A 53,761-nucleotide genomic window follows, 5' to 3' on the forward strand; every position below is an offset into this window, starting at 1 on the left:
GGAGGGGCAGTCAATCCAGCGCGAAACAGTGGCTACGACGCTTCAGACACCACTACAACCACGAACGACCGAACCAGGCACTCGACGGCAAAACGCCAGGTGAGGTCATCCAGAACTAGACAGTGCCCGTAACGGACGAGTCGCAGTAGTTCGACAATGGCAACCCACCAGCGAACCGACGTCCAGACGTTCCGATGTCCCGACTGCGGCGCGGCCCTCGCACCGGCCGAGGAGTTCTGTTCGTGCGGCTACGTCCCCCGACGCAGCGCCGACTGACTCGCCACGTCGACGGGTCGACTGTCGGTCGCCCCGCCCAGCTCACGTCACTATCGTCACGTCGTCGTTGACGGCGACCGTTTCACCTCTATCGGCCTCCGGCACGCGACCGATGAGCATCAGCGTGTAGAAGTGGTCGAAAGCGTCGCGGTCGGCCCACTCGGGGAACGTCTCGCGGCGCCGTTCGAGGAACCGCTCGCGGAAGTCGGGGGTCTGTTCGCCCGTGTTGGGGTCGCGCTCCGGGACGACACAGCGGCCACAGGGGGTGACGCCCTCGATGCGGACGCCGCCGGCCTCGAACGCCGGGGCGTCCGCGCCGACGAAGCGGTCCTCCCAGAACGCGGGGACGCCGCCCACCTCGACGTTCGCGCGGAGGCGGCGGCGCATCCCGTCGACGGTCACGTCGTCGAACCACCCGGCCACCGTCTCCAGCGTGGCGGTGCTGACGACGGAGGGGCCCATCTCCCGCCGGTCGACGTGGCCGCGCTCCGTGTCCCTCGCTATCGTCAGGTCGACGCCGAACACGTCGCCGAGCCACTCGGCCGCACGCGCTCGTCCCGACTCGGTAGCGAGGTCGAACTGTTCGGCGCCCACGCCGGGAACAGACGCGTCGAGCGTCCGGGTCTCGGGGTCGTAGGTCGTCGTCACGTCGTGGACGCGAGCGGTTCGCTTGCCGTTGACCACGTCGCCGTCGGCGTCGTACATCGCGAACTCCCGGTCGTGGGCGAAGGTACCACCCGGGAGGACGGTCGACTGCTCGACGTCGTGGCCGTCCAGTGCCTTCACCGGATAGACGGTGAGTCGGTCGATGTGTGCCACTGTTCGGGGACAGCGGCGCGACGGGCATAGCCGTTACCCACCGCACCGGTCGGCGGTGACGCATGGCGGCTGCTCCGCACCGTGTCGCGTCGCACGTGACCGAGCGCGACCACGACTGTCGCACAGTTGACGAAACCCCCGAAAGCGACAGGGTTACGTGATGGGTGGAACAATGCGAGTGCAGACGAATGGTCGAACACACCCGGACCCTCGACTTCAAAATCGCCTTCGCCATCGGGCTCGGGACGATGATCGCAGCGGGCATCTTCTCGCTGTCGGGGACCGCCGTGGCGGCCATCGGGTCCAGCGCCGTCATCGCGTTCGTCATCGCCGCGCTCATCGCCGGCGTGACGGCGGCGGCCTACTCCGAGTTCGCCTCTATCTACTCCGAGAACGGCGGCGGCTACCTCTTCTGTTCGCGGACCTTCGAGGACCGCGACCTGCTGACCTACGGTATCGGGATGTCACTGTTTCTGGGCTACACCGGCACGACGGCGTTCTATCTGGCGACGATGGACGAGTGGTTCTTCGAGTTCGTCCTGCCCGAGTCGCTGCACGTCCTCCCGCACGGGACGACGGGCGTCCTCGCCGCCGTCCTGCTGGGCGTGCTCAACGCTCGCGGGACCGAGGAGAGCGGCGGGTTCCAGCTCATCGTCACCGGCGCGAAGGTCGCGGTGCTGTTCGCGTTCATCGGCGGCGCGTTCGCGTTCCGCGGGCCGTCGACGGCGGTCACCGAGTTCGCCACCAGTTTCGGTGGCGGCCCCATCGACATCCTCACCATCTCGGCGCTCGCGTTCATCACGTTCTTCGGGTTCTCGGCTATCGCGGCCAGCGCCGGCGAGATAATCGAACCCCAGAAGACCGTCCCGCGAGCCATCGCGGCGAGCATGGTGACGGTGACGATACTGTACGCGCTGGTCATCGTCGCCATGGTGAACTCGCCGGTACCGCCGGAAGTCATCGCCCGGCAGGGCGAGACGGCGATGGGCGAGGTCGCCGCCGGCTTCCTCGGGAGCATCGGTCGGTCGCTCATCGTCGCCGGCGCCATCTTCTCGATGGTGTCGGCGTCGAACGCCTCGATACTGGCGGCCAGTTCCATCGGGTCACTGATGGGCCGGCAGGGGCAGGCCCCCCGGCGGTTCGCCCGCATCCACCGCGAGTACGGGACGCCGTTCTGGAGCGTCATGACGGCGACGGCCACCATCGTCTCGCTCATCGTCCTCTTCATCGCCGTCTTCCCGGCGGAGGGCGGACTGGTGCCCTTCGACCTCACAGTTGCGCTCCCCGTCCTCGGACCGCTCACGCTGACCGACCTCGGCCTGACGGCGTTGACCGGCTTTGCCACGCTGAACCTCCTCATGCCGCTGGCGGTGGTCAACATCGCGCTCATCTTCTCCCGCCGGAAGTTCCCCGACATCGAGCGCGGGTTCAGCGTTCCCGGTGTCCCCGTCGTCCCCGTCGTCGGCGTCCTCGCGAACATCGGACTCATCTACAATCTCCCGCGAATCGGCGTCGTGGTGGGCCTCCTCCTGACGGTCGCGCTCGTCGTGGCCTACGTCCTCTGGGGCGGTGCGCCGGTGGAAGAAGACCTGCTTCGTGAGGTCGTTCCGGAGTCGGCCGGGACGACGGGTGGTGAACAGTCGGAAGGCCGCTATCGCGTCCTCATCCCCATCGCGAGACCGGACCGAGCGTTACGGTACGCGCGCCTCGGCGAGGCGCTCGCGGCCGTCTCGGACGAGGATCCACTCGTCCACGTCCTCACCGTCACGCAGGTGCCCGACCAGACGCCGTGGGAGACGGTTCAGGACACCGCACAGGCCCGTACCGAGCGCATCCAGGCGGAACTCGCCGACGCCGGCCTCGACGTCGACTACACCGTCGAGGGACACACCTGCCGCGACGTGGCCTTCGACATCGTCCAGACTGCCCGCGACGACGAGGCCGACCTCGTTCTGATGGGCTACCCCGAGCGCCACCAGGACGTCACCGAGACGGTCGAGCGAGAGGCGCCGTGTGACGTGTTCTTCGCCGACAAGACGGTCACCGCGGAGGACCTCGACGTCATCAACATCGGCGCCGGCGGCGGCCCCCACCATCAGGCCCTGCTCCCCCTCGTCAACAAACTGGGACAGAACGGCAGCGAACTCCACCTCGTCAACGTCTCCTCGGGGGACCGCGGCACCGACGAGACCTCCGGGACGACGCTCGACGCGCTGGAGGGCGTCGAGACGACACAGGTCCACAACATCACCGCCGAGTCCGTCGCCGCGGGCCTCGTCGAGACGGCGTCCGACAACGGCGGCGTCCTCATCCTCGGCGCCTCGCGCGACCGCTGGCTCAGACAGGCGCTGTTCGGCAGCACGCCGGACCAAGTGGTCAGACTGGCCGAGGAGATGGACGTGCCGGTGCTGGTGTACGCCAGCGAGACCGGCGTCTCCGACCGGATGAGCGAACGGCTGTTCCCGGTCGTGCGCTACCTCAGAAAGCGGTTCCCGCGGCGCGGGTCGAGCCGCGGCGGCACCCCAGAACGGAGCTAGCGTCGCTGTCCTTATCGGTGAATCTCGACGGACTCGAGGAGCATCGGGCTCGTCGGCGCGTCGTTCACGTCCGTGTCGGCGTCGCCGATGTCCTCGACGACGTCCATCCCGTCGACGACTTCACCGAAGACGGCGTGCTTGCCGTCGAGGTGTGGCTGTGCGCCCAGCGTGATGAAGAACTGCGAGCCGTTGGTGTCCGGGCCGCGGTTGGCCATGCTGAGGACGCCCGGCCCTTCGTGTGAGAGGTCGTCGTGGAACTCGTCGTCGAACGTGTAGCCGGGGCCGCCACGGCCGGTGCCGGTCGGGTCACCCATCTGAATCATGAAGTCGTCGATGATGCGGTGAATCTCGATGTCGGTGTACAGCGGGTCGATGCGCTTCTCGCCGGACTCCGGGTCCTCCCACGCGCCGGTGCCGGGCCCGACCTCGGTGCCGTCGTAGTCGTTCGCGCCCTCCGCGAGCCCGACGAAGTTCTCGACGGTGTTCGGGACCTTCTCGTCGTACAGTTCGACTTCGATGTCGCCAGCCGTGGTGTGGAGCGTCGCTGTCAGGTCGCTCATACCCGGTCGGACGGATGCACCCCAGAAAAGCTTGCCCACTACGGCGCGTCACCGGTCGTCGCCCGACCCGAACACGAGCGGTCCGGCGACGACCGGCGGGTGCCCCGACTCGCACACGCCGCCGACAGGTCGGTTCGGGTCACACCAGATAGTCCACCAGCAGGTCGGTCACTCGCTCTGGCGCGTCGAACTGCACCCAGTGGCTCGCGTCGGGGAGCCGTTCGACGCGGAGGTCCGGCACCCACTCCTCTAACCCCTCGCTGAGGCGGACGTCCAGTGCGGCGTCCTGTTCGCCCCAGACGAGCAGCGTCGGGACGTGGACGGACCGGTCGCCGACGCCGCCCGCCGTCAGCGACAACTTGATCGCGTGGCGGACCAGCGCCCGGTAGTAGTTGACCGTGGCCGTCCGAGCACCGGGCTGAGCCAGTGCGGTCTTGTACCGCTGGATGTCCGTCCGAGTGAACGCGTCGGGCCGGACCGTCCCCTCGCCGAGCATGCGGTCCAGCACGGCGTAGTCGTCCCACGCCAGTCCGAACTCCGGCAGCCACGGCAACTGGAAGTAGAACATGTACCACGACTTCCGGAGCTGAGATGGCGAGGACCGGAGCAACCGCTCGAAGGCGCTCGGGTGGGGCGCGTTCAACACGGCCAGTCGGTCGACCACGCTTGGCCGCTCGATGGCCGTCTGCCACGCGACGCCGCCACCCCAGTCGTGGCCGACGACGTGGGCCGACGTGCGGTCGAACGCCCGGACGAGGCCGACCACGTCCCCGACGAGTTCGTCGACGTGGTACGCGGCGACGCCGTCGGGCTTCTCCGAGCGGTTGTAGCCGCGCATGTCCGGCGCGACGACGCGATAGCCCGCCTCGGCGAGCGGCGGAATCTGGTGGTGCCACGCGTACCAGAACTCCGGGAAGCCGTGCAGGAGGACGACCAACTCGCCGTCCTCCGGCCCGGCGGTGACCGCGTGTAACTCGACGCCGTTCGTCTCGACGGTGGTGTGCGACCAGACGTCGCCGTCGGCGGGGACCGTCCACTCGGTGTCCGAGTGGGCGTCTGTCGAGGGCATCGGTGGGTGTTCGGCCCGCGCGAGAAAATGGGTTCCGCCGGCCGACCCGACTCAGCGGGTGAGCGGGCCGCGTCGACCACGGCCGCGGCGGGGCCGGGACCCGGGCACCGGTCGCTCGCCCAGCGTCACGCTGTCGGTGAACTCCACCCCGTCGCGGCGGACCGTCACCTCGACGGTGTCGCCGGGGTCGGCCTCCGTGAGGAGATAGCTCGTCAGTTCCTCCGTCGACCGGACCGTCCGGCCGTCGACGCCGACGACGACGTCGCCGCCGGTCGGCACCTCGCGGCCACGGACCTGCACCACGCGGTCACAGCCACGGAGCGTCGTGCCGGAGTCGCCGCCGACGTCCACGACGAGGACGCCGGTCGTCTCCTCGAGACGGTTGGCCTCCGCCACGGTGGGCGAGACGTCGATGGTCCGGACGTTCAGGTACGCGGGGCGGAACCGTCCGTCCGCGACGAGGACGGGGACGACCCGTCGGACGATGGTCGGCGCGATGGCGAAACCGATGTTGTCGCCGCCCTTCGCTCGGTTCACGCCGACGACGGTGCCGTCTAGGGTGAGCAACGGGCCGCCGCTGTTGCCAGGATTGACCGCCGCGTCGGTCTGGATGGTCTCGGGGATGGTGAACCCGGTGCCCGTGGGGTTCGACCGGTTCGTCCCGCTGACGTAGCCGACGGTGATGGTTCCGTCCAGTCCCATCGGGTTGCCGATGGCGGCGACGCGTTCGCCCGGGTCGGGGTTCGCGTCGGCGACGGGGAGCGGAACCGCGTCGTCGGGCAGGTCCGTGACGTGGACCACGGCGAGGTCGGTGTAGGGGTCGTCGCCGACGACGGCGCCGGTCCGCCACTCGCCGTCGTGGAAGCGGAGTTCGACGTAGTCGCTGTCGCCGACGACGTGTTGGTTCGTGACCACGTGTTCGTCGTCGTAGACGAACCCGGACCCGGCGCCGCCGCGGCGTCGGTCGTCGCCGCGGTCGGTGACGTACACCGAGACGACGGACGGGATGGTCTGCTCGTACAGTGCTCTGATGGTTTGTTTGTCTGACATCACGCTCGGAGTCCAGCTGTCGGGCGTGGCCCGTGCCAACAAGACTCACCTGAGGTACTGGCTACGTCTATATGTACGTATCGGCGACGGCGACGCCCTACGATTCGAGGAACCGGAACGCGATGTCGCGGCCACGGGCCACGCTCAGGTGTATCCAGAAGCGCGCGAGGTGTTCGAGGTGGCCGGCCGTCGACAGGTCGCCGGCGACGACCACGTCGAACCCGAGGTCGGCCGCCAGTCGCTCGACGACGTCGGTCTCCGCCCCGGCGACGAACATGGTCGCTCGCTCGCCGTCGACGACGGGGTCGGTCATCCGCTCGGCCCCGATGGTGTTGAACGCCTTGACGACGGCCGCCTCGGGGAGTACGTCCGCGACACGGAGCGCGAGCGCTCGGTCCTCGCCGGCCGCCGGGTACTCGTTCGTGGTGTCGACCACCGTCTTGCCGGCGAGGGTGTCCGCGAGGTCCGACGCCACATCCGTGACGACGCCCGCCGGCACCGCGAGGACGACGACGTCGCCGTGGGCGGCGGCCGCTCGCTGGTCCAGGACGGCCACGACGTCCGCCCGATCGCGGAGGTCCGGTGACGCCGACGACGGGTCGCGTGACCCGAGTACCACGTCGTGATTGGCCGCGCTCAACCCCCGTGCGAGGGCGCTTCCGACGCTCCCGGTACCGACGATTCCGATTCGCATACGTGGGAGAGGCGCTCCCGGACGAAAAGCGTCGCGGCGGTTCAGAACTCGCGGAGGGCGTCGAGTTTCGCGGCGGCGCTCCCGTCGCCGATGACCGCTCGCGCCTGTTCGAGGCCGTCCTCGATGCTGTCGGCGTCCTCGCGGGCGTAGATGCGCAGGGCGGCGTTCAGCGCGACGGCGTCGGCGAAGTCGCCCGTCCGCTCGCCGGTCAGTACCGCTTCGGTGATGGTCGCGGAGTCACCGGCGACGTCCTCGACCTGCAGGTCCTCGCTCGTGACGTCCATGCCGAACTCGCCGGTGCGAATCTCGAAGTCGGCGATGTCCTCGTCGTCGGACTCGTCGCCCTCGACGGGCCACTCGGCGACCACCGTCTCGCCGGGCCGGACGTCGTCGTACCCCTCCATCCCCTGGAAGAACAGCGCACGCTCGACGGTGCTGGAGGTGGCGTTGTTCAGCGTGCGGACCATCTTCTTCGCGAAGGGGAGGTGGTAGAAACTCCCGAGGTGGACGCTGGCGCCGGCGGGGTTGGCCAGCGTCTCGACGGTGTTGACGAACGTCCGTACACCCATGTTGTCGCGGCGGTCGAACAGGGCGTCGATTCCGGGGTTGAACGCCGGCTGGTAGTAGTAGCCAAAGCCCACCTCGTCGACCATGTCGGCGCTCTCCTGTGGGTCGAGTTCCGTGCTGACGCCCAGTTCGTCCAGAACGTGCTTGTAGGCGTCCTGTTTCTGTGTCGGCACGCGGTCGCCCGAGTGGACGACGACGGGCGTGCCGGCGGCGGCGGCGACGAGGCCGGCGGCGACGCCGAAGATGGCCGACCGGCCCTTCCCGTCGTAGTTGGCCCCGCAGTCGACGGGGTCGGCGTCGGGTTCGGCGGTGACGACGGACTCCTCGTGCATGACGTCCACGTACGCGCCCAGTTCCTCGGGCGTGTTACGCTTCCAGCGGTTGGCCAGCCAGAACGCACCCAGCGTCGTGTGGTCGGGTTCGTCGTCGAGGATGCGCTGGAACGCCTCGCGGGCCTGTTCGCGGCTCATGTCGTCCGCGGACTTGTGGCCGGAGCCGACGACCTCGGTCATCAGCCGTTTGAGGGGCCACTCGCCGTACTCACGGGTCGCTTGTGCCATGCGAACTGGTTCGGGACCGAGTTTGAAAGCCCCTGTGTTTCGTTCCTATATCGCGGGAATCCGGGCCACTCCCGAAAGTGATACACCCGTTCACGCCTAATACGTGACAATGAGCCTCCGGTCGGGTGACTGGCGCGAGCGTATCGACGACGTGGACGCGGCTCTCATCGACGAGTTCCAGAGCGACTTCCCCGTCTGCGAGCGCCCCTTCGAGGTGGTGGGCGAACGACTGGACATCTCCGGGGCCGAGGCCCTCGAACGGGTCGCCCGACTGCGCGAGGCCGGTATCTTCCGCCGGTTCGGGGCGGTGCTGAACCCGCCGGTCATCGGGTCGTCGACGCTGGCGGCCGTCGCCGCTCCCGAGGACCGCTTCGAGGAAGTGGCCGAGGTAATCAACGAGTACCGGCAGGTGAACCACAACTACGCCAGAGACCACGAGTGGAACATGTGGTTCGTCGTCACCGCCGGGTCCCGCGAGAGACGCGACGCGATTCTCGACGACATCGAGGCCAGAACCGGGTGTGACGTCCTCGTCCTGCCGATGCTGACCGACTACTACATCGACCTCGAATTCCCGGTGGTCAACGGCGACAGGTTCGCCAGGGAGTCCATCGAGGACACCGACGCCAGCGCCACCCGCATCAGCGAGGACGCCGCCGCGAACCTCTCGGCGCTGGAGCGGCGACTCCTCCTGGAGATACAGGAGGGGTTCCCGCTGACGGCGACGCCGTATCACGACGTAGCCGACGCCGTCGACGCCGACGTCGACGACGTCCTCGACGCTATCGAACGACTGCGGGACGACGGCTGTATCAAGCGCATCGGCTGTGTGGTCAACCACATCACGACCGGGTTCGACAACAACTGCATGGTCGTCTGGGACGTCCCCGACGAGCGACTGGACGAACTGGGCCAGCGAGTCGGCGAGTTGCCCTACGTCACGCTCTGCTATCACCGCCCGCGGCGTCCCGAACAGGACTGGCCGTACAACCTCTTCACGATGATTCACGGCCGCGACGCCGACGCCGTCGACGAGAAGATAGACGAGTTATCTGGCGAGTATCTCCCGTTCGACCACGACCGACTGTACTCGACGGAGACGCTGAAACAGACGGGCGCACGGTACGACGACATCGTGAGCGAGTAGACCCGTCGATAGCTGGATTGGTAGCAATTGCCACAACCGTTTCGTCACTGTTCTCCTTGGGCACCGGCCGGGCAGATGACCGACTTCGCTGGCCCGGTCAACGCCGGACAGAGGGACTGAGAGGCCGACCCAGAACCACGGGTTCCGAAAGCACTAACCGGGTCTCTCCCTAAGACGGGCCAATGAGTCAGCAACTCCCGGACGTGCAGGCGTCGAGTCCGGACGTGACAGTCGGTCTCAACCGCGTCGGTGTGACGGGTGTCGACAAACTCGTCAAACTCGGACGGCGAGACCGCGACCCCATCGTCCTCATGGCGGAGTTCGAAGTGTACGTCGACCTCCCGTCGTGGCGGAAGGGTGCCGACATGTCTCGTAACATGGAGGTCATCGACGAGACGCTGGAGACGGCCGTCTCCGAGGAGGCCTACCGCGTCGAGGACGTCTGCGGTGACGCCGCCGAACTGCTCCTGGCGAAACACGACTACACCACGAAGGCGGAGGTCCGGATGGAAGCGGAGTACGTCACCCACGAGACGACCCCCGAGAGCGACGTGGCCACGCAGTCGACGGCCGACATCATCGCCTCGGCGACGGCGACCGAGGACGGCACCAGCGAGGAGATCGGTGCCCGCGTCACCGGGATGACGGTCTGTCCGTGTTCACAGGGGATGTCCGCGTCGCGGGCCCGGCAGACCCTCCGGAACCTGCAGGTCGAGGACGAGGTCATCGACGAGTTCCTCGAGACGATGCCACAGGCGGGTCACTCACAGCGTGGCCACGCCACGCTCACCGTCGAGAGCGAGGGCGCGCCGGAGGTCGACCTCAACGAACTCATCGAGGTGGCCCGCGACTCCATGAGCGCCCGCATCTACAACCTCGCGAAACGGCCCGACGAGGACCACATGACCTTCGAGGCCCACAAGGACGCGAAGTTCGTCGAGGACTGCGTCCGGGCGATGGCCGAGGGCGTCGTCGAGGAGTTCCCGGACCTGCCGGACGACGCCATCGTCACGATGAAACAGTCCAACGACGAGTCCATCCACCAGCACAACGCCCACGCCGAACGCGTCGCCGAGTTCGGCGATCTGCGGTCCGAACTCACCGACTGACGGGTGTCCGTCAGGGCGGGTTGATAGTCGTCGCTTCTTCCCAGTGGTCGTCGAACGCCTTGCTGATGTCCGCGGTGAACTCCGGGTCCTTGAGGTCGATGACGCCGAACGTCTCCTCCCGTCCGAGGGGGTGTGGCACTTCGATACACACCTCCGTGTCGTCGATGAGTTCGAACGTCGTCGTGATGTTGGGCGTCGCCCGGGCGTGGTAGTTCTCGTACGGCGAGAGGCGGTCGTAGTACTCGCGGTTGGCCTCCCGGGGCAGACTCTCGAAGAGGTCCGGGCGCACCAACAGCGACACGTCGACCCCCCGTTCGAGCGCCGCGACCAGTTCGTCGACGATGCGTTCGGTCGCTTCGATGATGTCGACCTGTCTGGCCGGCGAGGACCCCACCATGACGATGCGGGAGTCGGCGGCGGCCAACCGCTCCAGCAGTAAGTCCAGCGTCTCCTCCGGGCCGACGGCGGCCGTCCAGAACGGTTCCTCGACCGGTTCGGCCGTCTCCAGTTGGTCCGAGAGGTTGTCGACGATGTCCTCGTACTGCTGGGCCTTGGCTTCGAGTTCCTGTTTCTTGTCGTCTAGCAACCGGTCCAGCGCGGTGTCCGGTTCGACGGCGACGTACTTCTTCGGCCGACTCGCCGTCTGACTCCGCACCAGATTGTAGGTCTCCAGACTGTTGAGTACGTCGTAGATGCGGCCCATCGGAACGTCACTAGCTCGTGACAACTCTTTGGCCGTCGTCGGCCCGGTCTCCAGCAACGACCGGTACGCTCGCGCCTCGTACTCAGAGAGCCCCAAGTCTCGTAAACTCGCCATACCGTTCCCTCTCGGTCCAGAAACAAAAACTCGTCGCAGGTTTACCGTTTCTCCACGTTTCTCGCCGTTCCTTATCGAGGGCGTGCCGCGCGCGCCGCGGGACTGCTCGCGGTTCCACCGCTGCGCTTTCCCGAGACCTCTCACGCCGTTCGAGCCCCCGTTACCGCTCCACTGCTCCCGATGGTCACCGGTCCGTCGCGGGCCGCGCTCCGCGGGCCCCTCGCTACTCCGTCAACGCCGCTTCGAGTTCGGCGGGCGTCTCGCCCTCGGCGGTCACCGTCTCGCCCTCGTAGCGCCGTGCCACACCGTCGCCGTCGGGGTCGGGGACGACGGTCGTCTCGTGGTCGGCCAGTCGGAGCGCCGCCCGGTGGAGGTCCGTCCCGGCCTCGGTGCCCACCCGCAGGGTCTGGGGGTCACGCAACCGGGCGGCGACGGTGGCGTAGCCGGCCACCTCGACGCCCATGCGCTCGGCCGCGCCGGCGAAGGACTCGACGGCCTCGGTGGCGACGGTCCGGTAGCGGTCCTCGCCGGTGAGCGCCGCGAGGTCGACCAGCGCGTCGGCGAGTTCGACGGTGGCGTCCAGCGGGTGGAGCGAGCGCCCGCAGAGGCCCGCGCCCGTCTCGGGGCCGTCCCGGAACGCCCCGCTGTCCTGCTGGCGGTGCTCGACGGTCCAGTCGGCGACGGCCTCGGCGGGACCGCTCTCGCCGAGCACCTGCCAACTCGTCGTCAGCCCCTGCAGGAGTTGGGCCTGGTCCAGCAGTAGGCCGGTGTCGCTCTCGGCGGCGGCGTAGTGGGCCACCTCGCCGTCGTCGACGAGCGTCTCGCAGACGTGGTCGCGGGCCCGCACCGCGTACCGCCGCGCCCGCTCGTCGTCGGTGTACGCGTGGAGCCACAGGAGCGCGTCGACAGCGAGGCCGTTCCGGTCGGCGAACACCGTCTCGTCGACGTGCGGTGCCTCCCGCCCCTCGCGGTCCGTCGCGCCGAGGCGGTAGTAGTCGTCGTCGCCCGCCTGACTGCCGGCGAAGGCGTCGCCCGTCCAGAGGTCCGTCGAGAGGTACTCGACGGTGCGCTGGGCGGCGTCGCGGTAGGACTCGGTGCCGGTGTAGCGGTAGCCGTGGGCGAACGCCCGCACGAGCGCCGCGTTCTCGTCCAGCAGTTTCTCCCGGCGGGGGTTCGACCAGTCCCGGCCCGTCGCGTACCGGAAGAAGCCGCCGTCGTAGGTGTCGAACAGGTGCGTGTGAACCGCTTCGAGCGTGCGGGTCGCCTGGTCGCGGGCCCGCACGAGTGCGAACTCGATGGTCCGGGGCAGCGGGAACTTCACGTCCGACCCCCACCCGCCGAACTCCTCGTCGAACGCCCCGAGCAACTGCTCTATCATGTGCTCCTCGATGCGGGCGCGCAACTCGCCGGCCGGCGGCGCTTCGTCCTGCAACTGTCGGGGAATCGACCCAGCGGCGGTCCCCTCGGCGTCCCACGACTCGCGCACGCTGTCGAGGATGCCGCGGAACCCGTTCGGACCGAGGAACGTCGCGCCACTGATGACCTCGCCCTCCGGGGTGAGGAAGACGGTGGAGGGGAACCCACCCATCGTGTAGCGCTCCCGGACTCTGGGGTTCCGGTCGGCGTCGACCCGCACCGGGACGAACCCGTCGTTGACGTTGGCCGCGATGCGCGGTTCGCCGAAGGTCCCGCGGTCCATCGCCCGACACTCCTCGCTCCACGGCACGGTCAGCGACAGCAGTACCGGTTTGCCGCTGTCGGCGGCGCGCTCGAACGCCTCCGGGCCCCACTCCCGCCACTCGACTTTCGTGTCCGCCGCGAACTCGTCCATGTGTCGGGGTCGGTGGTGGGCGTACAAAGGGGCTGTCACTCCGACCGCGCGGGCCGACGAGGCGGGATATCCGGCGTCCACGGCGCTCACGAAATCCTTCCACCCCGAGCTCGTCGAAACGAAAGACGGATTTGTCGGACGACCCTACGTCGACCGATGCGCTCCCAGCAGACCGACACCGAGCGACAGGGCCCGGTTACGCCGGGCCAGCGGCCGCCCCGAATCGGTCGCGTCCCGCTCGTCGAAAACACGCTCTCGATGGTCCGTGACCCGCTGGGCTTCTACGCCGAGGCCGACAGCGTCGACGCCGACGTGGTGCGGTTCAACGTCGCCGGCACGACGGGCTACTTCGTCACCCACCCGGACCTCGTCGAACGGGTGCTGGTCACCGACGAGGCGGACTTCGAGAAGGGGCGACTCCTCCGGGAGACGCTCGGGGAGTTCATCGGCGAGGGGTTGTTCCTGCTGGAGGGCGAGGAGTGGCAACAGCAACGGACCGCCCTCCAGCCCGCGTTCTACCGTGAGCGCATCGCCACCTACGGCGAGACGATGACCGACTTCGCGCTGGCGACGGCCGACGACTGGCGCGACGGCGAGCGCGTCGACCTCCTGCCAGCGATGCGGTCGTACACGCTGCGAGTGCTGGGGAAGACGCTGCTGGACGTCGACATCGAACGCACCGCCGAGTCGCTCGAACCGCTCCTGTCGGCGCTGCGTCACCGCGTCGACCCGGCGAACCTCTCGGCGTACCTCCCGCTGTGGGTGCCGACGCCGAACAACCGCCGGGTTCGACGGACGCGGGCGGCCTTCGAGGCGACGCTCGACGACATCATCGCCGAGCGACAGGCAGAGGCCGCCGCCGAACGCGAGGCCCGCGACGACGTGCTCTCGCTGCTCCTCTCGCTGGACGAGGCGACGATGGACCGCGAGCGACTGGGCCACCAACTCCTGACGTTCCTCGTCGCCGGCCACGACACGACGGCGCTGACGCTCACCTACGCGTGGTTCCTGCTCGCGACCCACCCCGACGCCCAGCGTGAACTCCACGCGGAACTGGACGCGACGCTCGACGGCGCGGACCCGACGCCGGCGGACCTCTTCGAGTTGCCGTATCTGGACCGGGTGCTGACCGAGACGCTGCGGCTCTACCCGCCGGCGTTCACCACGTTCCGTCAGCCAACCCGACCGGTGACGCTGGGCGGGTACGACATCGAACCGGACGCCCAGTTGACTATCCCGCAGTGGCTCGTCCACCGCGACGAGCGGTGGTACGACGCCCCCGACGCGTTCCGTCCCGAGCGCTGGACCGACGCGTTCGAGGCCGACCTCCCGGACTACGCCTACTACCCCTTCGGCGGCGGCCCCCGCCACTGCATCGGGATGCGCTTCGCCCGGATGGAGGCGAAACTCGCGCTCGCGGCCCTCGCCCAGCGGTTCCGCTTCGAGGCCATCACCGAACCGCCGCTGGAACTGGGGATGCGAATCACGCTCTCGCCCACCGAACCCGTCGCGGTTCGCGTCCACGAGCGCGAGTGAACCGCCGTCCCGTCTCGTCGACGCTCACGAACGGAGTAGTTTCCGCGGGTCTCCACGGCCGCTTCGGTCCCCGCGCCGTGTCGAGGAAGCGAGCGAAGCGAGATTTCTCGTCACCTCTCGAAAGGCGTTTGGGGCCGGACCTGCAAGCGGTGGTATGCTCCGGGTCATCGGGCTGCTGTTGCTCATCCCGCTGTTCGACGCCGTCCTCTTGGTAGCGCTGGCCACGGGTGTCATCTACCCGATCTCGCCGCTCGTCGTCGTCGCACTCGTGGTTCTCACCGCGCTCGTCGGGATGTTGCTCGTCCGCGCCGAGGGTCGGGCGACGCTCCAGTCCATCCAGCAGAAACTGGCGACGGGCGAGGTACCCACGAACGAACTCGTCGACGGTGGCCTGCTCATCGCCGCCGGCGCGTTCTTCCTCACGCCCGGCCTCGTCACCGACGCCGTCGGCCTGCTGCTGGCGATTCCGGTGACGCGTTACCCCATCCGTGCGGCCGTCCGCCGCTGGGTCATCGAACCCTACATCGACGCCAAGACCGGCGGCTTCGCCAGCGGGCAGGTGTACGTCGGCGGCTTCCCGAACGAGGACGGGCAGGGCCCGGCGGCGGGCGCTGGCGGCCCGTCCGGTCCGACCGGTGGGGGTTCCTCCGGCGGCGCCGGCTTCGACCCCGACGACGCCACCGACGTCGACTTCGAGGACAGCGAGAACTGACTCCGTGGTGCGGTTTCTCACGCATCCCGCCGTCGAAACGTTACCCTTTTCTATACCCCTCGGATACACCAAGATGCGCTCATCTGGGCCAATAGCTCAATCAGGTTGAGCGCTCGGCTGATAACCGGGAGGCTCTCGGTTCAAATCCGAGTTGGCCCATCCACACTTCGACCGGTTTCTTGCCGGTCGGAAACTGGGGCCTCGACTCCCCAGCCACCCAATCCTTCCGTTTCCACGGTTCTGAGCGACGGCACTGGACTAGACAGTCGTCTCCGAGTGGCCACTTCCACACCGGTCACCGTCCGGACCGACCACTTTCACTTCCGCTCCGCACCCGTGGCTCACGGTTTTACTACCGCTGGCCAAAGCCGCCTGTATGTCGATATCGGACGGTCGACGGACGGAATCGGACGGCAAGCGACGGTTGACGACGCTCGTCGTGGAGGAACGAGACGGCGAGTGGGTGGTCACGCAGGGTGGTGTGCCAGTCGAGGGCCGCGGCGAGACGGCCGCGGCGGCGGCGACGGCGTACTGCCGGAACGTCTCGGAGGGCGTCGATGGGGAGTGACGGGTCTGTCGGCGACAAACTCGCGGACCAGTGGCGGATGATGTGCCCGGAGCACCACCACCAACTCCGCGACCAGCAGGGACCGACGGTGTACTGCAAGCGGTGTAACTGTGCGTATCGGTACGCGGACCTCGTCGACAAGCGGGAGACGCAACCGTTCGCCGTCGTCGGGCGCCGCGACTGAGCGGCCGCGCGCATCGGCGTCGCGACGACCGGCCGACGCACGGCGAATCATTCCGAGGCTGGCACAAGTTATTTACACGCCTCGGAAGATTGCTACCATGACATGATAGAAGACAGTCTCAAGTACCAGACACAGGGTGACAGTTGGCTGAAGCGGATTCTCGTCGGTGGGTTGTTGCTCTTCCCGGGTGCGCTCCTCGTCGTCCCGGTGTTCACGTTCAACGGGTACATGCTCGAAGTGATGCGCCGGGTCATGGGCGGCGACACGGCGAACCCGCCAGAGTGGGGCGACGCCGACCTCGCCGGCCTGACGGTCGACGGCCTCAAACACGCTGTCGTCGTACTCGTGTACTCGCTGGCCGTCCTCCTCGTCGCCGGGGTCCCCTTCTTCGGGCTGGTGTTCGCCGGCATGGGGATAGACTCCGGTGGACTGTCGATAGTCGGTATCCTCGTCGGCGGCCTCGTCTACCTCGTCGGTGTGCTGGCACTGGCGGTGGTCCTGCCCGTCGCGACGGGGAACTTCGTTCGGACGGACAGCATCGGCGGCGGGTTCGACCTCGACGTGTTGCGGGAGGTCACGACCAACGGGACGATGCTGAAGGCCGTCGTCTTCGGGTTCGTCGTCAACATCCTCATGCAGGTGGTCAGTAGCGTCCTCGGTATCACCATCGTCGGCTACCTCGCGGTGCCGTTCATCGTGTTCGCCGGCCAGTCCGCCATCTTCTACATCTGGTCCGAGGGCTTCAGAGACGCCTACGAGGAGGAGTACGGCGAACCGCCGCTCGCTGGTGTCGGTGGGTCGACCACGTCGACGACCACCACCGACGAGGCGTGGGAGACAGACACCGACACGGCCGTCGAGAACGGCGGCGTCGACGACGACCGCACCGACGACCGGTTCTGAGCGTCTGCACGTCCGGGGTCCGGGGAACCCACCGGCGTCAGCGGGCCTGAAAAACCCGCCAAATCGGGGGTATCCGGTTATTCTCGCCCACGCGGTTCGTTTCGACACTGTGCCAGCGTACTGGTTCACCTGCCCCGAGTGCGGGGCGCACGTGGCCGTCGACGAGGGCGCGCGTGACCGCCTCCTGTCGGCCGGATGTGCCGTCTGTGGCGTGCCCGTGGGGCCGGCGGCGTTCACGGAGTCGAACACGTTCGGCACAAGTGCCTGACAGGTCGGGGCCGTCGATGCGCGTATGCACTCGGAGCGAGCGAACGTGCGCGAACTCGACGTCCGAGACGTCGACGGAGAGCCGTTTTCACACATCATGGGTGCCCTGTCGGACCTCGGGGCCGGCGAGACGCTACGGCTGGTCAACAGCTTCGAACCGGTCCCGCTGTACGGCGTGTTGGAGGAACGTGGCTACACCCACGACAGCGAACGGGTCGGCGACGACGAGTGGCACGTCTACGTCGAACGGGCGTAGATGGGTGCCCGGCGGGTATCCCGGTGGAGTCGGGCGTTCGTCGCCGCCGGCGCCGCGTTCCTCGTCGCGACGTACCTCGCGGTCGCGGCCGGCCTCGGCCGCCGAACCGTCGTCACGCTCGGACTGTACGGGTTCGTGTTCCACGTCCTCTTCGGGAAGGCCTACGCGCTGGTGCCGTCGTTCTTCGACCGGGACCTGCCGACGGCGACGCCACTGCCGGTGCAGTTCGCGCTGTCGGTGAGCGGGACCGTCGCGCTGGCCGCCGACAGCCTCGGCGTCACCGACCAGTCGTGGATCGGCGCCGCCGGCGGTGCGCTGTGGGGTCTCGGGGTCGCCGTCTCGCTCGGCACGCTGGCGTGGACCGTCCGTGACAACCTCTCCGGGGCGGCGACGGGGACGGGTGGCGCGAACGCCGACCGGCGACCGGTCGACCGACGGGCCAACACCGCCGTCCCGGTCGCCGGCACGTATCTCGCCGTCGCCGCGGCGGTGTGGCTCTCCGCCCCGTTCGGGCGCCCACCGCTCGCCACGCCACAGGTGTCGCACCTCCTCGCGGCGGGGACGGCGGCGCTACTGGTGTTCGGCGTCGGTCTGCGCCTGTTCCCGCGGTTTCTCGTCGCAGACCCGCCCCGATGGCTCGTCCCGGTCGTCCTCGTCCCGGGCGCCGTCGCACCGGCCGCGCTCGCCGCCGGGCTGTTCGACCGCCGAATCCTGCTGGCGGGCGGCGTCCTCGAAGCGGTCGCAGTCGTCGGGTTCGCCGCGACGTACCTCGCTCTCTTCGTGCGCTCGGACCGCCGCCGCGTCGGTCTCTGGGCCGTCCTGCTCGCCGTCCTCGCGGGTGTCGGCGGCGTCACGCTGGGTCTGACGCTCGCGGTCGTGGGGAGGGACCCGGCGCTGGTGACCGCGCACTACCGGGCGATGTTGCTGGGGTTTCTCGGCCTGACAATCGTGGGCGCGACGCTCCAGTTCTACCCGCCGTCGGTCGGGGCGTGGCCGCTGGCGTCCGACCGGACGGCACGGGTCGCCGTGGCACTGCTCGCTGCCGGTCTCCTCGGGCAGGGGGTGGGTCTCGTCGGCGGGCTGTCGGCACTCGAGTCGCTCGGGCACGGGGCGGGCGTGGTCGGTGCGGGGCTGTACGCGTGGCTCGTGGCGGCCGCCTTCCGGAGTCGGGCGGCCTGAGTCAGGCGTCGAGGATGGTGTCGAGCAGTTTCGTCTGGGCCGCCGCGAGGTGTTCGGCGAACGTCGAGACGGAGATGTCGAGCGCCTCGGCCACCTCGCTCGCGTTGGCGCCTTTCGGGTACTGGAAGTACCCCATCTCGATGGCCGTCTCGAGCACCTCGCGCTGGCGGTCGGTGAGACGGCTCCGGTCGACGAGGACCGAGTCCGAGGGGTTCGTCTCGCCGTCGCGGCGGAGCGAGCGCAGGGAGACGTCGCCGTAGAGCTCTTTCAGTCGCGTGACGATAGCGCGGATGCGGTCGACGTCCGGCGCGTGGAAGGTCAACAGTAACTGGCCGCTCTCGGCGCGGACGTCGGCGACGGGGCACGCGAACTCCTCGACCGTCTCACAGACACAGCCCTCGCGCTGGCGCTCGAACCGATAGCGAGCGCCGTCGCCCCCGGAGAACACCTCGTCGACGTCGCCGCGCGACTCGACGGCCCGAGCCCCGCCGTCGGCGGTGAACTCCTCTACCACCTGTCCCTCGTCGTCGTCCAGCGGTGCACTTCGCGCCACGTCGGTCACCGTCGTCCCGGCCTCCTCGGAGACGTCGGCCACCGGGCACGCGCCCGGCGAGTCCACGGACAGTTCGACCCTGATGCCCGAATCGGTCATACCCATATGTCACTGTTCCCGGGATAAAACGGGGGGCGCGCGTTCCCAGCGTGTGAAAAACCCCCTCAATCGGCCGGGTGCTGGTCGGGAACCGCCCCCTCGAACGCCTCGGGTTCGTAGGCACAGAGCGGGTCGGCCGCCAGCGGGTCGCCCGTCGTCGCGTAGGCCCGCGAGCGACTGCCGCCACAGACGCCGCGGAACTCGCAGGCCCCACACTTCCCGGTGAGGGCGTCGTCGTCACGCAACCGTCGGAACAGCGTCGAGTCCCGGTACACGTCGACGACGCTCGTCTCGCGGACGTTGCCGGCCGACTCGGGCAGGAACCCCGAGGGGTACACCTCGCCGGTGTGACTGACGAACGCGAACCCCTTGCCGGCGCGGACGCCCGTCCGACGGCGGACGCCCTCGTCGTCCTCGTCGTTCTGGAGGCCGACCCGGCGGTAGTGGGGGGCTTCCGTCGTCTTGACGCCGAACGGGGCCTCGTCGCTCACCTCGTGGAGCCACGCCATCACGCGCTCGGCCCGGTCGGGGTCGACGGGAGTCAGCACCCGGCCACGGCCGACGGGGACGAGGAAGAAGACGGACCACAGCACCGCCCCGAGGTCCGCGACCAACTCGCGGATGGCGGGCAACTGCTCGACGGTCTCCGCACAGACGGTGGTGTTGACCTGTAGCGGGATGTCGAGGTCGCGAGCCGTCTCGGCGGCGTCCATCGTCGCCGCGAAACTGCCGGTCTCCCCACGGAACCGGTCGTGGGCCGCCTCGCTCCCGCCGTCGATAGAGAGCGCCATCCGCCGGAGGCCAGCGTCGTCCAGTTCGGCCAGTCGCTCGCGGGTCAGCGAGTGGGTCCCGCTGGGGGTCAGCGTCATCCGCAACCCCCGGTCGGTGCCGTAGTCGACCAGTTCCGCCACGTCGTCGCGGGCCAGCGGGTCCCCACCCGAGAGCACGACCAGTTGCCCCTCGCCGAACTCGCGGGCCTCGTCCAGCAGGGCCTTCCCCTCGGCCGTCGTGAGTTCGTCGGGGTGGCGTCGTTGCTGGGCGTCGGCACGGCAGTGCTTGCAGGCCAACTCGCAGGCCTGGGTCAGTTCCCAGATGAGCACCAGCGGTCGCTCGTCGAAGTCCATCTCGCCGAACATCACTCGCTCACCCGTGCGCGGACGACGTGGCCGCCACAGCCACACTGGTCGACGTAGGTCAGGTCGACCCGGTCGCCGAACCGCTCCCGTAACGGTTCGTAGAGGTACATCTCCGGATGCCCGTGGGCGGCGTGCGTGACGAGGTTGACGTGGTTGCCGGCGGTGGTCTTCTCGATGGCTTCGCGGGCCTGTGCGACGACCAACTCGCGGTCGTCGGCGTGTGCCGGGCCTTCGAGGTTCGCCGACCACGAGTTGTCGTGAATCTCGTCGGTCACCGACGGCGTGCCGTCGTGGGCGTGGCTCATACGGCGACGTTCGGCCCCGCGACCGCTGTGTCCTGTCCCGAAGACGTTCGGGTCTTTACGTGACCTGTGCCTCCAGCCAGTCGAACTGGCTGTTCAGTTCCTTCCGGCGCTGGCGCTCGACGACGGTGCTGTCGAGTACCGGCCCGATGACCGCGAGGTCCAGCGCGGTGTACTCGGTCGTCGCGGTCACCTCCGTCCCCTCGTCGACGGGCGAGACGTAGTACTCGGTGCGCATCGACTCGAAGACGCCCTCGCGTTGCTCGTAGGCCAGCACCGCGTCCTCGACGTCGACGATTTCGAGGTCGAGTTCTATCTCGAAGAGGCCGACCCGGTTGCGCATCTCGATGGTGTCGCCCTCGACGGTCACGCCGTCGACACCGGTCGCGGTCATGAACGGCCCGACGTCGGCCATCGCGGCCCGCACCGCCTCCTCGTCGGCGTCGACGACGCGGGTCAGCGAGACGCGTTCCATACCGGAGTGCGGCCGGCGAGCGAGATAAGGGTTCGGTGGTCCCGAATCTGTTCGGGTCGGCTTTTTCGGGGTTCGTCCCGCTATGGCCGACCATGTGCCGACGGCTCATCCGACGGGCCAACCGGGCGGTCCTGCGGGCCATCGAGACGCCACCGGACTCCGGCATCGAGGCGCGTCTCGACGAGGTGGCGGCGAGACTCTGGTACCTCGCGGAGGCGCACCCGGAACCGCCGGACCCGGGACAGGTCTCGCGGCTTCGGGCGACGCTCTCGGCCCTCGAAGACCGGGCTGCCGACCACCGCGCGGCGCGACTCGCCGACGCGCGGCACTGTCTGGCGGCGTACGCTCGTCACCTCGACCCGGTCTGAGGCCGGCTTCGCCGTCGTTCGGGCCGCTCCGGCGTCTCTGCCACCGTCGGTTCGGCCCGTCTGGTCCACCAGCGAGCGAGCGCCACCGCACTCCAGTAGCCGAGGGTGAACACGACGAGCGACATCGTCACCAGTTCGAACACGTCACGACGCTCGACGCCGTAGTATACCTTCACAGTACCGTACGTGTTTGGCGTCGACACGTTGACGTGTGCCGACGTAGAAGTACGAACATGTTCGGGACAACTGCCCCCATCCTCCGGGCGAATATATTCGGATAAGACGATGCCTCGCGCAGAACTCACCCTCACGATACCGGACGACATCTGGATTGGCGACGTCTCCCGGGCCAACGCGGACGCGACGTTCCGTATCCTCGCGGCGCTCCCCGGCGAGGAGTCGGGCGTCGGTCTCGCGGAGGTGACCGCCGAGAACCTGCCCGCGGTGTTGCGGGACGTCGAGTCCCGGGAGGCCGTCCTCACGATGGAGATACTCTCCCACCGCGACGAGACGGCGCTGATACAGTTCGAGACGTCGACGCCGCTGCTCCTCTTCCCGGTGCAGGGCTCCGGCATCCCGCTGGAGATGCCGTTCACGCTTCAGGACGGCAAGGCCGTCTGGGAGATTACGGCGCCACAGGACCGCCTCTCCGAACTGGGCGAGCAACTCTCGGAGTTCGGCATCCCGTTCAGCGTCGAACGCGTCCAGCAACACGTCGAGTCCGAACAGTTGCTCACCGAGAGCCAACTGGAACTGCTGGAGGCCGCCGTCGAGGAGGGGTACTACGACACGCCACGGGACTGCTCGCTGACGCAACTGGCCGAGTCCGTCGGTATCGCCAAATCGACGTGTAGCGAGACGCTCCACCGCGCCGAGGAGAAGGTGGTCAAGCAGTTCGTCGACGACCTGCGGTAGGCGCGGCGAGTCGAAGCGTGTAAGAATCCCCTCCGAGATTGATACGGCATATGAGCACCGACGCGGACGAGACACACGAGAACGCCGAGCAGGACGTCATCGCCGTCGACGCCGACGACAACGAGGTGGGTCTGGTCAACCGCCTCGACGCCCACACCGGTGACGGCGTCCGGCACCGGGCGTTCACGGCACTGCTGTTCGACGAGGACGACCGAGTGTTGCTCGCCCAGCGAGCGGCCACGAAGCGTCTCTGGGACACCCACTGGGACGGCACCGTCGCCTCCCACCCCGTCGAAGGCCAGACCCAGGTCGAGGCCACAGAGGAGCGCCTCGAAGAGGAACTGGGCGTTACCCCCGACCAGTACGACGACCTGCGGGTGACCGACCGCTTCGAGTACAAGCGCTACTACGAGAACGCAGGGCTGGAGTGGGAGGTCTGTGCCGTGTTGCAGGCCACCCTCACCGACACCTCGCTGGACCCGAACCCCGAGGAGGTCGACGGCGTCATGTGGGTGCCCTACGACCGCCTGCGCGAGCATCCTGAGTACTACCGGCAACTGCGTCTCTGCCCGTGGTTCGAGATCGCGATGCGCCGCGACGAAGAGCGGTAGCGTAGTTTTTTACAGCCGTAGCGAGCAGGAGGGATATGCTCGCTCGGTTCCTCTGGGACTTCGCCCTCCCGTTGGCGGTCGTCGCCGTACTGCTCGTCGCCGTCGACCGGTACCGGGACACACGCCTGCTTGCGTACCTGACCGCCGACAGGGAGCGGACCGTCCTGTTCGTCGGCGGGACAGTATTCGTCGTCGCACTGGTCGCGAGTACCTACGTTCTGGGGTCGCCGCCGGCCCCTGTTGGGCGGTACGACTTCTCGCTGTACCACGTCGGCCTCGTCGCCCTGTCGGCGGGGGTGTTCATGACCACGCACGGCGGGCGGCACTACGGCACGGCGACGACCCTTCGCGACGCGGTCCACGTCGCTCCCAGCGACCTGCCGACGGACGGCGTGGCCGCGGTCACCGGCACGGCCGAACCGGTCGGGGGGACGGTGCCGGCCCCACACAGCGGCGAGCCGGCGCTCGTCGCGGAGGCCGGCCACGTCGTCGGCGGCGAGACGTACGCCGCGGCGGCCGACACGGGCCGGGCACAGCAACTGCTCGACGCCGAACGGGTCGAGACGGCCTTCGCGGTGACCGACGAGTACCGCGGCGTCCGGGTCGACCCCGACGGCGCGACGCTGGCCTTCCTCGTCGGCGAGACGGACGGCGCGACGCTCGAACGCCGGGTCGACGGCGGCGACGAGGTGACCATCGTCGGGCGCGTCGAGGGCGGCCGACTCGCCGACCCGCTCGTCGTCGCACACGCCGACAACCCGTCGCTCGACCGGTTCGCGACGAACGTGCCGCGCGTGGCGGCACTGGGGCCGGTCCTCGGGCTCGTCGGGGTCGCCGTGATGCTCCTGACTGCCGGCGTCGTCTGACTTTTCGGCACGGGCGCCCTATCGGGCGGTATGGAGGTGTCGCTTTACGACTCGCTCGACGGGCAGGTCGCACTGGTCACCGGGGCCACGCGCGGTATCGGGAAGGCCATCGCCGACGGCCTCGTCGACCACGGTGCGATGGTGTACGCCGGGGCGCGGGACCCGGCCGACGTGACCGCGACGGACCGCCGCGCCGTCGAACTCGACGTGACCGACGACGCCGAGATGGCGGCCGCCGTCGACCGCATCGGCGAGGAGGCGGGGTGCCTCGACGTCCTCGTCAACAACGCCGGCGTGATGGACTCCCGGGAACCGCTCGACGCGATGCCGACCGACGTCGTCGACCGCACGTTCGACACCAACCTCCGGGGACCGACGGTGCTGACGAAACAGGCCCTCCCGCTGTTGCTCGACCGCCCCGGCGGCCGCGTCGTCAACGTCTCCTCCGGACTCGGGGCCATCACCGAGCGTCAGTCCGGCGGGACGCCGGCCTATCGCATCTCGAAGACGGGACTGAACGGGCTGACGCGCTATCTCGACGGCGAGTACGCCGGCGAGGGACTGCTCGCGAACTCGGTGTGTCCGGGCTACGTCCAGACCGACATGACCGAGCAGTCCGCGCCGCGAACCCCGGAGAAGGGCGCCGAGACGCCCGTGTGGCTGGCGCGGTTCCGTCCCGACGCACCGAGTGGCCGGTTCTGGCGCGACCGGGAGCCGAAACCGTGGTAGTCAGCGCTCCACGGTCGTCGCCGCTCGGGCCCGGACGTCGGCCATAGCGTCGGGGTCGTCCGGGTCCGCCGCGGGCAGTTCTATCTCGACGGTGGTACCCGGCCCCTCGGCGAACGACAGCGTGCCGCCCGCGTTGCGGACGACCCACTTCACGAGCCACAGGCCGACGCCGGAGCCGTGCTGGAGCGGCGTCTCCTCGCCGGCGAGGATGACCTCCCGCTCGTAGGGTGCGATGCCGGGGCCGTCGTCCGAGACGCGGACGACGACGCCGCTGTCCGGACTCGCCGGCTCGACGGTGACCTCGACGGTCGGCCGCCCGTCGGCGTGTTCGATAGCGTTGTCCAGCAGTTCCTCGAAGGCGAGGGTGAGGGACGGTCCGCCCTCGACCCAGCAGTCGTCGGGGCAGGCCAGCGAGAGGCGGGTCCCCGGGTTCCGCTCCCGGACGGTGTCGACGACCGGAGCGAGTAACGGTTGCAAGCGGACCGGACGTGGCTCCTCGCTCTCCAGGGCTTCGGAGACGCGCCCTATCTTGTTGCTCCGGTCGACGATGTCGTCGACGGTCCGGACGATGCGGTCCAGTCTGTGTGCCTCGTCCGGATCCACGCTGTCGGCCAGCAGGTCGGCGTTCCCCCGGACGACGTTCATCTCGTTGCGGACGTCGTGCCGGAGCAGTCGGTTGAGCACGTCGATGCGCTGTTCGCGCTGGCGGCGGTCGGTCACGTCCCGGAGGCTGACGAGGTGGCCGGAGACGACGCCGTACGCGCGGTACAGCGGGGTCACCCGCACGTCGTAGTAGCGGACCGTGCCGTCGTGGTCGAGTCGCGTCTCCGTCTGGACTCGCTCGCCCGTCTCGGGGAGTGTGTCCGCCAGGGCGGGCAGTTCACGCCGTAAGGAGCGCCCGAGCAGCGTGGTCGGGTCCGCGTCGAACAGCGAGGCGGCGGCCTCGTTCACGTCGACGATGCGGCCAGTCTCGTCGACGATGACGACCCGGTCGTCCATCTCGGCGAAGATGGCCTCCCGGCCGAGGTCACGGGTCACCGGGGCCACGTCGAGCAACTGGCCCCGCAACAGCGCCACCGAGAGCACGATGCCCGAGACGACGTAGCCCAGACTGGTCGGGTCCACGGGCGACGTGACGACGTCGAGCGCGTGGAGCGACTGGGCCGCCGTCGGGACGGTGATAGCTATCAGGAGCGCGAGGCTCTGGGCCCGAAACAGGTCGTTCGTCCGCAACATCTGGCGGACGAGGAGGACGCCGCCGACCAGAATCAGGCCCAGCATGTACGCGAGGTGCCCCCAGTAGGCCAGTCCCCAGACCGGCACCAGCGCGCTCGCCTCGGCGACGACGACAGTGTCGGCCCCGGACCAGACGAGTCGGTGGGCGTCGTTCGACCAGACGAGCGTGACGAACGCCGCCGGTTCGACGAGCAACAGGGCGACCCGACGGCGCGTGAGCCAGTGGGGGAGGCCGGTGTACTCGAGCACCGTGACCAGCCACGCGACGGGGACGACCACCGAGAGGGTCAACTGTATCTGGAGGAACCACACCATCGTCGCCACGTCCGGCACTGCCAGTTCGAGTCCCTGCGCGACGGCCCAGAGGCTCCCGGCGACGACGAACGTCGCCAGTGGCCCGGCACCGGGACTGTCGCGGTGGAGCCAGACGAGGACGGCCACGGCCATCCCGGCCACCGCCGCGAGGAGGACAACGGACAGGGGGGACAGCAGCATCTGCTTCGACGGTTGGGAGACTCTCTGATAAACGTTCTCGGCCGAGTATCGTCGGCGATACTACGAGCGCCGCGAGCGCAACGCCGACCACACCGCGACGGCGCCCAGCAGGAACGCCGGGACGAGCGGTAGCGCCAGATACGCGGCCCGGAGCGTCAGGCCCAGCGAGCGGACCACGCCTTGGGCGGCCGGCAGGACGAGGATGGCGACGGGGATCACGAGGAAGCCGACGAGTATCATCCCGACGAGGGCCCACCCCTCCCAGCCGAACTCGTCGCTCGTCTCGGCCTGTTTCGGCGGTTCACCGCTGGGACGGTGGACGTACCCGCCGTCGTCCTCGGCGTCGTCGCCGGACGACTCGGCATCCGGCGTCACCATCACCGTCTCCTCGGCGTCGTCAGACACCGCTCTCACCGTCCGGGCCGACGACGCCGGTCGCCGAGTCGCCACGCTCGGACACGGCCGGCAGTTCGAGGGCGGGTCCGGCGCTGTCCCCGTGGATGGCGCGACGGGTGCGGTCGGTGTACTGGACAGCCTGCATACTCAGAGTTCGGGATAGCGCGCGCAAAACGCTGGCGGTCCGCCGGTCAGACTGGGTTGCGGGGGGACGGACGGTCGATTTCGAGGACGCTCACTCGGTGGTCGTCGTCCCGTTCGTGTTCGTTCCACTCGTCGAGTGCCGTCCGGTGGTCTTCGAATACCCCCTCGAACGTGCATTCGTGGCACGTGACGTGGTAGACCCGCTCCATACGAAGTTTTATATGTATAGTTATAATAAAACTTCTGGCCGAGCGATGAATAAAAAGTGTCCCGTGGGGCCGGTCCGCGGGGCCGGAAAGACTTACCACCGCCGGTCCGTCCCCCCGGTATGGTGGATTTCCAGTCCCGCGATACACGGCGAGGGGTCGGTGACGACGGGGACGAAACCGACGAGACGGACGAGGCAACGAGCGACGAGACGGCGGCCGACGAGAGCGAACCGGCCGACGCGGCCGAGAGTGTCGATGAGACGGAAAGTGCCGACGAGACGGGGGGCGACGACGCCGAGACGGTGGCGGCGGACGCGGGCGACGCCGAGGGCGAACCGACCGACGCCGCCGACACCGACGGCGAACCGACCGACGCCACCCGCCCCGCGGCGGACACGGGCAGTTCGGACACGCCGGACCCACTCGACGACGACGCGTCGCCCGACTCGGAGACGGCCCCGGATACCGACGCGACGACGGGGGCCGACCCGTCCGACGACTCGACGACCCGGTCGACGACGAGCGACACGGCCCAGTCCGCCGAGCGCCGTCTGGCCGGCGGCGCGGCGGGGTCGAAAGTCGCCACCGGGTCCCAGCAGGCCGGGGCCGACCAGTCCTCGCCGGCCGTCCGCCCGGTCGACGTGGCCCTCGTCACCGTCGGGACGACGACGGGACAGGGTTCGGACCCCACGGGCGAGGCGCTGGCGACGGCCATCGAGTCGGCCGGCCACAGCGTCACCGCACGGGAGCGACTCCGTGGCGACTACGACGGTATCCAGCAGGCGGTCGACACCGTCGTCGGCCGCGACGACGTCGAGGTGGTCGTCACCGCCGGCGGCGTCGGTATCGAACCGAGCGAGGCGACCATCGAGGCGGTCCACCCGCTGTTCGAGAAGGCCTTACCCGGGTTCGGCGAGGCGTTTCGGACGCTCCTGTTCGAGCATATCGGCACCGGCATCGTCGCGGTCCGGTCCACCGCCGGCATCGCGGACGGGACGCCCGTGTTCTGTCTCCCGGCCGACGCCGAGGCCGCCACCCTCGCGGTCGACGAGATAATCGCGACCGAGGCCCCGGAACTGGTCGCCCACTTGCAGTAGCGGCGTCGCTCCGGACGGCGTGCCGGTCGCCGGACCGGTGCCGGCCGCGGCGGGACCGGCTAATTATGAAGCCCCACCGATTTCATTCGTTTTATATCGTTTAATCCGACGAAAACGCTCGAACGCGCTCGATTTCGCCGAATCAGCGGTTTCGGCCCCAATTCCCGGTCGAAATCGGCGGTATCTACCCACTCAAACCGCGAAAAACCGGCTTAACGGCGGCCCCCCTTCAAGTGTCGGTCTCCCCACGCCCCGAGTGCAATGTCCGAACGCGAAGCCACCCGACGTGGTGTCCTGAAGGGTATCGGTGTGTCAGTCGCTGCCGCGATGGGGACGGCGGCCCTCCCCGGGTCTGCCGCCGCGAGTAGCCCGTGGGAGTCCGTCGAGTCGCCCACGGGCAACACGCTCCACGACGTCGAGTACACGGACGCGGGAGCGTACGCCGTGGCCGGCGGTGGCGTCGTCCTCGAGCGGACGGAGCTCGGCTGGAAGAAGATTATCGACGGGGGGCCGACGGGCAACGGCAACAGCCTCTACGGCGCGGACGTGACAGACGACGGCGAGGCCCTCTGGTTCGTCGGTTCCTCCGGCGCCATCGGCGAGTACGACGTCGAGTCCGGCGTCCTCACCGACCACAGCGCCCCCATGGACGTGACCAACAACTTCAACGACGTCTCGGTCACGGGTGAGGCGGGCGAAGCGAACGTCTACGTCGCCGGCGACTCGGGGAAGATGTACTACTCCTTCGAGAACGGCGCCAGCGAGACGTGGGACTACGTCACGCCCGGGTCCGGGTCGGCAATCAACGCCGTCGACTTCTTCGACGACCGGAAGGGCCACATCGTCGACGGCAACAAGTCCGTCTTCCGCACGCAGGACGGGTCGACGTGGAACAAGATCGGGCTGGCCGACGCCAACGTGAACTTCTACGGCGTCGATTCTGACGGCTTCGACGACGTGTGGGTGTCCGGCGGCGGCGGTATGATATTCCACTGGGACGGCAGCGAGTGGACGCCGTCCGACACCGGCGACGCCGGACTCCGCGACATCGAGGTCACCGACGGCGACGACGACGGCTACACCGTCGGTGGCGGCGGTAAGGTGTACGAACTGGACGGCGACTGGACCCAGAACGAGACGCCGACCGGCCAGAACCTGAAGGCCGTCGTCCGCGGCGCCACCGACATCGCCGTCGGCGCGGGCGGGACCATCGTCGAACGGTAGCGTCTCGGCTGTTCGACGGTCCGCCACCAGTCTGTGTCCCGCTCTCGGCACGCCCCACCCGACTGCCCGCCCGTCGTGACGGCTCGGCTGTCACCGCCACGGACGCCCGGTTCCGGGTCTGCCCGGTCCCCGCTGGCACCGTCGTTTTGCCGCTGGCCCACCAACTCCCCACCATGGAGACGATTCAGGTGCAGGGCGAGTCCGTCCCCGCACTCGGCCTCGGCACGTGGCAACTGACCGGCCCGGACTGCCGCGAGACGGTCCGGACGGCGCTGGAGATGGGCTACCGACACGTCGACACCGCACAGGCATACGGCAACGAACGGCAGGTCGGTATGGGAATCGACGCCGCCGACGTCGACCGCGAGGACGTGTTCCTCGTGACGAAACTCGACGGCCGCAACCGCAGCGCTCGACGGGTCCGTCAGTCCGCCCGCGAGAGCTGTAACCGGCTGGCCACCGACTACATCGACCTCCTGCTCATCCACTGGCCCAACACGCCGTGGATGGCCTCGCTGTCGGAGACCGTCGGCGCGATGAACGACCTCGTCGACGACGGCCTCGTCGAACACGTCGGCGTCAGCAACTTCTCGCGGTCCCTCCTCGACGAGGCCCGAGAACTCTCCGAGGCCCCGATTCTCACCGATCAGGTGCAGTACCACCCCTACTGGGACCAGCGCGAACTGCTCGACTACTGCCGCATCCACGACGTCCTCCTGACGGCGTACAGTCCGCTGGCTCGCGGCGGCGTCTTGGAGGACCCGGCGCTCGTCCAGATAGGGAACCGCTACGGCAAGTCGCCGGCACAGGTCGCGCTCCGGTGGCTCGTCCAGCAGGACGGCGTCGCCGCCATCCCGAAGGCGTCCAGCCGCGACCACCTCGAAGCGAACCTCGCTATCTTCGACTTCGAGTTGACCGACGCCGAGATGGAGCGCGTCCGGTCGCCCTCGAAGGCCAAGACCGGGTACCACTACCTCCGGTCGCAGTTGCCGTTCTGAGCGTGTCATAGTTTCACATACATAACGTTTTCGCGACAGGGGCGGTAGTATGCATTAGTAACCCAGTTTTAGATAGTAACCTACCGTCTCTCTGGACGTGATGGCAACCGAAACGCCACCTACGATGGAGACGTACAGCCCGGAGACCATTCTCTCGACGATGGGGTCGATACAGAAGATGCTCGTGGTCGGCGCCGTCTTCGCGGGCGTGGGGTATCTGCTCGTCGGGACCGCGCTGTTCCTCGAGTTCACCCAGTTCCACCCACTCGTCGACCAGTTCTTCGCCACGCAGACGGCACACAGCGTCGCCGGCGGTGGTCCGGACCGCGCCGGTGCGTCCCTGTTGAACGCGCAACTCGCGACCATTCATACGTTCCCGTCGCTGTTGCTCTGGCTGAAACTCGGCGGTATCGCCCACGTCCTCGTCGGCATCTTCGTCGCGCTCGCGGCCATCGTCCGCACGCTGACGCTGGTGCCGCACCGACTGGCCTACGCCATGGACGAGTGAGCGAGCGCTCGTCTAGCGCCGAGAAGGGTTTTGACGCCGGCACCCGTACGGCCGGACATGGTGACGCCGCTCACGGACGACGTCTGGTGGTACGACCTCTCGGGAGTCAACGCGTACCTCGTCGACGACGACGGGACGCTGACGCTGGTCGACGCCGGGATGCCGTGGCACGGCAACTCGCTCGTCGCCGGCGTCCGAGAGGCCGGCTTCGAGTTGCGCGACCTGGACCGGATTCTGGTGACCCACTACGACCTCGATCACGTCGGCGGCCTGTCGGCGTTCGACGGCGTCGACCTGACTATCTACGTCGGGGCGGCCGACGAACCCTACGTGACCGGGAGCGACAAACCGCCGCTCACGAACCACAAGGGGGCGCTCCAGCGACTGACTCGCCGTCTCGTCGCCACCCCGTCGAACCCCGTCGAGCCACTGGACGACGGCGACACGGTCGGGAGTTTCACCGTCCACCACACGCCCGGTCACACGCCGGGTCACGTCTGTTACGTCAGCGACGCGCTCTCGGTGGCGTTCCTCGGTGACCTCGTCCGCGAGAACCGGGGGACCCTCTCGGCGTCGCCGTGGCTCATCAGCTACGACACGGGTGCGGTCACCCGGAGTCTCCGCGAGTTCATGGACCGCGTGCCGCCGTTCGAGGCGGCCGCGATGGGCCACGGCGTCCCGTTCGCGAGGGGCGGGAGCGGGCGCGTCGCCGAGTTGGCGGCGACGGTGTGACGCTACAACTCCTCGGCGACGGCCTCGGGACTCAGCAGGTTCGGGTCGACGACGAGGTCGGTCTGTCTGCTGGCGAAGTCGGGTAGGGACCCCTCGGCGTAGACGACGACGCGAATCTTGGGGACGAGGTCCTTCGCGACGGCGATGGAGGTTGCCTGTGCCATCTCGGTGAGGAGGTAGACGTCGGCGTCGTGGACGCCCGCCTCTTCGAGGCCGGGGCGGTTGCCGACGTCGGCGACGGTGACGGTGTGGCCCTCGGCTTCGAGTGCGTCGGTGAGGCCGTCCGGGTCGGACCCGACGAGCACGACCTTCATTCGTACTCGATGGTCGCGGGCGGTTTGTGCGTGACGTCGTAGACGACCCGGGCGACGTTCTCGTGGGCACCGGTGATGCGGGACTGCATCCGCTGGAGCGTGTCCCAGTCGAGTTCCTGTGCGCGGGCGGTCATGCCGTCGCGGGACTCGACGGACCGCACTGCGACGACCCAGCCGTGGACGCGGTTGTCTCCCTTGACGCCGGTGGCCTTCCCGATGACGGCCGCGAGCGCCTGCCACGGTTCGTACTCCGCCAACTCCTCCTCGACGACGTGGTTTGCCTCGCGGGCGACTTCGAGTTTCTCCTCGGTGACCTCGCCGATGATGCGGACGGCCAGTCCGGGGCCGGGGAACGGCATCCGCTCGGAGATTATCTCCTCTAAGTCCAGCGCGCGGGCGACTTCCCGGACCTCGTCCTTGTAGAGGTCACGCATCGGTTCGACGATGCCCTCGAAGTCGATGCGCTCGGGGAGACCGCCGACGTTGTGGTGGGATTTGATGGTCCCCTCGCTCTCGATGCGGTCGGGGTAGATGGTCCCCTGCACGAGGTAGTCGGCGTCGACGTCGCGGGCGACTTCCTCGAACTCCCGGATGAACTGCTCGCCGATGATGTGGCGCTTCTCCTCGGGGTCCGTCTCGCCTTCGAGTTCCTCCAGGAAGCGGTCCTGGGCCTCGACGATTCGGAGCGAGTCCATGTAGTCGAACGTCTCGCGAATCTCCTCGGTCTCGCCTTTCCGCATCAGACCGGTGTCGACGTACACCGCAGTCAACTGATCGCCGATGGCCTCGTAGGCCAGCGCCGCGGCGGTGGAGGAGTCGACGCCGCCCGACAATCCGATGACGGCGTTCTCGTCGCCGACCGCCTCGGCGATCTCGGCTTTGGCCTCCGCGATGAACTCCTCGACGTCCACCATCAGTGGCTCACCTCCTCGGACTCGAGGGCGTGAGGGTCGTCGCCCAGCACGGCCTCCAGCAGGCCGACGAAGGGCGGACTCGCCCTCGTGGGTCGCGAGCGGAACTCGGGGTGGAACTGCGTCCCGATGAAGTACGGGTGGTCCTCGGGCGCGAGTTCGAGTATCTCCATACGGTTCCCGGAGCGCCCGGAGAACTTCAGCCCGGCGTCTTCGAGCTGGTCGAAGTACTCGGGGTTGACCTCGTAGCGGTGGCGGTGTCGCTCGGTGCAGGACGTACCGCCGTACAGCGCGGCGGCGAGCGTCCCGGCGTCGATGTCCGTCTCGTGAGCGCCGAGTCGCATCGTCCCGCCCATGTCCTCTATCTCGTACTGCTCGGGCAGGATGTCGATGACCGGGTGGGGCGTGTCCTCGTCGAGTTCGGCGGAGTGGGCGCCCTCCAGTCCGAGGACGTTCCGGGCGTACTCGATGACCGCTAGCTGGAAGCCCAGACAGAGGCCGAGGTAGGGGATATCGTTCTCGCGGGCGTACCGGATGGCGTCTATCTTGCCCTGTGTGCCGCGCGTGCCGAAGCCACCGGGGACGACGATGGCGTCGGCCTCGCGCATCCGGTCCTCGTGGTGGTTAGGCATCTTCTCGGAGTTGACCCACTCGACGTTCACGTCGACGTTCTTCTCCAGTCCGGCGTGTTTCAGCGCCTCGTGGACCGACATGTAGGCGTCTTCGAGGTCGTACTTGCCCACGAGCGCGACGTCGACCTCGCCGTCGGTCTGCTGGGTGACGAGTTCGCGCCAGCGGTTCTCGCGCTCGTCTTCCGGCAGGGCCTCGTCGGCGATGTCTAGCTGTTCCATCACGTACTCGTCGAGGCCCTCCTCCTCGACCATCAGGGGGACGTGGTAGATGTCGTCGACGTCCGGGTTCGAGAAGACGGCCTCGGTGGGGACGTCACAGAACAGCGCTATCTTCTCGCGCGTGTCGATGTCGAGTTTGTCCGAACAGCGGCCGACCAGGATGTCCGGCTGGAGGCCGATACTGCGGAGTTCCTTCACGGAGTGTTGCGTGGGTTTGGTCTTCTGCTCGCCGTTCTTCGAGTAGGGGACGAGCGTGACGTGGGTGAAGAGGATGTCGTCCTCGTCCTCCTCGTGGGCGAACTGGCGCAGGGCCTCCAGATAGGGCATCCCCTCGATGTCGCCGACGGTGCCGCCGACTTCGATGATACAGACGTCGTTGCCCTCGGCGGCCTCGCGGATGCGCCGCTTGATGTCGTCGGTGATGTGCGGGATGATCTGGACGGTGCGACCGAGGTAGTCGCCCGCGCGCTCCTTCTCGATGACGTGCTGGTAGGTCTTCCCCGTCGTGACGTTGTGGTCGAACGTCATGTCGATGTCGAGGAAGCGCTCGTAGTTGCCGAGGTCTAAGTCGACCTCGCCCCCGTCTTTGAGCACGTACACCTCGCCGTGCTGGAAGGGGTTCATGGTACCGGCGTCGACGTTCAGATACGGGTCGATTTTGACCGCTGTAACGTCGAACCCGGCGTTCTTGAGGAGCCTGCCCGTGCTGGCGGCGGTGATGCCTTTCCCCAGACCAGACATCACGCCACCGGTGACGAAGATGAACTTCCGACCCAGTTCCGGGTCGTAGTCCGTTTCGGGTTCGGTCGGCATACCGACCGTGGACAGTGTGTCGTCAAAACGGTTTCGGGACACCCCTCGTTCGTCACGCCCTGTCAGTCAGAAACTGGACGTTTGTGTCGTCGCCGCGGTCTCGACGGAGATGTCTCACCGGACCAGCGCCCGACTCACGGCGACGACCAGCGCGAGCGACAGCGCCGAGAAGACGGCGTCGTCCGTGGCGGCACCCACGGCGAGGAACAGCGCCAGTCCGGCGAGGAAGCCGGCGACGAGCGAGACGGCTCCGTGGCTGACCCGTCGGTGGACGGGCCGCGACCCTGCTGTGGCCATACTTCACAATCGTTCGTGATGTATTGTAAACGTACGCCCGAACTCACCGGCCGAGTCGACGGTTCAGTTCGCGACCGGCTGTGAGATAATCCACAGCGAGACCACGGTGTATCCCACCATGACGACGACCAGCGGGAGGTGGGCCCGTCGCCCGCCGGCGCGGCCGTACCGCGCGACAGCGACGGTGTGAGCGGCGACGACGGCGACGAGGTGACCCCCGACGACGAGCGCCACTTGTGACCCCCAGAACGCCGCGAGCGAGAGGCCCGCGACGGGGTCGGGCGCGACCACCCCTCCGGTCGTCAGGTCGAGGAGCGTCCCGATGTTCCGGAAGACGAACGGGTAGGTGTGGGCCACCTCGTAGGCCCCGGCGATGGGGAGCAGCGAGGCGGCGAAGGCCGTCGCTGTCCGGCCGACCGACTGCGACTCGCCCGCGGCGGCGTCGACGAGCGAGACGGCAGCCCAGTAGCTCCCGAGAAACGCCCCGAACCCGGCGAGATACAGTACGACGGCGGCGGGAGTCGGCCCGAGCACGCCGGGCATGGCGGCCAGTAGCGCTCGGAACGTCGCCGTCTCCGCCAGCCCGTCGAAACTGACCGTGTAGAGGGCGAGGACGACGAACGCCACCGTCGAGGCGTCGGTGACGGTGCGGGTGCAGGCCCGCCACGGCGCTCGGAGCGTCACCCGATACCCGCCGTCGGTCCGGTCGAGGTGAACCGGTGCGATTCGCCCCAGCAGTCGGTACAGCACCGCCAGCGGGTCGGTCCGGCGGAGCCACGTCGGCCCGAACGCGAGCGCTCCGACGACCATCACGAGGGCGTAGGCGGCGACCAGCGCGGCCGTGAGACGCGGGGACCGCGGGAGCGTCGTGAGGTTCTCGACGACGCCGACGAGGAGTGCGAACCCGACGACTGCGGGCCAGTCGCCGAGCGGTTCGGGGTACTCGCCAAGCAGTGCCGGCGGGTCCCCCTCGAGCCACGCGAGGCCCGCGTAGAGCGTGCCCCACGGCGAGACGACGCGCCACGGACTCCCGGCGACGACGGCGAGGAGGGCGAGCCCTTTCAGCCACACCGGCCAGAACAGCACCGTCGCGACGTTCTCCGACGCGATTTGCTGGCCGAAGACGCCGCTCGCGAGGACGGCGACCAGCGCGAACAGGCCGACGGCCCGCCCGACGTTGGCGAGCGTCTGTGCGGCCCAGTACGGCAGCGCGAGCGACGGCGTCCCGTGGTCGCCGCCGACGTCTCGCTCGCCGACTGCCAGCCACCCCGCAGTGACGGCGACGGTACCGCCCGCGCCGGCGTACAGGAGCCACAGCGGAATCGGTGCCTCGACGCCGCCGCCGACGCTGCCGTGGGCGCTCGCGACGCCGACGAACCCGAGGGCCGCGAGCGTCGTGACGGCGAGCGCGAGCGCCCGACGGCGGCGACGGTCCATACCCGAGACTGCCCGGCCGGCAGGCAAGTACGTACCGCTCTCGTCTGCCCGGCGCACACGATAGCCGACCTTATGCTCGCCGAACGTGGAGTGTCGACAATGCGACCCCGGACGGCGCTCGTCGCGCTACTGGTCTGTGGTGCGCTGGCCGCCGTCCTCGCCGTCGGCGTGACGGCCGAGGGCGGGGCACTCACGCAGACGTGGGTGAGCGACACGGCCCGCCAGAACGAGGTGAACCACCACGCCGTCGGCGTCGGCCCGCGCGGCGACGTCCTCGTCGCGCCCGTCGCGGCCGTCCCGAACGCCGAGCCCATCGGCCCGGACTCCTGTTCGCTCGTCCGCCTCCGACCGAGCGACGGAGCGACGCGCTGGCGGTGGAGCGTCCCGGCCGAGGCGTGTTTCACCCACGCACTCACCCAACCGGCCGTCGCGGACGTGGACGGCGACGGCGGACTGGAGGCCGCCGTCGGCACGACGGAGAACGCCGTCGTCGTCCTCGACGCGGCTACCGGGACCGAGGAGTGGCGGGTCCCACTCTCGACGTACGGATACGGCCAGCCCTCGGTCGGCAACGTCACCGGCGACGCTGGCCCGGAAGTAGTCACCAGCGACATCGCCGGAACGCTCGTCGTCGCCCACGGCGACGGAACCGTCGCGTGGCGCCGGGACACGAACATGACCGTGTGGGCGCGCCCACGACTGGCGGACGTAGACGGTGACGGCACACAGGAGGTGGTTGTCGGCGGCGACGGCGGCGTCGTCGTCTACGAGGGTGACGGCACCGAGCGGTGGCGGGCCGACGTCGACGCGACGACGCTCGCCGTCGGTCCGGACGGGACGGTGCTGGCGGGCAGTACGGGTCGGTTGACCGCGCTCGACGGGGCCACCGGCGAGCGACGGTGGCGGACGAACGTCGGCGGGACGCCCCGCATCCACGACGTGGGCGACGCCGACGGCGACGGCCACGCCGAGGTGTACGCCGGCGTCCCGGTCAACACGGTGCTGGCCGTCGGCGTCGACGCCGGCGAGACGGAGTGGCGAACGTCGCTGGGCGGCGGCGAGCGACAGACGGCGTACGCGCCGGTACTGGGTGACGTGGACGGCGACGGCACGCAGGACGTCGTCGCGGTGACGAACGGGGGGACGGTCGCGGTTCTCGACGGCCGGACCGGCGAGGAACGCGCCGCGTACGAGCGCTCGGTCCCTATCTGGACGTTCGCGACGCCGGCCGACCTCGACGGCGACGACGGCGCGGAGGTGCTGCTCCGGTACGGCGACGGCCGGGTCGTCGCGCTGGACTGGACCACCTCCGGCGGGAGCGCGCTCGCGGCCCAGCCACTCCCTACAGGTGGGCGCTGAGGAACGTCGCCACCACGTCGGCCACCTTGTCGGCCTGCCCGACGAAGTGGTGGTCCGCGGCGACGGACTCGACGTCGTGGTCGCGCTCCCGTGCGCGCTCGACGACCGGCCGCCAGTCGACGGTGTCGTCTCGCTCGCCGTAGACGACCTGTACCGGGCAGTCGACGGCGTCGAGGGCGTCGGCCGCGGACGCTCCGCCGCTCGTCGCCGGCGGCGCGAGCACGGACAGTGCGCCGGGAGCGGCCTCGCCTCCTTCGGCGGCCGCTCGAACTGCGACGCCGGCCCCGAAACTGTAGCCGAACAGGCCGACGGCCTCGTAGCGGTCGGTCGCCCACGCCAGCGCGTTCTCGGCGTCGACCCGCTCACCGCGCCCCTCGTCCCACGGTCCGTAGTCGAACCGCAGACAGGCCACGTCGGGACCGAGCGCGTCGCTCACCGCCCGAAGCCGCTGGTCCGACCGGCTACCGCCGTACTGTGGGTGTGGCGGGCAGGCGACGACGACGCGGTCGGCCGCCGCCGAGTCGAGGGTCGCCACCACCTCGCGGCCGCCGGGGACGTGTACTCGTTCGCTCATACCGACAGCGTCGGCACCTGCGACCCTGTATCTGTCGCCGGAGCGATGTCGACAATCACGTCCCGAGGCCGGCCAAACGCACGACTATGTCAGACGACGACAGCGCCTATCCGGAGGACTACGCCCCCCGGTCCACCGTGAGCGAGTCCGACCGCCGTCGCCGCAGCGTGCGCCAACTGCTGTTCATCATCGCCGGGTCACACACCGGCGCGTTCGTCGGGAGCGTCGTGCCATCTTTCGGTCTGCCCGGGGACGTCTTCTCGGTCCTGCTGGTCGTGTTCTTGCTCGCCCTGCCGCTGGCCGTCGACGCGAAGTGGGAGACCGTCGAGCGGACGTGGTTCCTGCTGGTCGGCGACGCCGGACGGTCGTCTCAGGGCCCTGAGTAGTGGAAGAAATTTAAGTCGACAGCACCGAACTTTGAGCCATGGGAATCCTCTCGCGCGCCTCGTACGTCATCCGGTCGAAGGTGAACGCGGTGCTCAACCGCTCTGAAGACCCATCCGAGACCCTCGACTACAGCTACGAGCAGATGCGAAACGAGTTGCAGGACGTCAAACAGGGCATCGCGGACCTGACGACCCAGAAGAAGCGACTGGAGATTCAGAAGCGCCGACTGGAGGAGAACGTCGAGAAACACAACGACCAGGCCCGACAGGCCGTCAAGCAGGACCGCGAGGACCTCGCGCGGCAGGCGCTGGAGAAGAAGAAACAGAAGATGAGCCAGATAGAGGAACTGGACTCCCAGATCTCCCATCTGGAGTCCCAGCAGGACCAACTCGTCGAGCAGAAGGACGAACTCCAGCGCCAGATAGAGCAGTTCCGCACCAAGAAGGAGACGATGAAGGCCCGTCACGAGGCCGCGAAAGCCTCCAAACGGGTCAACGAGGCCATGACCGGGGCCGGCGAGGAGATGCAGGACGTCAACCGCGCCATCGAGCGCGCCGAGGAGCGCACCGAGGACATGGAGGCCCGCGCACAGGCGATGGACGAACTCCGCGAGGACGGCGTGTTAGAGGACCAACTCTCGGACAAGAGTTCGCTGGAACAGGAACTCGAAGAGGTACAACAGGAGGGCGCCGTCGACGCCGAACTCGACACGCTGAAACGGGAGATGGGCAAGACCGAAGACGAAGCACCGGCGGAGAGCGAGGGCGCGGACGCCGAACCGAGCGACGCCGAGACGGACCTCGAACAGGAACTGGCCGAGGACACCACTGCGGACGTGGAGACGCCCGACGTCGACGAGAGCGAAGTGGAGTCCGAGCTCGAAGAGCTGAAAGACGACGAACAGTCCTGAGGCGTGGGTTTTCTGCCGCTTACAGCGGCCAGACGACGGCGACAGCCAAGGTCGTGACCACACAGAGCAGCGCCTGCAACGGCGCGCCGACGCGGGCGTAGTCGCTGAAGCGGTAGCCGCCGGGGCCGTACACCATCAGGTTCGTCTGGTACCCGATGGGGGTGAGGAAGGCGGTGGCGACGGCGAAGGTGACGACGAGCAGGAACGGCGTCCCGTCGACGCCGACGTCACGCGCCGTGGCGACGGCTATCGGTGCCATCAGCACGACGGTGGCGACGGGCGTGATGACGCTGGCGAGCACCGCCGTCAGGAGGTAGAACAGACCGAGCAGGACCAGCGGCGGGACGACGCCGGCCACCGCCGCGAGCAGGCTGCCGACGAACGCCGCGCCGCCGGTCGCCTGCATTGCCGCCCCGAGCGGGAGGAGGCCGGCGAGCAGGAAGACGACGTTCCAGCTCACGGCATCGTAGGCCCGCGAGGCGGAGAGTGCCCCCGTCGCGACCATCGCGACGACGCCGCCCAGCGCGGCGATGTATATCTGGACCACCCCCGCCGCCGCGAGTGCGATGACGGCGACGAGGACGCCCAGCGGCACCAGCGCCCGCCGACCGAGCGTCGGTGGCGGCCCCTCTGCCTCGTCGTGAACCGCGTCGAACAGTTCGGCCGGGCCCTCGGTGATGACGAGGTACCCCTCCTCGCCCAGATGCGCTATCTCGTCGACCGGCGTCTGGAGCAAGAGCGTGTCTCCGGCGGCGAGTTCGACGTCGGCGAACCCCTCCCGGACGACCGTGTCGCCCCGGCGAATCGCTAGCACCGTCACGTCGAACCGCGAGCGGAGACCCACGTCCCCCAGCGTGCGGCCCAGGAGACGGGAGTCGCCGTGGACGACGGCCTCGGCGAGGACGCCGGGGTGCCCGCTCTCGGCCAGCAGTTCCTCGGTCACCGACTCGCGGTGGAGCTGTCGGAGTCCGTAGCGCTCGCCGAACTGGTTGACAGCCTGCGTGCTGCCGCGGACCGTCAGCACGTCGCCCGGTTCCAGCGGTCGGTCGGTCGCCGTCGCGAAGAACGACTCCCCGTCTCGGTCTATCTGGAGGACGTCGACGTCTATCGGCGCGGGGACGGCTGGCTCGCCGTCGGCGACGACCCTCTCGGTGTCGGGCCAGTCGGGGTCGACCACGCCGTCGTCGTCGAGCGCCTCGGCGACGGTCAGGCCGACCAGCGGCGACGACTCGCGGACCGTCACCTGCGCGAGGTGGCGGTCCATGTCGAACTCCTCGGTGAAGTCCGCGAACGGATGTATCCGCTCGGGGACGAGCGCCCGGCCGACGGTGAGCAGGTAGCCGACGCCGACCAGCAGGACGACGACGCCGACGGGCGTGAGCGTGAACATCGAGAACGGCTCGTTCAGGAGCTCTCGCGAGATGTCGCTGGCCAGCAGGTTCGTCGTGGTGCCGACGAGGGTGAGCGTCCCGCCGAGCATCGCCGCGAACGAGAGCGGCAGGAGGAGTTTCGACGGCGAGATGCCGTAGCGCTCGGAGAGACCGGTGACGAGCGGGATGAAGACGGCGACGATAGGGGTGTTGTTGACGAACCCGGCACTGACGCCCGTGGTGCCGACGATGGCCGCGAGCAACCGGCGCTCGTCGCCGCCGGTGAGCGCCGCCAGTCTGGCGCCCAGCCAATCGACCACGCCGGCCTGCTCGACGCCCGCGCTGAGGATGTACATCACGACGATGGTGACGACGGCGGGACTGGCGAAGCCCGCGATGGCCTCGCGAGCGGGGACGCCGGTGTACGGTTCGAGGACGGCCAGCGAGACGAGGACGGCCACCGCCGTCATGTCCGGCGGTAGCCACTCCGTGACGAACAGCGTCAGGGCGACGGCGACGAGTGCGAACACCACGAGCGCACCCGTCGAGAGCGCGGCCATGTCCCGCCAGAACGTTCGGGTGTGTGATAAATTCGTGTGACGCGAGGCGTCGCTCAGTCCCAGTTGACGTCCACGGACCGGTCCGTCTCCCGGAGCATGAACGGCCCGATAGAGAGCGTCCGCTTGGTGATGGTGACGATGCGGAGGATGTACGCGAGCAACAGCGTGAACGGGAGCAGCGAGACGGTGGTCGTTATTGCCAGTATCCACAGCGAGTCGGCGACACCGAACGTGAGGTTCGCGAAGTCGCGCGGGTCGAAGTACACCTGTGCCGAGATGGCGACGGCCAGCGCCGGGATAGCGACGTACAGCAGCGCCCGCGAGAGGTTCGACAGTTCCCACTGGAAGTACAGCGTCTTGAAGTGCTCGCGGGCCGGCCCGAACAGTTCGAGGGTGTCGACGAGGGTGCCGAGTCGGTCGAGCGCGTCGTCCGAGAGTTCGTCGCCGTACTGTTCGCGGATGCGCCGGCCGGCGTACAGTTTCCAGGAGTAGTTGTAGTTCAGCGCGGCCTTGACGACGTCGAACTCGCCGAAGTTCGCGCCTTCGAGTTGCTCGGTGACCGTCTCCGCGTTGCCGACGATGGAGTCGAGATACGTCGAGAGCAGGTCCGACAGGTTCTGGTCGAGGTCGTCGGCCTCGACGGCGTCTTCGACTTCCTGTGCGTGCTCTTTCGTCGCGCGGACGAGCGACCGGAGGAACGCCGACGGTTCGGCGGGGCTGACCGCCGTGCCGACGGCGTCGGCCACGTCCGACCGGAACTCCATCGCGCCCGCCATCCGGTCGCGCTGGTCGCCCACGGCGCCGAGTTCCTGTGAGAGGACGAGTTGGCTCAGCGTCAGCACCAGCGTGACGCCGGTGATGGTGCCGGTGATGAGCGCCTGATACAGCGTCTCGATTGGGTCCCCGCGGGTCAGCAGTTTCTGGCCCGGAGTGGGGTGGAGGACGCCGACGACCACGAGCGTCACGAACAGGCCCGCCGAGAAGATGGCGGCGACGAACCGCCGGTCGGCGTCGAGCAACACCCAGAGGAACCACGTACTCTCGTCAGCCCGCTCTCGCATCGTGTCGCTGGGCTGGTCCCGGTCGGCGTCTGTCATGCCGAAGCCGTCGCCCGCCAGAAGTAAAAGGGACCGCCTTGCTGTGAGACAGTCACAGCCACCGGCGGTCCGTTACCGACCGGCGAGGAACGTCACGGCGGTTCGCTGCTGTTCGACTTCGGTCTCGAGGTGGTCGCGGAACTCGGCGAGGTCGACCTCCTTCTCCTCGCGTTCCTTGCGGTCGCGCACGGAGATGTCGCCGGCGTCCTCCTCGTCGTCGCCGATGATGAGCATGTAGGGGACTCGGTCGTCGTGGGCCTGCTGAATCTTGCGGCCGACCGTCCACGAGCGGTCCTCGATTTCGACGCGGAACTCGCCCAGTTCGTCCTGCAACTCCTCGCAGTACGGGATGTTGTCGTCCGAAACCGGGAGGATGCGAACCTGTTCGGGCGCGAGCCACGGCGGGAACTTCCCGTTGTAGTGCTCGGTCAGCACCATGAAGAACCGCTCGTAGCTTCCGTACAGCGCTCGGTGAATCATCACCGGGCGGTGGTCCTCGTTGTCCTCGCCCGTGTAGGTCAGGTCGAACCGCTCGGGCATGTTGAAGTCCAGTTGCACGGTGGGGCCGTCCCAGTTCCGGCCCAGTGCGTCCTCGAAGGCGAAGTCTATCTTCGGGCCGTAGAACGCGCCGTCGCCCTCCTCGACGACGTAGTCGATGTCCTGTTCGTCGAGGACCGAGGCGAGTTGGTTCTCGGCCTTCTCCCATATCTCGTCGCCGCCGACGGACTTCTCGGGGCGGGTGGCGAACTGGACGGTGTAGTCGAGGTTGAACGTGTCCAGCGTGTCGAGGATGATGTCCACCGTCGCTAGCACCTCCTGTTCTATCTGGTCGGGGCGGACGAACAGGTGGCCGTCGTCGATGGTGAAGGCCCACGTCCGGGAGAGCCCCGACAGTTCGCCGCGCTGTTCCTTGCGATAGACCTTCCCGTCCTCGAAGTAGCGAACGGGGAGGTCACGGTAGGACCACGACTTCTGGTCGAAGATGGTCGCGTGGCCCGGACAGTTCATCGGCTTGAGGCCGTACTCCTCGTCGTTCACGTCGAGGAGGAACATGTCGTCGACGTAGTTGTCGTAGTGGCCGGACTTCTTCCACAGTTCCGTGCGGAAGACGTGGGGCGTCTCTATCTCGTCGTAGCCCGCGTCGCGGTTGAGTTGGGCGACGTAGTCGGAGAGTTCGTTGAGAATCTTCTTGCCGTTGGGTTCGTACAGCGGCAGGCCCGGGCCGGTGGTGTCGTCGATGGAGAACAGGTCCATCTCTTGGCCGATTTTGCGGTGGTCCCGCTCCTGGGCCTTCCGTCGGCGTTCGAGATACTCGTCGAGTTCGTCCTGCGTGGGGAAGGCGGTGCCGTAGACGCGGGTGAGCGTCTCGTTGTCCTCGTCGCCGCGCCAGAACGCCGCCGATATCTCCAGCAGGGCGAACCCGCCGATTTCGCCGGTCGACTCGACGTGGGGGCCCTGACAGAGGTCGTAGAACTCGCCCTGCGTGTAGAAGGAAACGGGGTCCTCGTCGGCGGCCTCCGTCTCCAAGATGTCCTGTTTGAACGGGTTGTCCTCGTAGCGCTCGAAGGCCTCCTCGCGGTCGACGAGTTCGCGTTCGATGTCGTAGTCCTCCTCGACGATGGCCTCGGCCTCGGCCTCGATGTCCTCGAGGTCGTCTTCGTCTAAGTCGACGCCGGTGATGTCGTAGTAGAACCCGTCGTCGGTCCACGGTCCGATGGTCAGTGTCGCCTCCGGGAACTCGCGCTGGAGTGCCTGCGCGAACACGTGGGCGGCCGAGTGGCGCAACACGTCCACGTACTCGTCGCTGCTCGGTGTGACGATGACCAGTTCGACGTCCTCCTCGATGGGGGTGTGCTTGTCGACCAGCTCGCCGTCCACGACGCCCGCGACGGTGTCGTCACCGAGTCCCGGTCCGATTTCGTAGGCGACGTCTTCGACCGTACTGCCGGCGTCCATCTCGAGCGTGGACCCGTCCGGCAGCGTGACCGTGACCGTACTCATACCCGTGGATAGGATAGCCGCCGGGGATAAGTGTATTGAGACGCGGACGGCGACTCACTCGGTCGTCAGGAGTCCTTCCTCGTCGTCGGTGTGTGCCGACAGCCCACGGTCGGCCCGCGTCGGCGGGGCCTCCACCGTCGCCTCGTCGAGGGGCTCGAACTGCGTCTGGTCGCCAGTCTCGAGGGCGGTGAGGCGGTCGGAGACCGTTCTGACCGCGCTCCCCTCGGTGTGTGGCGTAACACAGACCAGCGCGTCGTCGACGTACTCGACGAGCACGGCCGTCGGGAGCCGGATGGCGCGGAACTGCTCGCCGGCGATGGTGTCCTCTACCTCCCGGAGTTCGAACGCCGGCGACAGTGAACAGCCGTTGGCCGCCGCCCACTCCCGGAAGGCGCCGACCCGGTCGAGGACGTACTCCCCGACGGCCGTCCGTGTCGCTTCGCCCGCCACCGGGACCTGTCGCCCCCAGACGTGGACGTGACGGTCGGTAAGCGTCCCGGACTCGACCAGCGCCGCCGTCCGGTCGAGTATCGACGTCTGTGACTGGTGGTAGCCGTCCGGCGCCAGCGACCGCACGTACAGTTCGACGGACCGGCCAGCCGGTAGGTCACTCCCTTGCATGGTGGTCCCACACATGTCCCCCTCCATGAAAAGTACACTAGTTGACAAGTAATGGCCGAACGGCCGCTCAGCTGAACACTGGTAAGCCCACCCATCGCGTGGCGGTGCCGGGCGCCGCCCGACGTGTCGTGTGGTGTGCCAACAGGGAGTACTATGTACCGTCGGGACCCAGTGCCGACGTGCCGATGTACGACAAGGTACTCGTCGCGACCGACGGCAGTCCGGGGACGACCGAGACGCTCGCCCACGCCGTCTCGATAGCCCGCGACAACGACGCGGTGTTGCACGGCCTCTACGTCGTCGACAGACGCCTCTATCTCGCGGCCGACAAGGACACGCAAGAGGACGTCCGAGAGTCGCTCCGCGAGGAGGGGGAGGTAGCGCTCGACGACATCGCGGTCGGCGGCGAGGAGGCGGCGCTCGAGACCGTGACGCGGATGGAGGAAGGCATCCCGCACAAGGTCATCACGCAGTACGCCGCCGACGAGGACGTCGACCTCGTGGTGATGGGGACCCACGGCCGGACCGGCCGCGACCGGGTGGCGAACCTCGGGAGCGTCACCGAACGCGTCGTCGAGAGCTCGCCCGTGCCCGTCCTCGTCGTCCACATCGAGTGAGCCAGTTTCAGTCCTGATAGTTTGGCACTACACATTTACCACGTGCTTTCCAACTGGAGGCAGAGACTACGATGTCGGTACCCACCGGTAGCGAGACGCTAGACCGAATACTCGACGGCGGCCTCCCCGAGGGGCGCACAGTGCTGGTCACCGGCGGTCCGGGGACGGGCAAGTCGACGCTCGCCATGCAGTTCTTGCAGGAGGGGTTGGACCGTGGCGAGGAGTGCCTGTACATCAGCACGGAACAGACCTTCGCGGAACTGTCCGACGCGTTCGCCGACTTCGCGTTCGACGTCGACGACGACCACCTCACGGTCACGTCCGTCCACGCGACGCCGGGCCAGACCGTCGAGAACGGTGACGAACGCGAACTGACCCTCGAGACGCTCGAAGGGGGCCAGATGCTCGGCGGGGACTACTCCGCCCCGTTCGAGGCGAAGTACATCACGCGCTACCTCGAACAGTTCGCGCCCACCGACCGGGTCGTCCTCGACTCCGTCTCGGGGCTCTCGGCCATCGGCGAGAATCAGGACGTGTTCCGGCGGACGCTGCTCGACTTCATCCGGTTGCTCAACGACGAGTTCGACGCGACGGCGCTGTTCACCGCCGAGGAATCCCAACCGGGGCTGATGCAGGACGACGTGAAGACGGTGGCCGCGAGCGACGCCGTCCAGTTCAACACTCACGGAGTCCTCCGTCTCTGGCGGGAGAACGTCGGCGGCGACTACCACCGCTTCCTCGAGGTTGTGAAGATGCGCGGCGTCGACCACGACACGCGCGTCCACGAGGTGTCGTTCACCCACGAGGGGTTGCGCGTCGCGCCGCGTCTCAGGACCCACCCCGGCGAGTTCGTCCCCGGTGACCACATGTCGACCGGCATCCCGGGGCTGGACCACCTCATGGGGGGCGGCATCGTCCGGGGCGGGACGCTCCTGTTGGAACACGACGGTCGGGCGAGCCCCCACTCCATCCTGACGAACCTGCTCGCGCAGGCCCGCGACGACGGGAGCGCTATCACCATCGTCCCGCCGGTGGAACTCCCGCCCAAGCGGTTGCGCAGCATCATCGACGAGCGAGTCGGCGACATGGAGGACCTGCTGGCGAACGACCAGTTGTTCCTCATCGACTTCGCCAACATCTGGGAGAACACCAAACGCAACGTGTTCAAACCGCAGGAACACGACACGGACAACCCCGCGTCGGTGTTCCGCACAATCGACGACAGGCGGGGCGACCAGTCGATGTTCACCGTCCTCAACGTCGAGGCCCAACTGCCGGTGCTGGACGACGACGAACTCCGGCAGATTCGCTTCTGGGAGGAGGAGAACCTCTATCGCGAGGGCGACACGACGATGTACCTGTTCAACCCCGCGACGCTGGACGACGAACTCGCCGCCTTCTACGAGAACGGGTCGTGGCAGACGCTGAAGACGTGGATGACCGACAACGGCCTCCAGTACATCGAACTCCAGAAGTCGCCCACCGGCTACATGGGGTCGACGCGACTCGTCGAGTACGTCGAGACGGAACCGTACATGCGCGTCCAGCAGCCGCCGGGTGCGGGGTCGACAGTAGCGACGCTCGACGGCGACGGGGGTGGACAGTAGATGGAGCAGACGGGTGCCCGACCGGGGACGAACGTCCTCGTCTCCGCGCCGTCGTTGAGTGCGAGCAAGCACGAGACGTGTCTGGACCTGCTGGCACCGGCCCCGCCGGAGCAACTCGACGTGTTGCGGGTCACGTACTCCGCCTCGCCGGCCGAACTGGTCGCGGACTGGCGCGACCACCACGGTGAGTTGCCGGCGCGGATGGGCATCGTCGTCGTCGGCGACCAGGCGGGCCTCCGCGAGGAGGACCACGACGTGCCCGACAGCGTCTTCGTCACCACGGCCAACCCGAACGACCCGACCGGCCTCGGGATGCGCCTGAACAACTACCTCACCGACCACGAGGAGGGGATCCAACTGGTCGCCTGTTTCGACTCCCTGACCGAACTGCTCCAGTTCGTCGACGTCCAGTCGGCGTTCAAGTTCCTCCACATGCTCGCCGGGCAGTTACGCGAAGTCGACGCCGTCGGACACTTCCACGTCGACCCGGCGGCACACGACGACCAGACCATCAGTCGCCTGAAACCCCTGTTCGACGACGCCGTCGACCACACCTGACCTGTCTGACCGGTATCTTTTCGGATAACCCACACGCTGTACAGAGTATGGACAGCCGCGAGTACGAGTTCGAGGGAGCGACGCCGGACATCCACGGGTACGCACACGTCAGTCGCGAAGCGACGGTGGTCGGAGACGTGACCGTCGGTCCGAACGCCAACGTCTGGCCGGGATGTGTCCTCCGGGGCGACGTCGCTCCGGTCGAAGTGGGCCGCGAGTCGGCCATCGGCGACGGCGCCATCCTCCACGCCTCGACGGTCGGCGAGAAGGTGATGGTCGGCCACGGGGCCGTCCTCAACGACGCCGAAGTCAGAGACGGCGCGCTGGTCGGGTTCAACTCGACGGTGAGCGACGCCGTCATCGGCAAGCGCTCCATCGTCGCCATGGGTACCGTCGTCCCCCCGGGCTACGAGGTACCCGCCGAGTCGTTCGTCCGCGGGAGTCCGGCGCAGGTCACGCCCCTCTCCGAGACGACCATCGACCCCGACGAGGTGTTCGAGGCGTTCTCCTCGGGCGACTACGCGAATCTCGCGGCGCGCCACGAGGACTTGTTCGAGTAGCGAGGGGCGACGACCGAACGATAGTGAGGGAGTCGGCCCTCGGAACGGAACGCCGACCGGCGGGAGCCGTGGAGCAGTAGCGAGGGACAGACGAACGACAGCGAGGACGTCGGCCCTCGGTGGCACGACGACCGGCGGGTGGCGTAGAGCGCGAGCACACCCGAGAACCTCGCCGCTGACGGGGTAGTTATAAGGGAAGAACCGCCACAGTTCACGGTATGGACGACATCGTCGACCTGGTGCGCCGCTCGTTGGCTGACGAGACGTACACGGAGTTCGCCGACCGGGTCGACAAGCAGGCGGCACAGCTACGGACCGCCATCGAGGCCGGTGAGTTCGACAACGAGTCCTTCTCGGTCGGTCTCGAAATCGAGTTGTACGCCATCAACAGCGTGCCGGAGCCACCGGAACCCGACGACGAGGACGAGGCGGAGGTGGACGAGAGCGACCTGGACGACGACCTGTCTGGCGGCGGCGAGTCGGCGTGGGACGGGTCACTCGACGCCCCGGCCGAACCCGGCGACCAGAGCGGGGCCTCGCTCGAACCCGAGGGCGGTGTCTCGCCGGAGCAGACCGACGACGACCCGCTGGCACCGGCGGGTTCGGGCGACGGGGACGAGGGGACAGCGGACGACGGCGAGGACGACGAGGACGACCAGTTCGGTCCCGGCGAGGGGCCGTCGCTGGACATCGACCCAGACAGCCCGCTGGCCGAGGACGACACCGAGACACCCGAAGACGAGGGCGAACCGGCCGTCGAGGCGGTGGCCGACGAGGACGAGCCCTACATGGACCCCGAGGACTGGACGGGCCGACTCACCCGTCTGCCCGACGTCGTCTTCGAGGGCGAGGCCAACAAGGAACTGGGTCTGCACAACGCCGAGGTCAACACCGAACCCAACACCTTCGACCAGACGGGGATGGAGGTCCAGACCACCGCCGTCGAGATGCAGACCAAGCAGGCCCGCGCGCAGGCGAGCAACCAGCACTGCGAACTGGTACTGGACGCGATGTGGACGATTCCCCCCGAAGAGGGCAGCGAGTCCTACCTCTCGGCCCACGAGGCCCGCGACGGCGTGGTGCTGGCCGACAACATGCGGCAGGCCCCGCGGTACGTCGCCCTCGACAACGAGGCGCTCCAGCACGCCGGCGGCGAGATTCCGTTCGACGTGCCGGGCTACGACGGGGCGTTCCCGACCATCCTCTTCGAGTCGCTGGCCACCTCCATCCAGCCCCACCTCCAGATTCCCGACACCGAGACGTTCCCCGCCTACTACAACGCCGCCATCCGGACGCTCGGGCCGCTGCTCGCCCTCTCGACCAACTCCCCGTTCCTCCCGGCGGACATGTACGACGGCGTCGACGGCAAGTGGCTCTGTGAGCACACCCACCACGAACTCCGCATCGCCGCCTTCGAGCAGTCGGTCAACACCAGCGCGAACCCGAAAGTCCGGGTGCCGGAGGACATCGACCACGTGACGGACGTCGTCGACCGCGTCGTCGCGGACGACCTGTTCGCCCCGTTCCTCCGGGAGTGGCTCGAAGACGACGACCGGAACGGCTTCGAGGACGAGTTCTGGGAGTTCGACCACAAGCGGGGCACCTACTGGCGGTGGCTCCGCTGTGTCGTCGGCGGTACCGCGGTCGACGGGGCCGCGAGCGAGCGCTCGCTCCGCATCGAGTACCGGCCGCTACCGACCCAGCCACACGTCACGGACATGATAGGGCTGCAGGCGCTGACGGTCGGCCTCATCCGTGGGCTGGTCGCCGCCGACCATCCGCTGGCCGAACTGCCGTGGCAGGAGGCCCGCCGGAGTTTCTACGCCGCCGCCGAGGACGGACTGGACGCCGACCTCGCGTGGGTCACCAGCCACGGCGAGCGCACCACCGACCCCGACGTCGTCTTCGCCGAGGTGTTCCACTACGCCCGCCTCGGCCTCGCCGAACAGGACGTCCCGGAGGAACGAATCGACGAGTACCTCGACCCCATCGAGCGGCGCTACGAGGCCGGCGAGACGCCGAGTTCGTGGAAAGTCGGGCGCGTCAGGTCGTATCTGGACGACGGGTACGACCTCGAAGCCGCCATCACGGAGATGCAACGCGACTACTTCGAGCACAGTCGCGAGCACCACGAGTTCGCCGAGTGGCTGTGAGCTACGACGCGTAGGGGTCGACGGGGACCCACTCGGGGAGCGGCACCCGCTCGACGTCGGTCGTGACGCGCATCGTCAGCGACCGCACCGACCCGTCGGCGTAGCGTTCGCGGTGGTCCAGGTACCGGACGACGCCGCGGCCGTCCACGTACAGTCGCGAGTCGGCGGCGACGACGGTCCGGAACCCGCCCCGTGAGAGCGTCGCGTTCGTCGTGTTCGCGCGAACGACGGCCAGTCGCGTGCCGTCACGGGTGACGGACCCGGTCCGGTCGTAGACGAGGCCGGCGACGTGTCGCTGGAGGACGAACAGACCGCTCGCAGTGTCGACCGCCGGCAGCGAGTTGTTGGTCGGCTGGGCCGCTACCTCGCCGTCCCGCGTTCGCGTGTAGCGTCGCCCGTCCACGACGACCACGTCGTCGGTCGACCGGCCGAACCGCTGGCGGACCCGCACGACGTCTCGGTCCCGGTCGACCCAGACGTCCGTCGCCGACTGCCCCTCGTCGACGACGAGGCGCCGGTGGACGCTCCGCGACCGCACCGTCTGGTGGTGTTCGACGACGATACGGCCCACGTCCGGCGTCCCGTCGGCCGTTCGAGGGAGCGTGACGCGTCCCGGCGTCGGTTCGGGGACGGGCGCGGCGGTGACTCGCTCCGGCGTCGCAGTCGTCCCCTCGCCGGCGAAGGCGCCCGTACACCCGGCGAGGACGGTGACGGCGGCGAGCGCGACCCAGAGTGCCGGACGCATACGTCCCCCTCTGGGCGGAACCGGCAAGTAGCCGGTGGGACCGGGCAGTGGTTCCCGGGTTGCTACCATTTATTCGGTTCAAGCGCCAACGAACGGTCGATGGTATCCACAGGCGATTCCGCACCGAACGTCTCGGCGACAGTCGCGAACGGAGAGGTAGAGGCCTTCGAACTGTCCGACCACCTCGGGGACGGCCCCGTCGTACTCGCGTTCTTCCCCGGCGCGTTCACGCCGCCGTGTTCGAACGAGATGGTCGCACTGCAGGACCACCTCGCGGACTTCGAGGCCGCCGGTGCGACGCTCCTCGGTCTGAGTGCGGACTCGGCGTTCTCGCTCAACGCCTTCCGCGAGGAACACGGGCTCGAGTTCGACCTCGTCAGCGACATGAGTCGCGAGGCGATTCGGGACTACGGCCTCGAAATCGACATCGCCGACCTCGGTCTGCACGGCGTCGCCAACCGCGCCGTGTTCGTCGTCGACGGCGACGGCGACGTCGCGTACAGTTGGGTCGCCGACGACCCGACGAACGAACCCGACTACGAGGAACTCCTCGGGGCTGTCGAGAGCGCCTGAAAAGGCGACGAAGCCGCTGTTCTTTGGCGCGCTACTCGGTGTCGAGCCACGCTTCGAACTCGTAGAAACAGTCCGAACAGAGGGCCCCTTCGAGCGTGGCGACGTCGTCGGACGCGTGTTCCACCATGTATCGCTGGTGGCGGGCCTGTGCCGGTTCTAGCTCCGTGCCGCAGTTGTCGCAGTACTCGGTCACGTCGTCCGCTCACCGCGCCGGGCGAATAACCTCCCGGCCTTCACATGCAAGGGCCGTGTCAGTCGCCGTCGTCGAACGCCGGGTTCGGGCGGACGCCGGTCCCAGAGTCGACCGCCCGGAGGTCGAAGCTGTCCCCGTCGACCGGGACGCCCTCGTAGGGGTCGTCGGCGAGGAGGAGTGCGCCGTCGAGGTCGGCGTAGTCGACCAGTGGTGCGAGGTGGGCCGCGGCGGCGATAGAGGCGTTCGACTCCACCATGCACCCGAGCATCGTCGCGAGGCGGTGGGCGTCGGCGGCGTGGACGAGGCGCGTCGCGGCCCGCAGGCCCCCGCACTTGACGAGTTTCACGTTGACGACGTCGCAGGCGTCGGCGACCCGCGGCACGTCCGTCGGGACCACGCAAGACTCGTCGGCACACACCGGCATCGCCGTCGACCGCGTGACCCGCCGGAGGCCCTCGACGTCGTCGGCGGCGACCGGTTGTTCGAGCATCGTCACGTCCGCGGCTTCGAGCCACCCGGCCGCCGTGATTGCCTCCTCGGGGTCCCACGCCGCGTTCGCGTCGACCCGGATGTCGGCGTCGGGGACCGCCTCTCGGACCGCCTCGAACCGGACTCGGTCGGCGTCGGTGCCGAGCTTCACCTTCAGCGTCGAGAACCCGGCCTCGACGGCGGCGACGGCCTTCTCGGCCATCTTCTCCGGGGGGTCGATGCCGACGGTGTAGGAGGTCGGTGGGGCACGGTCGGGGTCCAGTCCCCACTGCCGGTACAGCGGCACGCCCACGTCACGCGCCGCGAGGTCGGCCAGCGCGATGGAGACGGCGGTGCGGGCCGCTGGCTGGTGTGGGGCCTGTTCGTGGAGGCGGCGCTCGATGCGCTGGCCGGCGTGGGGGTCGCCGACGGACTCGACGGTCGTCAGCAGGTCCGGGAGCGTCTCGGCGACGCTGGTGGGCGTCTCCCCGTAGTACTCGGTCGGGGTCGCCGCGCCGACACCGGTCGTGCCCTCGTGGGTGAGTTCGACGACGACGGTACTGCTCGTCTCGCTGGTCCGCCGGGCGATACCGAACGGCGTCGAGAGCGGCAGGTCGTACCGTTCGACGTGCCACTTCATAGAATCGCGTCGAGCACCTCGTCGGGGACGCCGTCCCGGACCGGGTCCGTCGCCGGGACGCCCAGCGCCTCGCGATACGTCTCGACGGCGGCCGCCGCGTCGTCCGCGTCGAGGGCGCTGGTGTTCAGCATCCCGGCGTCGACGGTGGCCTCGGAGACGGGCGCGGCGAGCCGCTCGTAGACGTCGACGTACTCGTCCAGCGGCGGGATGGCGAACGACTCGTAGCCGTGGATGACCTCCTGTCCGGCGTTGTGACACAGCACCAGCGCGTCCGGCGCGGACCCGTGGAGGATGCTCGTCGTCACGCCGGAGTAGGCCGGATGGGCGAGCGCGCCCTGTCCCTCCACGACGAGGAGGTCCTGCTCCTCGGGCGTCTCGACGAGGCGCTCGACGGCGCCGGCGGCGTAGTCG

General features: G+C 68.5%; 62 protein-coding genes and 1 tRNA gene (1 of these 63 cut by a window edge). 32 read left to right on the top strand and 31 right to left on the bottom strand.

Translation table 11 applies throughout. The features are described from left to right. Positions 1-119: integrase core domain-containing protein (locus tag EGH21_RS11665; protein WP_220618984.1), on the top strand; the 119-nt coding region annotated here is incomplete at its 5' end. Between the two features lie 199 nt (positions 120-318). On the opposite strand, the gene EGH21_RS11670 is transcribed toward EGH21_RS11665, so the two are convergent. Then, entirely contained in the window at positions 319-1,095 is a 777-nt protein-coding gene (locus tag EGH21_RS11670; RefSeq protein WP_220618654.1) for an MOSC domain-containing protein, read from the bottom strand. A gap of 188 nt (positions 1,096-1,283) precedes the next feature. Between EGH21_RS11670 and EGH21_RS11675 the strand changes: the two genes are divergently transcribed. Beyond that, a complete protein-coding gene (locus EGH21_RS11675) occupies positions 1,284-3,632 on the top strand; it encodes an amino acid permease (protein WP_220618655.1) in 2,349 nt (782 codons plus the stop codon). A gap of 11 nt (positions 3,633-3,643) precedes the next feature. On the opposite strand, the gene EGH21_RS11680 is transcribed toward EGH21_RS11675, so the two are convergent. From EGH21_RS11680 to EGH21_RS11700, 5 genes are all read right to left on the bottom strand, one after another. Further along, the gene (locus EGH21_RS11680) at positions 3,644-4,192 is read right to left on the bottom strand and encodes a peptidylprolyl isomerase (RefSeq protein WP_220618656.1); all 549 of its coding nucleotides are present in this window, start codon (positions 4,190-4,192) and stop codon (positions 3,644-3,646) included. Between the two features lie 139 nt (positions 4,193-4,331). Continuing rightward, positions 4,332-5,261 carry an alpha/beta fold hydrolase gene (locus tag EGH21_RS11685; protein ID WP_220618657.1) on the bottom strand — a complete coding sequence of 310 codons (930 nt, stop codon included), beginning with the start codon at positions 5,259-5,261 and terminating at the stop codon, positions 4,332-4,334. 51 nt (positions 5,262-5,312) lie between these two features. Further along, positions 5,313-6,311 (bottom strand): S1C family serine protease, encoded by a 999-nt coding sequence (locus EGH21_RS11690; RefSeq protein ID WP_220618658.1) that lies wholly within the window; start codon positions 6,309-6,311, stop codon positions 5,313-5,315. A gap of 97 nt (positions 6,312-6,408) precedes the next feature. Next, entirely contained in the window at positions 6,409-7,050 is a 642-nt protein-coding gene (locus tag EGH21_RS11695) for an NADPH-dependent F420 reductase (protein WP_268899062.1), read from the bottom strand. Continuing rightward, a complete protein-coding gene (locus EGH21_RS11700) occupies positions 7,047-8,132 on the bottom strand; it encodes an anthranilate phosphoribosyltransferase (protein ID WP_220618660.1) in 1,086 nt (361 codons plus the stop codon). Before EGH21_RS11700 ends, EGH21_RS11695 begins: the two co-directional genes overlap by 4 nt. Positions 8,133-8,241: 109 nt before the next feature. On the opposite strand from EGH21_RS11700, the gene ahbB reads away from it, so the two are divergent. Then, positions 8,242-9,279, top strand: coding sequence for a siroheme decarboxylase subunit beta (gene ahbB, locus EGH21_RS11705; protein WP_220618661.1), 1,038 nt, complete (start codon positions 8,242-8,244; stop codon positions 9,277-9,279). A 182-nt stretch (positions 9,280-9,461) separates the two neighbouring features. After that, positions 9,462-10,388: a GTP cyclohydrolase MptA gene (gene mptA / locus EGH21_RS11710; protein WP_220618662.1), complete on the top strand. Its 927-nt coding sequence runs from the start codon at positions 9,462-9,464 to the stop codon at positions 10,386-10,388. A 10-nt stretch (positions 10,389-10,398) separates the two neighbouring features. On the opposite strand, the gene EGH21_RS11715 is transcribed toward mptA, so the two are convergent. Beyond that, the gene (locus EGH21_RS11715) at positions 10,399-11,205 is read right to left on the bottom strand and encodes a TrmB family transcriptional regulator (protein ID WP_220618663.1); all 807 of its coding nucleotides are present in this window, start codon (positions 11,203-11,205) and stop codon (positions 10,399-10,401) included. A 223-nt stretch (positions 11,206-11,428) separates the two neighbouring features. Beyond that, positions 11,429-13,036 carry a DUF255 domain-containing protein gene (locus tag EGH21_RS11720; RefSeq protein ID WP_220618664.1) on the bottom strand — a complete coding sequence of 536 codons (1,608 nt, stop codon included), beginning with the start codon at positions 13,034-13,036 and terminating at the stop codon, positions 11,429-11,431. Positions 13,037-13,192: 156 nt separating this feature from the next. Between EGH21_RS11720 and EGH21_RS11725 the strand changes: the two genes are divergently transcribed. From EGH21_RS11725 to EGH21_RS11765, 9 genes are all read left to right on the top strand, one after another. Then, complete coding sequence (locus tag EGH21_RS11725; protein WP_220618665.1) at positions 13,193-14,572, top strand: cytochrome P450; 1,380 nt, start codon at positions 13,193-13,195, stop codon at positions 14,570-14,572. Between the two features lie 154 nt (positions 14,573-14,726). After that, the gene (locus tag EGH21_RS11730) at positions 14,727-15,284 is read left to right on the top strand and encodes an FxsA family protein (RefSeq protein WP_220618666.1); all 558 of its coding nucleotides are present in this window, start codon (positions 14,727-14,729) and stop codon (positions 15,282-15,284) included. Between the two features lie 85 nt (positions 15,285-15,369). Then, positions 15,370-15,443: transfer RNA gene (locus EGH21_RS11735), tRNA-Ile, on the top strand. 217 nt (positions 15,444-15,660) lie between these two features. Next, the gene (locus tag EGH21_RS11740; RefSeq protein WP_220618667.1) at positions 15,661-15,852 is read left to right on the top strand and encodes a hypothetical protein; all 192 of its coding nucleotides are present in this window, start codon (positions 15,661-15,663) and stop codon (positions 15,850-15,852) included. After that, complete coding sequence (locus EGH21_RS11745; protein WP_220618668.1) at positions 15,842-16,036, top strand: hypothetical protein; 195 nt, start codon at positions 15,842-15,844, stop codon at positions 16,034-16,036. The genes EGH21_RS11740 and EGH21_RS11745 overlap by 11 nt, the downstream gene beginning before the upstream one ends. A gap of 102 nt (positions 16,037-16,138) precedes the next feature. Further along, positions 16,139-16,939, top strand: a complete 801-nt coding sequence (locus tag EGH21_RS11750; protein WP_220618669.1) for a DUF4013 domain-containing protein — start codon at positions 16,139-16,141, stop codon at positions 16,937-16,939. Between the two features lie 109 nt (positions 16,940-17,048). After that, positions 17,049-17,207: a DUF7560 family zinc ribbon protein gene (locus tag EGH21_RS11755; RefSeq protein WP_220618670.1), complete on the top strand. Its 159-nt coding sequence runs from the start codon at positions 17,049-17,051 to the stop codon at positions 17,205-17,207. A 24-nt stretch (positions 17,208-17,231) separates the two neighbouring features. Next, positions 17,232-17,462 (top strand): DUF2249 domain-containing protein, encoded by a 231-nt coding sequence (locus EGH21_RS11760; RefSeq protein ID WP_220618671.1) that lies wholly within the window; start codon positions 17,232-17,234, stop codon positions 17,460-17,462. Further along, positions 17,463-18,641: a hypothetical protein gene (locus tag EGH21_RS11765; RefSeq protein ID WP_220618672.1), complete on the top strand. Its 1,179-nt coding sequence runs from the start codon at positions 17,463-17,465 to the stop codon at positions 18,639-18,641. A 1-nt stretch (position 18,642) separates the two neighbouring features. Here EGH21_RS11765 and EGH21_RS11770 read toward each other — a convergent pair whose 3' ends face one another. The 4 genes from EGH21_RS11770 to EGH21_RS11785 all read right to left on the bottom strand — a co-directional run bounded on the left by EGH21_RS11770 (position 18,643) and on the right by EGH21_RS11785 (position 21,206). After that, a complete protein-coding gene (locus EGH21_RS11770; RefSeq protein WP_220618673.1) occupies positions 18,643-19,293 on the bottom strand; it encodes a helix-turn-helix domain-containing protein in 651 nt (216 codons plus the stop codon). A 65-nt stretch (positions 19,294-19,358) separates the two neighbouring features. Continuing rightward, a complete protein-coding gene (locus tag EGH21_RS11775) occupies positions 19,359-20,429 on the bottom strand; it encodes a radical SAM/SPASM domain-containing protein (protein WP_220618674.1) in 1,071 nt (356 codons plus the stop codon). Continuing rightward, the gene (locus tag EGH21_RS11780; RefSeq protein ID WP_220618675.1) at positions 20,429-20,734 is read right to left on the bottom strand and encodes a CGCGG family putative rSAM-modified RiPP protein; all 306 of its coding nucleotides are present in this window, start codon (positions 20,732-20,734) and stop codon (positions 20,429-20,431) included. The genes EGH21_RS11775 and EGH21_RS11780 overlap by 1 nt, the downstream gene beginning before the upstream one ends. A gap of 55 nt (positions 20,735-20,789) precedes the next feature. Beyond that, positions 20,790-21,206 (bottom strand): SRPBCC family protein, encoded by a 417-nt coding sequence (locus tag EGH21_RS11785; protein WP_220618676.1) that lies wholly within the window; start codon positions 21,204-21,206, stop codon positions 20,790-20,792. Between the two features lie 92 nt (positions 21,207-21,298). Here EGH21_RS11785 and EGH21_RS11790 point away from each other — a divergent pair, with 92 nt between their 5' ends. After that, the gene (locus EGH21_RS11790) at positions 21,299-21,574 is read left to right on the top strand and encodes a DUF7553 family protein (RefSeq protein ID WP_220618677.1); all 276 of its coding nucleotides are present in this window, start codon (positions 21,299-21,301) and stop codon (positions 21,572-21,574) included. Here the strand turns inward: EGH21_RS11790 and EGH21_RS11795 are convergent. Next, on the bottom strand, positions 21,556-21,777 hold the full coding sequence (locus EGH21_RS11795; RefSeq protein ID WP_220618678.1) for a hypothetical protein: 222 nt from the start codon (positions 21,775-21,777) through the stop codon (positions 21,556-21,558). The genes EGH21_RS11790 and EGH21_RS11795 overlap by 19 nt on opposite strands. A gap of 82 nt (positions 21,778-21,859) precedes the next feature. On the opposite strand from EGH21_RS11795, the gene EGH21_RS11800 reads away from it, so the two are divergent. The 4 genes from EGH21_RS11800 to EGH21_RS11815 are packed head-to-tail and all read left to right on the top strand — an operon-like array spanning position 21,860 to position 24,695. Further along, complete coding sequence (locus EGH21_RS11800) at positions 21,860-22,489, top strand: helix-turn-helix domain-containing protein (RefSeq protein WP_220618679.1); 630 nt, start codon at positions 21,860-21,862, stop codon at positions 22,487-22,489. A 50-nt stretch (positions 22,490-22,539) separates the two neighbouring features. Beyond that, a complete protein-coding gene (idi, locus tag EGH21_RS11805) occupies positions 22,540-23,100 on the top strand; it encodes an isopentenyl-diphosphate Delta-isomerase (protein WP_220618680.1) in 561 nt (186 codons plus the stop codon). Between the two features lie 35 nt (positions 23,101-23,135). Further along, positions 23,136-23,966 (top strand): hypothetical protein, encoded by an 831-nt coding sequence (locus tag EGH21_RS11810; protein WP_220618681.1) that lies wholly within the window; start codon positions 23,136-23,138, stop codon positions 23,964-23,966. Between the two features lie 30 nt (positions 23,967-23,996). Next, positions 23,997-24,695 (top strand): SDR family NAD(P)-dependent oxidoreductase, encoded by a 699-nt coding sequence (locus EGH21_RS11815; RefSeq protein ID WP_220618682.1) that lies wholly within the window; start codon positions 23,997-23,999, stop codon positions 24,693-24,695. Here EGH21_RS11815 and EGH21_RS11820 read toward each other — a convergent pair whose 3' ends face one another. The 4 genes from EGH21_RS11820 to EGH21_RS11835 are packed head-to-tail and all read right to left on the bottom strand — an operon-like array spanning position 24,696 to position 27,175. Further along, on the bottom strand, positions 24,696-26,426 hold the full coding sequence (locus tag EGH21_RS11820; RefSeq protein ID WP_220618683.1) for a histidine kinase N-terminal 7TM domain-containing protein: 1,731 nt from the start codon (positions 26,424-26,426) through the stop codon (positions 24,696-24,698). A 60-nt stretch (positions 26,427-26,486) separates the two neighbouring features. Beyond that, positions 26,487-26,831, bottom strand: coding sequence for a DUF7977 family protein (locus EGH21_RS11825; RefSeq protein WP_425433304.1), 345 nt, complete (start codon positions 26,829-26,831; stop codon positions 26,487-26,489). After that, positions 26,824-26,967, bottom strand: a complete 144-nt coding sequence (locus tag EGH21_RS11830) for a hypothetical protein (RefSeq protein ID WP_220618684.1) — start codon at positions 26,965-26,967, stop codon at positions 26,824-26,826. The genes EGH21_RS11825 and EGH21_RS11830 overlap by 8 nt, the downstream gene beginning before the upstream one ends. Before the next feature lie 46 nt (positions 26,968-27,013). Beyond that, a complete protein-coding gene (locus EGH21_RS11835; protein ID WP_220618685.1) occupies positions 27,014-27,175 on the bottom strand; it encodes a hypothetical protein in 162 nt (53 codons plus the stop codon). 119 nt (positions 27,176-27,294) lie between these two features. On the opposite strand from EGH21_RS11835, the gene EGH21_RS11840 reads away from it, so the two are divergent. The 5 genes from EGH21_RS11840 (at position 27,295) to EGH21_RS11860 (ending at position 31,734) form a co-directional block, all read left to right on the top strand. Beyond that, the gene (locus EGH21_RS11840) at positions 27,295-28,272 is read left to right on the top strand and encodes a MogA/MoaB family molybdenum cofactor biosynthesis protein (RefSeq protein ID WP_220618686.1); all 978 of its coding nucleotides are present in this window, start codon (positions 27,295-27,297) and stop codon (positions 28,270-28,272) included. 261 nt (positions 28,273-28,533) lie between these two features. Then, positions 28,534-29,496: a WD40/YVTN/BNR-like repeat-containing protein gene (locus EGH21_RS11845; RefSeq protein WP_220618687.1), complete on the top strand. Its 963-nt coding sequence runs from the start codon at positions 28,534-28,536 to the stop codon at positions 29,494-29,496. A gap of 173 nt (positions 29,497-29,669) precedes the next feature. After that, positions 29,670-30,494, top strand: a complete 825-nt coding sequence (locus EGH21_RS11850) for an aldo/keto reductase (RefSeq protein WP_220618688.1) — start codon at positions 29,670-29,672, stop codon at positions 30,492-30,494. A gap of 100 nt (positions 30,495-30,594) precedes the next feature. Next, a complete protein-coding gene (locus EGH21_RS11855) occupies positions 30,595-31,002 on the top strand; it encodes a hypothetical protein (protein ID WP_220618689.1) in 408 nt (135 codons plus the stop codon). Positions 31,003-31,059: 57 nt separating this feature from the next. Then, positions 31,060-31,734, top strand: a complete 675-nt coding sequence (locus EGH21_RS11860; RefSeq protein WP_220618690.1) for an MBL fold metallo-hydrolase — start codon at positions 31,060-31,062, stop codon at positions 31,732-31,734. 2 nt (positions 31,735-31,736) lie between these two features. Here the strand turns inward: EGH21_RS11860 and EGH21_RS11865 are convergent, their stop codons facing one another. The 5 genes from EGH21_RS11865 to EGH21_RS11885 all read right to left on the bottom strand — a co-directional run bounded on the left by EGH21_RS11865 (position 31,737) and on the right by EGH21_RS11885 (position 36,357). Then, positions 31,737-32,048, bottom strand: coding sequence for a DUF7126 family protein (locus EGH21_RS11865; protein WP_220618691.1), 312 nt, complete (start codon positions 32,046-32,048; stop codon positions 31,737-31,739). After that, positions 32,045-32,962, bottom strand: coding sequence for a glutamine-hydrolyzing GMP synthase (gene guaA / locus EGH21_RS11870; protein WP_220618692.1), 918 nt, complete (start codon positions 32,960-32,962; stop codon positions 32,045-32,047). Before guaA ends, EGH21_RS11865 begins: the two co-directional genes overlap by 4 nt. Then, on the bottom strand, positions 32,962-34,623 hold the full coding sequence (locus EGH21_RS11875; protein WP_220618693.1) for a CTP synthase: 1,662 nt from the start codon (positions 34,621-34,623) through the stop codon (positions 32,962-32,964). Before EGH21_RS11875 ends, guaA begins: the two co-directional genes overlap by 1 nt. Positions 34,624-34,737: 114 nt before the next feature. Next, entirely contained in the window at positions 34,738-34,920 is a 183-nt protein-coding gene (locus EGH21_RS11880; protein ID WP_220618694.1) for a hypothetical protein, read from the bottom strand. Positions 34,921-34,983: 63 nt separating this feature from the next. Next, complete coding sequence (locus EGH21_RS11885) at positions 34,984-36,357, bottom strand: hypothetical protein (protein ID WP_220618695.1); 1,374 nt, start codon at positions 36,355-36,357, stop codon at positions 34,984-34,986. A 99-nt stretch (positions 36,358-36,456) separates the two neighbouring features. On the opposite strand from EGH21_RS11885, the gene EGH21_RS11890 reads away from it, so the two are divergent. Further along, positions 36,457-37,716 carry an outer membrane protein assembly factor BamB family protein gene (locus tag EGH21_RS11890; RefSeq protein WP_220618696.1) on the top strand — a complete coding sequence of 420 codons (1,260 nt, stop codon included), beginning with the start codon at positions 36,457-36,459 and terminating at the stop codon, positions 37,714-37,716. Here EGH21_RS11890 and EGH21_RS11895 read toward each other — a convergent pair. Then, the gene (locus EGH21_RS11895) at positions 37,700-38,290 is read right to left on the bottom strand and encodes a dienelactone hydrolase family protein (protein WP_220618697.1); all 591 of its coding nucleotides are present in this window, start codon (positions 38,288-38,290) and stop codon (positions 37,700-37,702) included. The two genes, EGH21_RS11890 and EGH21_RS11895, sit on opposite strands and share 17 nt — an antisense overlap. An 86-nt stretch (positions 38,291-38,376) precedes the next feature. On the opposite strand from EGH21_RS11895, the gene EGH21_RS11900 reads away from it, so the two are divergent. Further along, complete coding sequence (locus EGH21_RS11900) at positions 38,377-38,676, top strand: hypothetical protein (protein ID WP_220618698.1); 300 nt, start codon at positions 38,377-38,379, stop codon at positions 38,674-38,676. A gap of 38 nt (positions 38,677-38,714) precedes the next feature. Beyond that, on the top strand, positions 38,715-39,587 hold the full coding sequence (locus EGH21_RS11905; protein WP_220618699.1) for a PspA/IM30 family protein: 873 nt from the start codon (positions 38,715-38,717) through the stop codon (positions 39,585-39,587). Between the two features lie 19 nt (positions 39,588-39,606). Here EGH21_RS11905 and EGH21_RS11910 read toward each other — a convergent pair whose 3' ends face one another. The 4 genes from EGH21_RS11910 to EGH21_RS11925 form a co-directional block, all read right to left on the bottom strand. After that, positions 39,607-41,517 (bottom strand): SLC13 family permease, encoded by a 1,911-nt coding sequence (locus EGH21_RS11910; RefSeq protein ID WP_220618700.1) that lies wholly within the window; start codon positions 41,515-41,517, stop codon positions 39,607-39,609. 53 nt (positions 41,518-41,570) lie between these two features. After that, on the bottom strand, positions 41,571-42,614 hold the full coding sequence (locus EGH21_RS11915; protein WP_220618701.1) for a DUF7972 family membrane protein: 1,044 nt from the start codon (positions 42,612-42,614) through the stop codon (positions 41,571-41,573). A gap of 72 nt (positions 42,615-42,686) precedes the next feature. Beyond that, positions 42,687-44,615 carry a threonine--tRNA ligase gene (gene thrS / locus EGH21_RS11920; protein WP_220618702.1) on the bottom strand — a complete coding sequence of 643 codons (1,929 nt, stop codon included), beginning with the start codon at positions 44,613-44,615 and terminating at the stop codon, positions 42,687-42,689. Between the two features lie 54 nt (positions 44,616-44,669). Next, a complete protein-coding gene (locus tag EGH21_RS11925; protein WP_220618703.1) occupies positions 44,670-45,236 on the bottom strand; it encodes an HTH domain-containing protein in 567 nt (188 codons plus the stop codon). A gap of 185 nt (positions 45,237-45,421) precedes the next feature. On the opposite strand from EGH21_RS11925, the gene EGH21_RS11930 reads away from it, so the two are divergent. The 5 genes from EGH21_RS11930 to EGH21_RS11950 all read left to right on the top strand — a co-directional run bounded on the left by EGH21_RS11930 (position 45,422) and on the right by EGH21_RS11950 (position 50,731). Next, positions 45,422-45,853 carry a universal stress protein gene (locus EGH21_RS11930; protein WP_220618704.1) on the top strand — a complete coding sequence of 144 codons (432 nt, stop codon included), beginning with the start codon at positions 45,422-45,424 and terminating at the stop codon, positions 45,851-45,853. 53 nt (positions 45,854-45,906) lie between these two features. Beyond that, the gene (locus EGH21_RS11935) at positions 45,907-47,460 is read left to right on the top strand and encodes a DUF7125 family protein (protein ID WP_268899063.1); all 1,554 of its coding nucleotides are present in this window, start codon (positions 45,907-45,909) and stop codon (positions 47,458-47,460) included. Further along, positions 47,461-48,018: a DUF7504 family protein gene (locus EGH21_RS11940; RefSeq protein WP_220618706.1), complete on the top strand. Its 558-nt coding sequence runs from the start codon at positions 47,461-47,463 to the stop codon at positions 48,016-48,018. Between the two features lie 47 nt (positions 48,019-48,065). Then, the gene (locus EGH21_RS11945) at positions 48,066-48,578 is read left to right on the top strand and encodes a gamma carbonic anhydrase family protein (RefSeq protein WP_220618707.1); all 513 of its coding nucleotides are present in this window, start codon (positions 48,066-48,068) and stop codon (positions 48,576-48,578) included. A gap of 218 nt (positions 48,579-48,796) precedes the next feature. Beyond that, on the top strand, positions 48,797-50,731 hold the full coding sequence (locus EGH21_RS11950; protein ID WP_220618708.1) for a glutamate-cysteine ligase family protein: 1,935 nt from the start codon (positions 48,797-48,799) through the stop codon (positions 50,729-50,731). A gap of 1 nt (position 50,732) precedes the next feature. On the opposite strand, the gene EGH21_RS11955 is transcribed toward EGH21_RS11950, so the two are convergent. After that, the gene (locus EGH21_RS11955) at positions 50,733-51,476 is read right to left on the bottom strand and encodes a hypothetical protein (RefSeq protein WP_220618709.1); all 744 of its coding nucleotides are present in this window, start codon (positions 51,474-51,476) and stop codon (positions 50,733-50,735) included. A gap of 99 nt (positions 51,477-51,575) precedes the next feature. Between EGH21_RS11955 and EGH21_RS11960 the strand changes: the two genes are divergently transcribed. After that, complete coding sequence (locus EGH21_RS11960; protein WP_220618710.1) at positions 51,576-52,049, top strand: redoxin domain-containing protein; 474 nt, start codon at positions 51,576-51,578, stop codon at positions 52,047-52,049. A gap of 31 nt (positions 52,050-52,080) precedes the next feature. Here EGH21_RS11960 and EGH21_RS11965 read toward each other — a convergent pair whose 3' ends face one another. The 3 genes in view from EGH21_RS11965 to EGH21_RS11975 are tightly spaced (at most 58 nt apart) and all read right to left on the bottom strand, a layout consistent with a single transcriptional unit that may run on beyond the window. Further along, positions 52,081-52,242, bottom strand: coding sequence for a hypothetical protein (locus EGH21_RS11965; RefSeq protein ID WP_220618711.1), 162 nt, complete (start codon positions 52,240-52,242; stop codon positions 52,081-52,083). Between the two features lie 58 nt (positions 52,243-52,300). Continuing rightward, complete coding sequence (locus EGH21_RS11970; RefSeq protein ID WP_220618712.1) at positions 52,301-53,350, bottom strand: dipeptide epimerase; 1,050 nt, start codon at positions 53,348-53,350, stop codon at positions 52,301-52,303. Next, positions 53,347-53,761, bottom strand: the end of a protein-coding gene (locus tag EGH21_RS11975) for an N-acetyltransferase DgcN family protein (protein ID WP_220618713.1). 596 nt of this gene lie beyond the right edge of the window; the window shows 415 of its 1,011 coding nt (coding positions 597-1,011); the start codon falls outside the window, past its right edge; its stop codon occupies positions 53,347-53,349. The genes EGH21_RS11970 and EGH21_RS11975 overlap by 4 nt, the downstream gene beginning before the upstream one ends.

Origin of the sequence: Haloarcula rubra, from assembly GCF_019599465.1 — an archaeon.
In the GTDB taxonomy this organism is placed as follows: Archaea; Halobacteriota; Halobacteria; order Halobacteriales; family Haloarculaceae; genus Haloarcula; species Haloarcula rubra.

Coding starts and splice junctions, on each gene's coding strand:
- EGH21_RS11675 (WP_220618655.1), top strand. CDS start 1,284: ATGGTCGAACACACCCGGACCCTCGACTTCAAAATCGCCTTCGCCATC.
- EGH21_RS11680 (WP_220618656.1), bottom strand. CDS start 4,192: ATGAGCGACCTGACAGCGACGCTCCACACCACGGCTGGCGACATCGAA.
- EGH21_RS11685 (WP_220618657.1), bottom strand. CDS start 5,261: ATGCCCTCGACAGACGCCCACTCGGACACCGAGTGGACGGTCCCCGCC.
- EGH21_RS11690 (WP_220618658.1), bottom strand. CDS start 6,311: ATGTCAGACAAACAAACCATCAGAGCACTGTACGAGCAGACCATCCCG.
- EGH21_RS11700 (WP_220618660.1), bottom strand. CDS start 8,132: ATGGCACAAGCGACCCGTGAGTACGGCGAGTGGCCCCTCAAACGGCTG.
- ahbB (WP_220618661.1), top strand. CDS start 8,242: ATGAGCCTCCGGTCGGGTGACTGGCGCGAGCGTATCGACGACGTGGAC.
- mptA (WP_220618662.1), top strand. CDS start 9,462: ATGAGTCAGCAACTCCCGGACGTGCAGGCGTCGAGTCCGGACGTGACA.
- EGH21_RS11715 (WP_220618663.1), bottom strand. CDS start 11,205: ATGGCGAGTTTACGAGACTTGGGGCTCTCTGAGTACGAGGCGCGAGCG.
- EGH21_RS11720 (WP_220618664.1), bottom strand. CDS start 13,036: ATGGACGAGTTCGCGGCGGACACGAAAGTCGAGTGGCGGGAGTGGGGC.
- EGH21_RS11725 (WP_220618665.1), top strand. CDS start 13,193: ATGCGCTCCCAGCAGACCGACACCGAGCGACAGGGCCCGGTTACGCCG.
- EGH21_RS11730 (WP_220618666.1), top strand. CDS start 14,727: ATGCTCCGGGTCATCGGGCTGCTGTTGCTCATCCCGCTGTTCGACGCC.
- EGH21_RS11740 (WP_220618667.1), top strand. CDS start 15,661: ATGTCGATATCGGACGGTCGACGGACGGAATCGGACGGCAAGCGACGG.
- EGH21_RS11745 (WP_220618668.1), top strand. CDS start 15,842: ATGGGGAGTGACGGGTCTGTCGGCGACAAACTCGCGGACCAGTGGCGG.
- EGH21_RS11750 (WP_220618669.1), top strand. CDS start 16,139: ATGATAGAAGACAGTCTCAAGTACCAGACACAGGGTGACAGTTGGCTG.
- EGH21_RS11760 (WP_220618671.1), top strand. CDS start 17,232: ATGCACTCGGAGCGAGCGAACGTGCGCGAACTCGACGTCCGAGACGTC.
- EGH21_RS11765 (WP_220618672.1), top strand. CDS start 17,463: ATGGGTGCCCGGCGGGTATCCCGGTGGAGTCGGGCGTTCGTCGCCGCC.
- EGH21_RS11770 (WP_220618673.1), bottom strand. CDS start 19,293: ATGACCGATTCGGGCATCAGGGTCGAACTGTCCGTGGACTCGCCGGGC.
- EGH21_RS11775 (WP_220618674.1), bottom strand. CDS start 20,429: ATGTTCGGCGAGATGGACTTCGACGAGCGACCGCTGGTGCTCATCTGG.
- EGH21_RS11780 (WP_220618675.1), bottom strand. CDS start 20,734: ATGAGCCACGCCCACGACGGCACGCCGTCGGTGACCGACGAGATTCAC.
- EGH21_RS11785 (WP_220618676.1), bottom strand. CDS start 21,206: ATGGAACGCGTCTCGCTGACCCGCGTCGTCGACGCCGACGAGGAGGCG.
- EGH21_RS11790 (WP_220618677.1), top strand. CDS start 21,299: ATGTGCCGACGGCTCATCCGACGGGCCAACCGGGCGGTCCTGCGGGCC.
- EGH21_RS11800 (WP_220618679.1), top strand. CDS start 21,860: ATGCCTCGCGCAGAACTCACCCTCACGATACCGGACGACATCTGGATT.
- idi (WP_220618680.1), top strand. CDS start 22,540: ATGAGCACCGACGCGGACGAGACACACGAGAACGCCGAGCAGGACGTC.
- EGH21_RS11810 (WP_220618681.1), top strand. CDS start 23,136: ATGCTCGCTCGGTTCCTCTGGGACTTCGCCCTCCCGTTGGCGGTCGTC.
- EGH21_RS11815 (WP_220618682.1), top strand. CDS start 23,997: ATGGAGGTGTCGCTTTACGACTCGCTCGACGGGCAGGTCGCACTGGTC.
- EGH21_RS11820 (WP_220618683.1), bottom strand. CDS start 26,426: ATGCTGCTGTCCCCCCTGTCCGTTGTCCTCCTCGCGGCGGTGGCCGGG.
- EGH21_RS11830 (WP_220618684.1), bottom strand. CDS start 26,967: ATGCAGGCTGTCCAGTACACCGACCGCACCCGTCGCGCCATCCACGGG.
- EGH21_RS11835 (WP_220618685.1), bottom strand. CDS start 27,175: ATGGAGCGGGTCTACCACGTCACGTGCCACGAATGCACGTTCGAGGGG.
- EGH21_RS11840 (WP_220618686.1), top strand. CDS start 27,295: ATGGTGGATTTCCAGTCCCGCGATACACGGCGAGGGGTCGGTGACGAC.
- EGH21_RS11845 (WP_220618687.1), top strand. CDS start 28,534: ATGTCCGAACGCGAAGCCACCCGACGTGGTGTCCTGAAGGGTATCGGT.
- EGH21_RS11850 (WP_220618688.1), top strand. CDS start 29,670: ATGGAGACGATTCAGGTGCAGGGCGAGTCCGTCCCCGCACTCGGCCTC.
- EGH21_RS11855 (WP_220618689.1), top strand. CDS start 30,595: ATGGCAACCGAAACGCCACCTACGATGGAGACGTACAGCCCGGAGACC.
- EGH21_RS11860 (WP_220618690.1), top strand. CDS start 31,060: ATGGTGACGCCGCTCACGGACGACGTCTGGTGGTACGACCTCTCGGGA.
- EGH21_RS11865 (WP_220618691.1), bottom strand. CDS start 32,048: ATGAAGGTCGTGCTCGTCGGGTCCGACCCGGACGGCCTCACCGACGCA.
- guaA (WP_220618692.1), bottom strand. CDS start 32,962: ATGGTGGACGTCGAGGAGTTCATCGCGGAGGCCAAAGCCGAGATCGCC.
- EGH21_RS11875 (WP_220618693.1), bottom strand. CDS start 34,623: ATGCCGACCGAACCCGAAACGGACTACGACCCGGAACTGGGTCGGAAG.
- EGH21_RS11880 (WP_220618694.1), bottom strand. CDS start 34,920: ATGGCCACAGCAGGGTCGCGGCCCGTCCACCGACGGGTCAGCCACGGA.
- EGH21_RS11885 (WP_220618695.1), bottom strand. CDS start 36,357: ATGGACCGTCGCCGCCGTCGGGCGCTCGCGCTCGCCGTCACGACGCTC.
- EGH21_RS11890 (WP_220618696.1), top strand. CDS start 36,457: ATGCGACCCCGGACGGCGCTCGTCGCGCTACTGGTCTGTGGTGCGCTG.
- EGH21_RS11895 (WP_220618697.1), bottom strand. CDS start 38,290: ATGAGCGAACGAGTACACGTCCCCGGCGGCCGCGAGGTGGTGGCGACC.
- EGH21_RS11900 (WP_220618698.1), top strand. CDS start 38,377: ATGTCAGACGACGACAGCGCCTATCCGGAGGACTACGCCCCCCGGTCC.
- EGH21_RS11905 (WP_220618699.1), top strand. CDS start 38,715: ATGGGAATCCTCTCGCGCGCCTCGTACGTCATCCGGTCGAAGGTGAAC.
- EGH21_RS11910 (WP_220618700.1), bottom strand. CDS start 41,517: ATGGCCGCGCTCTCGACGGGTGCGCTCGTGGTGTTCGCACTCGTCGCC.
- EGH21_RS11915 (WP_220618701.1), bottom strand. CDS start 42,614: ATGACAGACGCCGACCGGGACCAGCCCAGCGACACGATGCGAGAGCGG.
- thrS (WP_220618702.1), bottom strand. CDS start 44,615: ATGAGTACGGTCACGGTCACGCTGCCGGACGGGTCCACGCTCGAGATG.
- EGH21_RS11925 (WP_220618703.1), bottom strand. CDS start 45,236: ATGCAAGGGAGTGACCTACCGGCTGGCCGGTCCGTCGAACTGTACGTG.
- EGH21_RS11930 (WP_220618704.1), top strand. CDS start 45,422: ATGTACGACAAGGTACTCGTCGCGACCGACGGCAGTCCGGGGACGACC.
- EGH21_RS11940 (WP_220618706.1), top strand. CDS start 47,461: ATGGAGCAGACGGGTGCCCGACCGGGGACGAACGTCCTCGTCTCCGCG.
- EGH21_RS11945 (WP_220618707.1), top strand. CDS start 48,066: ATGGACAGCCGCGAGTACGAGTTCGAGGGAGCGACGCCGGACATCCAC.
- EGH21_RS11950 (WP_220618708.1), top strand. CDS start 48,797: ATGGACGACATCGTCGACCTGGTGCGCCGCTCGTTGGCTGACGAGACG.
- EGH21_RS11955 (WP_220618709.1), bottom strand. CDS start 51,476: ATGCGTCCGGCACTCTGGGTCGCGCTCGCCGCCGTCACCGTCCTCGCC.
- EGH21_RS11960 (WP_220618710.1), top strand. CDS start 51,576: ATGGTATCCACAGGCGATTCCGCACCGAACGTCTCGGCGACAGTCGCG.
- EGH21_RS11970 (WP_220618712.1), bottom strand. CDS start 53,350: ATGAAGTGGCACGTCGAACGGTACGACCTGCCGCTCTCGACGCCGTTC.